This is a genomic window from Raineyella sp. (genome assembly GCF_034933565.1).
Classification (GTDB): domain Bacteria; phylum Actinomycetota; class Actinomycetes; order Propionibacteriales; family Propionibacteriaceae; genus Raineyella.
Genome location: NZ_JAYFNG010000033.1, coordinates 1 through 43,491, shown reverse-complemented (window position 1 = coordinate 43,491; position 43,491 = coordinate 1). Strand labels below are relative to the sequence as shown.

Genomic DNA, 43,491 nt, shown 5'->3' with positions numbered 1-43,491 from the left:
CCGGGGCGCGCGCCGTCACTGACCCGGCTCGCGCAGGGAGCCCGGGAACGTGCCGGGCACGCCGGCGGTGATCCGGCTGCCGTCGCGGCGGACGCCGATCACCGTCTGCGGCGGCACCGGCCCGGGCACCAGCGGTCCCTGGTCGGCCAGCGGGACCCGGACGCAGGGCCGGTCCTCGCGCACCTCGTACGACTCGCCACGCACCTCGAAGGTCTCGTACGTCCCCTCCAGCAGCGTGACGGTCAGCGCGTCGCGGCGCAGCTCGATCCCGATCGAGCCGCCGCGGCGGCGCAGCCGGAAGGTCATCGAGTCCCAGCGTGCCGGCAGCCGGGGGTCGAAGGACAGCCTTCCGTGGTGGTCGCGCATCCCGGCGAACCCCGCGGTCAGCGCCAGCCAGACGCCCCCGGTGGAGGCGACGTGCACCCCGTCGGCGGTGTTGCCGTGCCGGTCGGCGAGGTCCACGAACAGGCCACCGTAGAAGTAGCGCAGGGCCAGTTCCTGGTAGCCGACCTCGGCGGCGATGATCGCCTGGACGACGCTGGACAGCGTCGAGTCGCCGGTGGTGATCGGGTCGTAGTACTCGAAGTCGGCCCGCTTCTGCTCCAGCGGGAACTGGTCGCCCTGCAGCAGCATCGCGAGCACGACGTCGGCCTGCTTGAGCACCTGGAAGCGGTAGAGCACCAGCGGGTGGTAGTGCAGCATCAGCGGGAACCGGTCGGGCGGTGTCGCGCCCAGGTCCCACACCTCGCGGTCGAGGAAGTGGGCGTCCTGGGGGTGCACGCCGATGTGGTCGTCGAACGGGATGGCCAGGTGGTCGGCGCACCGGCGCCACTCCTCCACCTCGTCCTCGCGCAGGCCGAGACGCTTGACCATCCGCTCGTACGCCTCCGGCCAGGCGGTGGCCAGGGTGGCCACGGCATCGCCGGCCAGCCACAGGTTGTGCCGGGCCATCACGTTGGTGAAGAGGTTGTCGTTGACCACGGTGGTGTACTCGTCCGGGCCGGTCACCGCGTGGATGTGGAAGACCTCGGCACCGTTGTCGGTCCAGAAGCCGAGGTCGGCCCACATCCGGGCGGTCTCGACCAGCACGTCGATGCCCTCGCGGAGCAGGAAGTCCACGTCGCCGGTGGCCTCGACATAGCGGTTCAGGGCGTAGGCGATGTCGGCATCGATGTGGTACTGCGCGGTGCCCGCCGCGTAGTAGGCGGAGGCCTCCTCGCCGTTGATCGTCCGCCACGGGTAGAGCGCGCCCCGGGTGGCCATCTCATCGGCGCGTCGGCGCGCGTCGTCCAGCATCAGGTAGCGGAACCGCAGGGCGTTGCGGGCCACCTCCGGCATGGTGTACGTGAGGAACGGCAGGACGTAGATCTCGGCGTCCCAGAAGTAGTGCCCCGAGTAGCCGGAGCCGGTGACACCCTTGGCCGGGATGCCGTACGTCTGGGTCAGTGCGGAGGCCTGGGCGAGCTCGAACAGGTTCCACCGGATCGCCTGCTGCAGCGCCGGGTCGGAGCCCACCACCACGTCGGCGTCCCGCCAGAACCCGTCGTACCAGGCGCGCTGGCCGGCCCGGTACTGCGCCACCCCGGTCACCATCGCCCGGTCCAGGGTGCGCCGGACCCGGTCGATCAGCTCGCGCACCGGCACGCTCCGCGAGGTGTGGTACGCGGCGTACTTGACCAGCCGGATCGGCCGGCCGCGCTCGGCGCGGACCCGCAGGATCACCTTCGCCACGTCGTCCTCGGACATGATCAGCGACTCACAGTCGTTGTCCGTCTCGACGGTGTGATCGATGCCGACGGTGAGCGTCATCCCCGACTCGGCCGCGCGGAAGCCGAGCATCGCCCGCAGGCCCTTGGTCCAGTTCATCTGCGGCTCGAGGACCCGCCGGTCCGGACCCTCCGCGCGGCGCGGGTCGAGCCCGTCCGCGGCCGACCGCATGTGGTACTCGTCCTGGCCGTCCTGGCGGTTGAGGATCTGGGAGGAGATCACCACCGGGGCGTCGGCGTCCAGCAGGGTGACCTCCATCGTCATCACCGCCAGGTGCCGCTCGGTCATGCACACCATCCGGGTGGTGTCGATCCGGACCGACTTACCGGCCGGGGTGCGCCAGATGATGTGGCGGCGCAGGACACCGTCGCGGAAGTCGACGGAGCGCTCGTACTCCTCGAGGTCGGCGACCGGGATGTTGATCGGCTCGTCGTCGACGTAGAGCTTCATCACCTTGGTGTCGGGCGCGTTGACGATCGTCTGCCCGACCCGGGCGAAGCCGTACGCCTCCTCGGCGTGCCGGATCGGCCAGGTCTCGTGGAACCCGTTGACGAAGGTGCCGTGTGCGAAGCTCTCCCGGCCCTCCTCCGGGTTGCCGCGCATGCCGAGGTAGCCGTTGCCGACCGCGAACAGCGTCTCGGTGCGGCCCAGGTCGGCCCGGTCCGGCCAGGTCTCCACCAGCCGCCACTCGTCGAGCGGGAACCGGGTCCGGTCCAGCGGATCGACCGGGTCCGGCGGCGTGTGGGCGTCCTGCGATGAGCGCATCGTGGTCCTCGCTTCGGGGTCAGGCGGTGGGGATGAGGTCGGCGAGGTCGGTGACCACGATGTCCGCCCCGGCCTCGCGCAGGGCGGGCTCGCCGACCCCGCGGTCCACCCCGACCACCAGCGCGAAGCCCCCGGCCCGCCCGGCGGCCACCCCGGACACCGCGTCCTCGACCACGACGGCCCTCCGCTCCGGCACGCCGAGCAGCCGGGCGGCGTACCGGTAGGTGTCGGGGGCGGGCTTGCCCGCCAGCTCGAGCTCGGCGGCGACCAGCCCGTCGACGACCACCGGGAACCGGTCGGCCAGGCCGGCCGCCCCGAGCACGGCGCGGGCGTTGCGCGAGGAGGAGACCAGGCCGACCCTGATGCCCCGGCCGGCCAACCAGTCCAGCAGCCGCACCGAGCCCGGGTAGCCGGCGATCCCGTCGCGGTGCAACACGGTCAGGAAGGCGTCGTTCTTCCGGTTGCCCAGGCCGTGGACCGTACGGGCCCCCGGCGGGTCGTCCGGGTCGCCCTCCGGCAGGGTGAGACCGCGGGAGGCGAGCACGGCGCGCACCCCGTCGGACCGTTGGCGCCCGTCGACGTGGGCGAAATAGTCGGCGTCGCTCCACGGCGCGACGTCCGGCGGCAGCGCGGCGGTGAACAGCTCGGCCCAGGCCCGCAGGTGGACCTCGGCCGTGGGGGTGATCACCCCGTCCAGGTCGAACAGTGCGGCATCGACAGAACGCCAGTCCATGGGCGTCACTGTAGGCCGCCGCACCGACTCAGCCACGACCGGGCCGGACATGCAGACCGACCTCGGGGTCGACCAGCACCTCCTGGGCGGCGGCCACCTCCCCGACCACCAGCGGCGCGTCGAGGGGGGTGGAGCGCTTCACCAGGGCGAGCGCGATCGGGCCCTGCTCGTGGTGGCGGGCCGAGGACCCGACGACACCGATCACCCGGTCCGGGTCGTCGCGCAGCGCGACCGGCTCGCCGTGACCCGGCAGCCGGTCCATCGACCCGTCCAGCTGCAGCCGGACCAGCCGACGCGGGGGCCGGCCGAGGTTCCACACCCGGGCCACCGTCTCCTGACCGGTGTAGCAGCCCTTGTCCATGTGCACCGCCCCGCCCAGCACGCCGATCTCGTTGGGGATGGTGCGCTCGTCGGTGTCCAGGCCGATCCGCGCGATCCCGGCGGCGATCCGCCGCGCCTCGTACGCCCACAGCCCGGCCCGGTGCGGCCGGTCCGTGAGCCGGTCCAGCGCCGCCCGGGGCAGGAACAGGTCGGTGCCGCCCAGCGAGTCGTCCGCACGGCGGGTGATCAGGGCCGCCGGGAAACCGGTGGGGTCCTCGACGGTCCAGACCACCGCCACCTCGGCCGTACGATCGGTGACCTCCACCCGGCTGAGGAACCGCATCCGGTCCAGGAACGCGACCAGGTCACCGACCCGGCCGGGCTCCGTGTGGCCCCACAGCACCTCGCCGTCGTCGACGAGGAACAGCGCGTGGTCGATGTGCCCGGTGGGGTCGAGGAGCAGTGCGGTGGTGCCGCGGTGCGGTGCCAGCGCGGTGAGGTGCTGGGTGGTGATGGCGTGCAGCCAGGTCAGCCGGTCCGGTCCCGCGACGGTGAACACCCCGCGGTGGGACAGGTCGACCCAGCCGGTGCCGGCGTCCAGAGCACGCTGCTCGCGGACCGGGTCGCCGCAGTGCACCACGGCCCCGGTGTCGAGGCCCGTGTCGGCGCGTACGAGTCCCATCGCCCCTCCTCAGACCGCGGTGCGCTTCAGCCGGGCCCACAGATAGGGCTGCAGCTCGTGCTCGGTGGTCGACCGGTCGAAGGTCCACAGCAGGTCGCCGTCGACCTGGCCGTAGAGCCGCTGCCCGCCGGTGTAGCCGGGGGCGGTGACCGTACGCGCGACGGCGTCGGTGACCAGCTCGATCTTCGCGCCCTCGATGTTGCCGAACCACACCTCGGACCACCCCTCCGGATGGCACATCACCACCTCGAGGGTCCGGTCGGCCTGCGGCCGCCAGAAGCCGGTCTCCATCGACCGCGGCGCCAGCGGGCGGCCGTCCGCGTCGGCGACGAACGTCTGCGAGAGGTAGTGCAGGTAGTCACCGCCGTTCTCGGTGAACTCGACCACCTGCCCGTACTCGAACTCACCCTCGCCGGGCCACTGGCCCTTGCCGGTGCCTTCCCAGCGGCCGATCATCCAGGCGATCGGCATCAGCGCGGGCGAGAGATCGGGGCGAATCTCGAACATGTCAGTTCCGTCCTTGTCGGGGAGGTTCAGGGCCTGTGCCTGAGCAGGCGGACGATCCCGTGGAGGGCCAGCAGGCCCACGAGCGCGCACAACCCGATCAGGAGTGCCGAGCAGAAGGTCGCCACCGGCCCAGTCTAGGGCGGCACACCAGCCGGGTAGGGTCGTCGGCGTGCGAGCGGTGGTCCAACGGGTCGGTGAGGCGTCGGTGACGGTCGGGGGACGGACGGTCGGTGCCGTCGAGGGCCCCGGACTGCTGGTCCTGCTCGGGGTCACCCACGACGACACCGAGGCGTACGCCCACCGGCTCGCGGAGCGGATCTGGAACCTGCGGATCATGGCCGAGGAGCGATCCTGCGCCGAGCTCGACGCGCCGATCCTGGTCGTCTCCCAGTTCACCCTCTACGCCGACACCCGCAAGGGCCGCCGGCCCGGATGGAGCGCCGCCGCCCCGCGCCCGGTCAGCGAACCGCTGGTCGAGTCGTTCGTCGCCGCGCTGCGCGACCTCGGCGCCCGGGTGGAGACCGGTGAGTTCGGCGCGATGATGCAGGTCTCGTCGATCAACGACGGGCCGGTCACGCTGATCCTGGACCAGCCCCCGCTGCCGCCACTGCGTTGAGCCGCGGGACCGCGGGGCGCTGAGCCGCGGGACCGCGGGGTCCTCACCCGCCGGCGAACGGCGGCAGCGCCTCCAGCTCGACGTCGTCGGTGAGCGGGCGGGTCCGGTCCGCCGGCCCCACCCGCCGGCCGTCGAGCAGGAAGGAGCACAGCCCGAGCACCCGGGCGAACTCGGCGTCCCCGCCGCGCCCGTGCTCGGCCAGGGCGATCGCGTCCTCGACGGTCGCCGCCTCGAACGTCTCGACGTCGACGCCGGCCGCCTCGCGCGCGCCGGCCCAGTATCGGATGGTGACCCTCGCCATGGGGACATCCTCCCACCCCGCCCCGGGCCCGGGCAGTCCCCCGGGCCCACCCGGGGCGGTGCCGGGGGACTGCCGCGATGTTCCGGGTGGGTTACAAGCCTGTTGCGCTCTGATGGCGTGGATCGGCGCGATCGACGCGCTGACACCGGGCGGCCGCGTCGGCGCCGCGCCGTCGGCGGTGATCCGGCATCACCGGCGGTCGCGGTCGCGGTACTTTTCTCCCGGGAGGTGGACACGGTGCTGCTACTGCTGATGACGACGCGCGGCGACACGGAGAGTGTGCTGCCGTCACTGGCCCTGCTGCCCCACCAGGTCGCCCTGGCGCCGCTCGAGGCGGCCGTCCTCCTGCACGCCCAGCTGCCGGACGTGATCCTCGTCGACGCCACCACGGCCCTCACCGCGGCCCGCGCCCTGACCCGGGTGATCGGGACCAGCGGCCGACACGCCCCGATCCTGCTGGTCACCGCGGAGGGCGGGCTGCCCGCCCTGTCCACCGACTGGGGGTTCGACGACTTCGTGCTGGCCAGCGCCGGGCCGGCCGAGCTCGAGGCGCGGCTGCGCCTGGTGACCTCGCCGGTCGGCCGCGACGAGGTGATCTCCGCGGGCAGCGTGACCATCGACGACGCCAGCTACGCGGCGTCGGTCAACGGCCAGCCGCTGGATCTCACCTACACCGAGTTCGAGCTGCTGAAGTACCTGTTGCAGCACCCCGGGCGGGTGTTCAGCCGCGAGCAGCTCCTCGCCGACGTCTGGGGCTACGACTACTTCGGCGGTACCCGTACGGTCGACGTCCACGTCCGGCGGCTGAGGGCCAAGCTGGGCCCCGAGCACGAGGGCATCATCGGCACCGTCCGCAACGTCGGCTACCGCCTGGTCCCGGAGGGCGGCAACCAGTAGCACCCGGTGGCGGCGCCCGGTGACAGTGGGCATCCCGGCGGCCGGACCGGCCGGGGAGGCTGGACCCGCCTGCCGGGGCTGGCTACGGTGACCACATGCCCTACGAGCCGCAGCTCCTCGACGACCTCGACGACACCCAGCGGGCGCTGGTGCTGGCCCTCGCGGCGGAGGTGACCGCGGTCGACGGGACGGACCCGCTCAACGAAGCCGCCCGGATGAGCCTCGAGCCCGGGGTGCACACCGCCCGGCACGTCCTGGTGATCGGCCCGGCCGGACCCGAGGCGTACGCCAATCTGCTCCGCACCGGCGACCTGGAGACGATCCAGCTCGCCGTGGCGCCGGAGGCGCGGTTCACCGGGATCGGCTCCGCCGTCCTGGACATCGCACTGGCGGCGGTGCCGGACGGGGCCACCGGGGCGTTGTGGGCCTTCGGCGACCTGCCCGGTTCGCGCGCGTTCGCCGATGCCCGGCAGCTGCGCCCGGCCCGCGAACTGCTGGTGATGGAGACCCCGCTGGACGACATCCGCCCGGCCCGGCCGCCCGAGGGGGTGACGATCCGCGAGTTCCGGCCCGCGGACCGGGCCGCGCTGCTCGACATCAACGCCCGCGCCTTCGCCCACCACCCGGAGCAGGGCGCGATGGACGCCGCGGACTTCGCGGCCCGCAGCGCCGAGCCGTGGTTCCGGATGCAGGACCTCCTGGTCGCCGAGCGCGACGGGCGGCTGGTCGGCTTCCACTGGACGAAGCGCCACGACACCGCCCTGTGGGAGGTGTACGTGCTGGCCGTCGACCCGGACGTCCACGGCGGGGGTGTCGGCAAGGCCCTGTTGCGCGCGGGGATGCGCCACATGGCCGACGAGCACGGCCAGCGGGTGCTGCTCTACGTCGAGGGCGATCAGCAGGCGGCGATGGGGCTCTACCGGGCGCACGGCTTCCGGACCACCCACAAGGACGTGATGTACGTCCCCGCCTGACCGATCGCACACCCTAGGATGGACCCCGCCCGGTGCCCGATCAGGCACCGATCCCCGCGAGAACAGGCCTCACCCCCCATGAGCAGTCCGAGCCCGAGTCCGGTGCTGGCCGCCGGTGCCGTCGTGCTCCGTCCGTCGCCGACCGTCGAGGGCGGCACCGAGGTGCTCGTCGTCCACCGCCCCCGCTACGACGACTGGTCGCTGCCGAAGGGGCACGTGGATGCCGGCGAGCAGCTGCCGGTGACGGCCGTCCGGGAGGTGCGCGAGGAGACCGGCTGGCAGGTGCGGCTCGGCGCCCGGCTGGACACCACCGCCTATCCGGTGAACGGCCTGCCCAAGGAGGTCCACTGGTGGGTCGGCCACCCGGTCGGCGACGGGGCGCTGCCGACCGACGACGAGACCGACGACGTCCGCTGGGTGGCGACCGACGAGGCGGCCCGGATGCTGACCTTCGACTCCGACCGCTGTCTGGTCCGCCAGGCCGTCGAGCGACATGACCTGGTGCCCTTCGTCGTCGTCCGGCATGCCAAGGCGCTGACCCGGGCGAAGTGGGGCCGGGAGGACCGCCGCCGGCCGCTGACCGGCCGCGGCGAGCGGCAGGCCCTGGCCCTCGTCCCGCTGCTCGGCGCCTTCGGTGTCCGGGCCCTGGACAGCTCCCGGGCCGTACGCTGCACCGACACCCTGGCCCCCTACGCGGCGGCCGCCGGACTGACGACGACGACCCACGCCGAGTTCGACGAGGACGCCGCCGGGTCCGGCGCGGCCGCGCGGACGACCCGGGAGCTGGCCGTCCGGGCCGGGACCGGGGCACTGCCCACCGCCGTCTGCGGACACCGGCCGGTGCTGCCGACCATGCTGGCCGCCCTCGGGGTCGCCGACCGGCCGTTCGGCACCGCCGACGTCCTGGTCACCTACGTCACGGCCGAGGGCGTGGACGCGGTCGCACCGGACCACTTCGAGATGCCCGAGGAGGGCTGAGTCGGGGTCGACGGGACGGGTACGTGACCGAATCGTGACCGCAACGGGCTCGCTGTTCACCCTGGGTTCACCCCAGCAACGACATTGCGTCACCGCCCCGGCCTAACGTCCCGCTCAGGGACCACCCCGTACGGCCCCTGCTCGACACTCATCATCCCGAAGGGAATTTCGTGAAGATCTCGCGAGTCGGCGCTTCCGTCGCTGCTGCCACCGCTCTGGTCCTCGGCCTGTCGGCCTGCTCCACCTCCGCCCAGCCCGGTGCCTCCGCCTCGAAGACGGCGGGCGACCTGACCGGGACCCTGTCCGGCGGTGGCTCGTCCGCCCAGGAGTCCGCTGTGACCGCCTGGATCGACGGCTTCAAGAAGGCCCAGCCCGGTGTGACGGTCCAGTACAACCCGGTCGGCTCCGGCTCCGGTCGTACCGGCTTCCTCAACGGTCAGTACCTGTTCGCCGGCTCCGACGCCGCGCTGAAGTCCGACGAGTGGGAGAAGTCGAAGGCCATCTGCGGCACCGACGGTGCCTTCAGCGTCCCGGCCTACATCTCGCCGATCGCCGTGGCCTACAACCTGCCCTCGGTGAAGCAGAACATCCAGATGGACGCCGCCACCATCGCCAAGATCTTCGCCGGCAGGATCACCACCTGGAACGACCCGGCGATCGCCGACCAGAACCCGGGCGTCGCCCTGCCGAACACCAAGATCACCGTCGTGCACCGGGCCGATGACTCGGGCACCACGCAGAACTTCACCGACTACCTGAGCCAGGCCGCCCCCGACGCGTGGCCGGACAAGGCCGCCCAGACCTGGCCCGCCAAGTACACCGGCCAGGAGTCGGCGCAGCAGACCACCGGTGTGGTCTCCCTGGCCCAGTCGACCGAGGGCGCCATCGTCTACGCCGACGCGTCGGCGATCGGCAGCCTGGGCACCGTCGCCGTCAAGGTCGGCGACAGCTACGTCAAGTACTCCCCGGAGGCCGCGGCCAGGACCGTCGCCGCCGCGAAGAAGGTCGGTGGCCAGGCCCCGCAGGACATGGCCGTCAAGATCGACCGCACCTCGAAGGACGCCACGGCCTACCCGATCGTGCTGCTCTCCTACCACATCTACTGCACCACCTACAAGGACCAGGCGACCGCTGACCGGGTGAAGGCCTTCGGGACGTACGCCCTGTCGGCCGAGGGTCAGCAGGCCGCCGCCGACGCCGCCGGCTCCGCCCCCCTCTCGGGTGACACCGAGAAGGAAGCCCTGGCCGCGATCGCCTCCATCAAGAACGCCTGATGCACCAGGAGTCACCATCCGTGATAGAATGATCAACCGGACAGCCGTCGAGCGCCTCCTGGCGCCCGACGGCTGTCCGTCGTCCCCCGTCCTGTCACTCCCACACCAGCAAAGGAGGGAAGCATGTCCGAGAGCACTGTGACTCCCCCCGACACGCCAGGAGACCTGGCCCGCGGCGGCGCCGCAGGGCGGGCGAGCGACAGGATCTTCAACGGCCTGACACTGGGCGCCGGCATCCTCATCTTCGTCGTGCTCGCCCTGGTCACCCTGTACCTGATCTTCCAGTCGTTGCCGGCGATGACCGCAGCGCCGTCCCAGCTGTCCAGCGGCACGTCCTTCTGGGCCTACGTCGGCCCGCTGGTGGTGGGCACGCTGATCGCGGCGTTCATCGCGCTGCTGGTCGCCACCCCGGTCGCCATCGGTGTCGCGCTGTTCATCTCGCACTACGCCCCGGCCCGGATCTCGAAGACCGTCGGGTACGTCATCGACCTGCTCGCCGCGATCCCCTCGGTCGTCTACGGCGCCTGGGGCTTCACCGTCTTCGGCCCGGCGTTGGTGCCCGGCTACAAATGGCTGCACGAACACCTCGGCTTCATCCCGCTCTTCGGCACCCCGTCCACCACGGGTCGTACGTTGCTGACCGCCGCGCTCGTCCTGGCCGTGATGATCCTGCCGATCATCACCTCCCAGTGCCGCGAGATCTTCCTGCAGACGCCGAGCCTCCACCAGGAGGCCGCGCTCGCCCTGGGCGCCACCAAGTGGGACATGATCCGGGCCTCGGTCTTCCCGTTCGCCCGCAACGGCATCGTGTCCGCCCTGATGCTCGGCCTGGGCCGGGCGCTCGGCGAGACCATGGCCGTCACCCTGGTGCTCTCCCGCGGAGCCCTCACGCCCAACCTGATCGGGGCCGGCAACAACACCATCCCGGCCGAGATCGCGCTGAACTTCCCCGAGGCGTACGGGATGCGTCAGAGCGAGCTGATCGCCGCCGGTCTGGTCCTGTTCATCATCACCCTGCTGGTGAACATGATCGCGCGCTGGATCGTGCGCCACTACGCCGAGTTCTCGGGAGCCAACTGATGTCCACGCTCACCCAGTCCCCGCACGAGACGCCCCGGCCCCAGCGGTCGGCCGGCCCGGCCAGGACCCTCACCGCCGGCCGGGCGCCCCGCTGGTCCCGCCCGGCAGCCCTCGGGGGTGCCATCGTCATCGGCCTGGTCGTCTCGCTCCTCCTCGGGTGGACCTGGACCGGGTTCGCCGTCGTCACCGCGCTGGCCTTCCTGCTCGGCCACAGCGCCTGGGCGTACGTCACCGCGGGCCCGCGCCACGCCCTCGACACCTTCTGGGGAACACTGGTGTGGCTGGCCTTCTTCCTGGCGCTGGTCCCGCTGGTCTCGATCATCTGGACGGTCGTCTCGGTCGGCGCCCCGGCCCTGCTCCACCCCGGCTTCCTGATCAGCGACATGTCCTCGGTGTCCGGCGTCGCGGACCGCGCCACCGTCCAGCGCGGCGCGCCGCTGATGGGTGGCATCCAGCACGCGCTGATCGGCTCGCTGCTGATCACCGTCGCCGCCACGGTGATCTCGGTCCCGATCGGGCTGCTCACCTCCATCTGGCTGGTCGAGTACAGCCACGGCGGCTGGTTCACCCGGACGATCACCTTCCTGGTGGACGTGATGACCGGCATCCCGTCGATCGTCGCCGGCCTGTTCGCCGCCGGCATCATGCTGACCTTCTTCGACTGGGCCAACGGCGGCATCTCCGGTGGCCGCCAGATCATGGGCATCACCGCGGCGATCGCCCTGTCGGTGCTGATGATCCCGGTGGTCGTCCGCTCCACCGAGGAGATGCTGCGGGTCGTCCCGAACGAGCTGCGCGAGGCGTCGTACGCCCTGGGCATCCGCAAGTGGCGGACGATCTTCAAGGTGGTCATCCCGACGGCCATCTCCGGCATCGCCTCCGGCATCACCCTGGCCATCGCCCGGGTGGTCGGTGAGACGGCACCGATCCTGGTCACCGCCGGTGTCGCCACCCAGGTGAACTGGAACCTCTTCAACGGCTGGATGATGACCCTACCGGTGTACATCTACCGCCAGCTGATGAACCCGACGGCACCCGCCGCCGCCCAGCCGTCGACGGACCGCGCCTGGGGTGCGGCCCTGGTGCTGATCATCGTGGTGATGCTCCTCAACCTCGCCGCCCGCATCATCGCCCGTCGGTTCGCGCCGAAGACCTCGGGCCGCTGAGCTCCGACAGACACGAAGGAAAGCAATGTCCAAGCGAATCCAGGCCAAGGACGTCAACGTCTACTACGGCGACTTCCTCGCCGTCGAGGGCGTCGACATCGAGATCGAGCCGCGCACCGTCACCGCGTTCATCGGGCCCTCGGGCTGTGGCAAGACCACCTTCCTGCGCAGCATCAACCGGATGCACGAGGTGATCCCCGGGGCCCGCGTCAGCGGTCAGCTGCTGCTCGACGACGACGACATCTACGGTCCCGGGGTCGACCCGGTCAACGTCCGCGGCATGGTGGGCATGGTCTTCCAGCGGCCGAACCCGTTCCCGACGATGTCGATTCGCGACAACGTGCTCGCCGGGTACAAGATCAACGGCCGGCGGCTCAGCCCCTCACGCGCCGACGAGATCGTCGAGCACTCGCTGACCGGCGCGAACCTGTGGAACGAGGTGAAGGACCGTCTCGACAAGCCCGGCTCCGGCCTGTCCGGCGGCCAGCAGCAGCGCCTCTGCATCGCCCGGACGATCGCCGTCGAGCCCGAGGTGATCCTGATGGACGAGCCGTGCTCCGCGCTCGACCCGATCTCCACCCTCGCCATCGAGGACCTGATCGAGGAGCTCAAGGAGCAGTACACCGTCGTGATCGTGACCCACAACATGCAGCAGGCGGCCCGCGTCTCCGACCGGACCGGCTTCTTCAACATCGCCGGCACCGGCAAGCCGGGCCACCTGGTGGAGTACGACGACACCGAGCGGATCTTCTCCAATCCTGCCAACAAGCAGACCGAGGACTACGTCTCCGGCCGCTTCGGCTGATCCGTACGCACAGCAGCACGCCGACACGCCAGCACGCCGGGCCAGGGGTCCAGGGGTCGGTCCCGGGGAGGACCGGCCCCCGACTCGTACACTCGGGGCGTGAGCACACAGCCGGGCTGGTACCCCGATCCCTCCGGTGCCCCGGGCAGGTACCGGTTCTGGGACGGCGCGCGGTGGACCACCGCCGTGTCCCGGGACCCGTTCTCCCCGCCGCCCGGCGCCACCCCACCCGGCGGGCCCACCCCGTCACCCGGGCCGACCGGGTCGCGGCCCCGGGCGGCCGGTTGGTGGCTGGCCGCCGCGGCGATCGTCGTGGTGATGGCGCTGGTCGTCGTGGGCGTCGTCCGCCTCGCCGGGACGTTGGCCCCGTTCACCTCCGCCGGTGGCCAGGCGACCACCCAGGTCTGTCCGCCGGCCACCGGGCAGACCCCGACCGCTTCGGCCCAGCCGCAGGACGGCCGGGTGCACGGCGGGAAGTTGTCCTTCCCGCAGCTGGCCGCCCCGTTCGGTGCGGTGCTACCGGCGCCCGACGTGCCGTTCGCCCGGGACACCCACCAGCAGGAGGTGCTGGTGCAGCCCGATTTCGACGGTCGGGGCAGCTCCTGGGTGGCGACCGTGATGGTCGGCGACCTCTACGCCGGTGACGGCTTCTTCAGCCCGCAGGACGGCTCCCGGATCGTCGTCGACTGCGTCATCGGCCGCTTCTACGGCAACGCGCAGGTCACCCGTGCCGATGTCCGCAACGAGGCCACCACGATCGACGGCCACGACGCCTGGCTGGTCGAGTCGAAGCTCTCCTTCGATCTGCGGGGGCTCGACACCAAGGGTGAACGGTTGATCGTGGCGATCGTCAGCACCGGGCCGTCCAGCTCGGGCATCTTCTACGCCTCCATCCCCGACACCACGCCCACGCTGCTCGAGCCCGCTCGGCAGGCCCTGGCCGGTCTGCGGGTGGACGGCTGAGCCCCGGCACCCGGGCCCGGCGGGGCTCAGTCCGGCCGGGCTCAGGCGGGCCGGCAGGAAGCGAGGTGCCGGTGGGCCTTGAGGTCGAGGACCCGTACGGTGGCGGCCCGGACCTTGGCCGCAAAGGCCGGGTCGGCGCCGGCCCGGTCGGCGAGGGCGCCGGCCATGTCGTCGGCCAGTTTCGGGTCGACCGTCACCGCGATGTCGCCGCCGGCGTCGACGAAGCGTACGGCCCGCTCCCCCGCCGGCACGGACGCGACCTGTGCCGCCACGCCGAGGTCGTCGGAGATCACCACGCCCTGCCAGCCGAGGTCACCGCGCAGCATGTCCTCGATCACCACCGGCGACCAGAGGGCGGGGTGGGTGGGGTCGATCCGGGTGTAGCGCGCCGAGGACACCATCACCATGTCGGTGCCGGCGCCGATCCCCGCGGCGAAGGGGGCCAGCAGCGGGTCGTGGCGGGTCGTCCGGGTGTCGGTGACGTCGTTGGTGACGTCAGTGTTGCCGACCACCTGTCCCAGGCCGGGGAAGTGCTTCACCGCCGTCGCGGTGCCGCCGTCGCGCATCCCGGTGACGAAGGCGGCCACGTGGCTGCTGACCGTGGCGGGGTCGTGTCCGAAGCCGCGGCCGTAGCGGGCGATCGGCTGGTTGACCGAGGCGAGGTCGGGCGGGACGACGTCGGCCACCGGAGCCAGATCGACGTCGACGCCGGCCCGGTGCAGGTCGGCGCCCCACTGGCGGGCCGACGCGGTCAGCGTAGCGGTGCTCATCCGACCCTGCTCGGCCGCCGACGGCATCGCCGCGAAGCCCGGGCCGGACAGCCGCTTCACCTGCCCGCCCTCCTGATCCGCGGCGATCAGCGGGCCCGGCGTGTCGGTGCCGGCCGCCCGACGCAGCGCGTCGGTGACCGACCGCACCTGGGTCACCCCACCGTCGGTGGTGTTCATCAGCAGCACCCCGCCGAGCCGCTGGGAGCGGATCAGCTCCCCCGCCGCGGGGGTGTTGTCGTTCCTGAGGTCGTAGCCCACCATCACGAGCTGGCCGGCCTGCTGGGCCGGGGGCATCGCGTCGACGGCCAGTCGGCAGCTGTCGGCGGGCAGCACGCTCGGCACCGCGGGAGCGCCGGACGGCGACGCCGGCACGGAGGCGGACGCGGAGCCGGCGGCGGTGGGGCCGGACGGCGTCGGTACCGCGGTCGGCGACGGGCCGGTGCTGCCGGCGCAGGAGGCCAGGCCGATCGCGGCGACCGCGAGGCCCACCGACAGCAGGGCGCGGCGCAGCGGTGAGCGGGAGACGTGGCGGGTCATGTCGATCACTGCCAGGGCAGGGCGAGCAGGGCGTTCTCGACGACCTCGGGCAGCGCCGGGTGGATCCAGTACTGGCCGCGAGCGAGGGTGCGGGCGTCGAGGTCGAAGCTCATCGCCTGCAGCAGCGGCTGGATCAGCACCGAGGCCTCCGGACCGACCAGGTGGGCCCCGAGCAGCCGGCCGGTGGCGGGGTCGGCGAGCAGCTTGCAGAAGTGTCCGCGGTCCTCCATCGCCCAGCCGTACGCGACGTCGGCGTAGTCCTGGGTGGCGGTGACGTAGCGGATGCCCTGTTCGCGGGCGGCCTGCTCGGTCAGGCCGACGGCGGCCACCTGCGGCCGGCCGAAGACGGCGTGCGGGACGAACCGGTGGTCGGTGGTGACCGGGTCGTCGGGGTGCAGCAGGTTGTGCTGCACGGTGCGCGCCTCCGCGTTCGCGACGTGCTTGAGCTGGTAGGGCGAGGAGACGTCGCCGAGCGCCCAGATCCCCTCGACACCGGTGCGCTGCTCGGCGTCGACCGGGATGCGGCAGTCGTCGGTCAGGGTCAGCCCGGTCGCCTCGACGCCCAGGGTGTCGCCGTTCGGGATCCGCCCGATCGCCACCAGCACCAGGTCGGTGTCGTACGCACGCGGACCGCTCGGTCCGGTCGCGGTGACCCTGATCCGGCCGCCCGGCAGCGGCGCGAAGGAGTCGAGGTGCTGGGCGAGGTGGACGTGGCCGCGCTCGGAGACCAGCTGGGTCACCCGCCGGGCGACGTCCTCGTCCTCGTGGTGCAGCAGCGTGCCGGACCGGTTGAGGATGGTGACGTCGACGCCGAAGGACGCAAAGACGTGGGCGAACTCCAGACCGACGAACCCGCCGCCGAGGATGACCATCTCGCGGGGCAGCTCGTCGATCCGCATCACCGTCTCACTGGTGTGCAGCACCACCCGGTCCGCCCCCGGGACCTGCGGCAGCCGGACCCGGGAGCCGGCGGCGATGACGATCCGGTCGGCGGTGAGGTCCTGTACGCCACCGTCCGCCCCGGTCACCTGCAGGGCCCGCGGACCGGTGAACCGGGCCCGGCCCGTCAGCAGCTCGACGTTCGCCAGGCCACCGGCGCGCCAGTCGCGGCCGGCGGCCGAGATCGGGTCGATCCGGCCGAAGATCCGGTCCCGGATGTCGCGCCAGCGCACCGCGTCGAGACGCAGATCGACACCGAGGGCGCGGGCGTGGTCGGCACCGGCAGCGAGGTCGGCCGGGTGGACGTACATCTTCGTCGGGATGCAACCGAGATTGAGGCAGGTGCCGCCGAAGACCCGGTCCGGGCCGACGCCGGCGTCGATGATGGCGACCCTGCGGTCGGCGAACCGTTCGTCCACGATGCTGTTGCCGGAGCCGGTGCCGATCACACACAGGTCGAAATGACGCATGGGCCCCACTGTAGTGACTGCGGTCACGACCGGCCGGCGACGACCGGCGCCCACCTAGAGTGGGGGCATGCTCTGGGCCGAGAACCTCCTGCTGCTGCTCACCGACCAGCGCACCGGCCGCCTGGTCGTCCCCTGGAACATGGCGGACCTGGCGCTGGCCGGGTCGGTGCTGGGGCAGCTGTGGCGGACCGGTCGGATCGACGTCGATGACCCCGACCGGCCGCAGCGGCCGGGCCGGATCCGGGTGCTGGACGCCTCCCCGACCGGCGACGATGTGCTGGACCGGGTGCTGGCCTCCCTGTCCGGGGCGGACCGGCGGCCGGTGGCGGCCGTCCACCGGATCAAGGCGGGCATCCGCCGGGCCCTCTACGAGCGGCTGGAGCAGCGCGGCGTGGTGTCGCACCGGGTCGGCCGGGTGCTGGTGATGGTGCCGATCGACGAGTGGCCGTCACGTACGCCCGACGCCCGCGAGCCGTTCGAGGAGCGGCTCGGGCACTGGTGGACCTCGGCCACCTACCGGGAGGCGACCGGCGACATGGAGTGTGCCTCCACCACCGCACTGCTCAGTGCGATCGGTGCGGTGGCGCCGGTGGCGCGCCGGATGGGGCTCACCCCACGGGTGCGGTCGATCCGGCGACTCGCGGCGCAGGTCCGGGAGGCCTCCTGGGTGGCGAGCACCGTCCACCGGATCCGGGCCGCCCAGCAGGCCTCGGCGGCCTGACCAGGCCTGGCGGCGATCTGACCGACCCGGCCGGCTGACGGACCGGTGACCGGGCCGTCAGCTCAGCGGCCGGGGTACGCGCTCAGATGCCGGCGTACGAGTGCAGGCCGGAGAAGATCAGGTTCACGCCGATGAAGTTGAACCAGAACGCGACCAGCACGATGATCGACAGGATCGCGGCCCGGGTGCCCTTCCAGCCGGCGGTCAGCCGGGCGTGCAGGTAGGCGGCGACGATCACCCAGGTGACCAGGGAGAAGGTCTCCTTCGGGTCCCAGCCCCAGAACCGGCCCCAGGCGTACTGGGCCCAGACCGCGCCGGCGGCCACGGCGAACGTCCACAGCGGGAAGCCGATGGCGGTGGTCCGGTAGGCCCACAGGTCGAGCGTCTTCGGGCCGGGCAGCTGGGCCAGCCAGCCGCGGGTGGCGCCCTTCTCGTCGGAGCGGCGGCGCAGCAGGTAGAGGATCGACAGCAGGCTGCCGAGGTTGAACAGCGCGCCGGCGATGGAGGCGGCGACGATGTGCACGACGAACCACATCGAGTGCAGGGCGGGCACGAGGTCGGCCACCGCGACGTAGAAGACCTCGACGGCGAGTCCGACCCCGATGGTGGCCAGCAGGGTCACCGGCAGACCGAGCCAGCGCATCCGGAAGCGCTGCGCCAGCACCAGATAGGCCAGCACGATGAACGCGATCGTGGTGATCGTGAACTCGTACATGTTGCCCCAGGGGAACCGCTGCGCGGCGATGCCACGGAAGATCGCGCCGAGGGCGTTGCTCAGCCAGGCGATCCCGGTGAGGGCCATCGCCAGCCGGCCCCAGCGGTCGCTCTGCTCCGGGGCGGGAGCGGGGGCGCTCTCCACCGAGGTGCGTACGCTGTGCGGCGTGCCGGTCCCGGCGGGGGTGACGGGCGCGCCGGCGCCGACCAGGACGGCCTCCGCCTCGGCCGGCGCCTTCTCGGTGGCGGCCTTCTCGTCGACCGTCGCCTCGGCGGGCACCCGGCGGGCCATCGCCCATTCGACGCCGAAGACGGCCATGGCCACCAGGTACAGCAGCCAGGCGGTCATCATCGCCAGGTTCGAATAGGCCGCGAAGTCCATCTATTCCATCCCTTCGGACGTCTGGGGTACATCCTCCCCCGGATCATCCATCACCGCCAGCACCGCCGCCACTTCGTCGTCGAGTCCGGTCCGTGCATCGGCACGGTCCAGGCCGCCGATCTCGACCAGGGTGCGGCCGTCACCGTCCGCGGTGGCCCGGGCCCAGATCCGGCGGGGCCGGATGAACAGCGACAGCATCAGTCCCAGGATCGCGGCGGCGACCGACCCGACGGTGAGCGGCAGGCCCGGGCTGGAGGACACCTGCAGCTTGGCCCAGCGCTGCCAGCCGACGAAGGTCAGCCGGCCACGGCCGTCGGGCAGGTCGAAGTACTCCCCCTCCTTGAGGCGTACGGCGACCGGCTTGCCCTCGGCGTCCTTGATCTGGGTCATCGCGGTGGTGTCGAGCGTGTAGACACTCGACGGGGTCCCGGTCTCCGGCCGGGGCGTCCCGGCCCAGGCGTTGAGGAAGAGCTGGGGCACCAGGGCGTCGGGGAACAGCGAGTGCGGGCCCTTCATGTCGACCGTCGCGGTTGGCAGGAAGAAGCCCTGGAAGCCGAGGGTCTCGGGCCGGGCGTCGGGGGCCTTGATCGCGCCGGTGGAGGTGAAGTTGCCGTCCTGGGGCAGGAACACCACCGGGCCGTTGAACGCGACGTTGCCGTTCCCGTCGGTGACCGTCACCACCGGGGCGTACCCGTGGGCGATCAGGTGCACGTCGGTGCCGTTGACCGACAGCGGATGGTTGACCTCGAGGGTCTCGGGGTGCGGGGTGGCGCCGGGCCGGTCGGTGACCGTCACCTTCGCGGTGAACTGCCGGGCCGCGCCGGTCTGCACCGGGCCGGTCTCGAACCGTACGGTGAAGGCGTCCAGGGTCAGCGAGAACGGCGCCAGCGAGCTGTCCCGGAACAGCCCGCCGCCGGTGAAGTCGTCGTACTGGGTGACGTTGTTGGAGAAGCCCTGGCCGGTCACCACGATCGAGGAGCCCTTGTAGCCGAACAGGGTGCTCCAGGCGATGCCGACCAGCAGCACCAGCATGCTCAGGTGGAACAGCAGGTTGCCGAACTCGCGCAGGTAGCCCCGCTCGGCGGCCACCGAGCCATCCCGGCGGACGACCCGGAAGCGCTTGCGGCGCAGCACCGCCGCGGCCGCGTCGAGCACCTCGTCGGCACTCCGGGCGGTGCTGGTGGTCGCCGACTCGGGCAGCCGGTCCAGCCGGCTCGGGGTGGCCGGGGGCTCGGCCCGCAGGGCCCGCACGTAGACCCGGATCCGCGGCAGGATGCAGCCGATCAGCGAGATGAACAGCAGCAGGTAGATCGCCGAGAACCACGGCGAGGTGTAGACGTTGAACAGCCCGAGCGCGTCGTAGATCTTGGACAGCTGCGGGTTCGCGCTGCGGAAGTCCAGCACCTTGGCCGGGGCGATCGCCTTCTGCGGCACGATCGCTCCCGGGATGGCCGCCAGGGCGAGCAGGAAGAGCAGCACCAGGGCGGTCCGCATCGACGTCAGCTGGGTCCAGATCCAGCGGCCGGTCTCCCGCAGCGTCAGTGCCGCCGGCTTCTCGGCCGGGGTCCGGGGCTGCTTCGGCTTCCGGGCCCGGCGGCGTCCCGCGGTCGTCGCAGCCCCCGCCTCGGTCCCCCGCGCGTCGCCCGCCGGCCTGTCCTCGCTCACACCCGCTCCCTCGTTCACAGCACTCTCCGCCACGCCGCCCTGTCCCACACCGCTCCGTCCCACGCCGGTCACAGCACGGTCCCGAAGCCGGCGGCCCAGATCCGCATCAACCCCATCAGGCGTTCCCACAGCCCGGTCACCAGCAGCACACCGACGACCACCATCGAGATCCCGCCGATCCGCAGCACCGCCAGCTGGTGGCGGCGGACGAAGCCGACGACCGCCTGCATCCGGGTGAAGGCCAGCGCCGCCACCACGAACGGGATGCCGAGCCCCAGCACGTACATGAACGCCAGCAGGCCACCCCGCACCGCGCTGCCCTCGTTCATCGCCAGGGTGAGCACCATCGACAGGGTGGGGCCGATGCACGGCGTCCAGCCCAGGCCGAAGACGAAGCCCAGCACCGGCGCCGCCGCCAGGCCGGCCCGCGGCAGCCGGTGGATCCGCAGGTCCCGGTCGCCCAGCGGGATCACCCCGGCGAACATCAGCCCGAGCACGATCGCCAGCACCCCGATCACCCGGGAGATCATGTCCTGGTAGGTGAGCAGGACCCGGCCCAGGGTGCCGGCGGCGACCCCGGCCGCGACGAACACGACGGCGAAGCCCAGCACGAACAGCGAGCTGCCGAGCAGCATCCGGCCGCGGTGGCTGCGCCCGTCCTGGAGCACGTCGGCCGCCCCCAGGCCGGTGGCGTACGACAGGTAGCCCGGCAGCAGCGGGACGACGCACGGGGAGAAGAAGGACACCAGACCGGCCAGCGCCGCCACCGGGATCGCCAGCAGCATCGACCCGCCGACCGCCTGGGTCGCCCACCCGGCGAGGTCCAGCGGGATCACTTGCCGGCCGCCACGTCGTCGATGACGCCGACCAGGGTCGCCTCGGTGGTCTTGCCGATGATCCGGGCCGCGACCCTGCCGTCCTTGTCCACCACCAGGGTGGACGGGATGCCCGAGGGCGGCAGCTGGCTGGAGAACTCCAGCAGCAGCTTGCCGGACGGGTCGTAGATGCTGGGATAGCCGATCCCGAAGCTGCGGACGAACGCCTTGGCCGGGATCGGGTCGAGGTCACGGGTGTTCAGCCCGATGAAGTCGGCCCGGTCCCGGGTCGCCGCGGCGGCCCGGACGAGGTCGGGCGCCTCGGCCCGACAGGGCGCGCACCACGAGCCCCAGACGTTGAGCACCAGCACCTTGCCGGCCGATGCCTTGGTGGTCAGGGCGGTCTGCTCGTCGCCGAGCGTCGGGCCGCTGACCACCGGGGCCACCGGCCGCTTGGCCACCGGCAGGATGGTCACGCCCCCGTCGCCGCTGACGAAGCCGCCCTGGGTGGAGGCGGTGGAGTCGTTCGTACGGCCCCCGCAGGCGGCCAGCGAGCCGGCCAGCGCCACCGACAGCAGCGTGGCCGCGAGGGCCCGCGCGGTGCGGGAGACCCGGCGGAGGCGAGGGACCCGGGAGGCCCGAGGGACACGGGAGACGCGAGGATCAGGCACCGGCGACGAACCCCTTCCGCTGCTTGACCGGGAGCAGGTCCCGGCACGGTTCGGCGTATCCGACGAACCGGATCGCCCCGTCGGTCACCTCCAGCGTGGTCACCGAGGCGAGCGTGCACTCGCGGCGCAGCGGGTTGTGCACCAGGTGCTGGCCCGCCGCGCTGCGCCGGGCCATCCAGATCGGCAGCTGGTGGGAGACGATGACCGCCTCGTGCCCGTCGGCGGCGACGGCCGCGTCCCGGATCGCCGCCGACATCCGCTGCACCTGCGTCGCGTACGGCTCGCCCCAGGAGGGCCGCAGCGGGTTGACCAGGTAGTGCCACAGCCGCGGGTCGCGCAGGTCGGAGTCGAGGCCGTTGAGGACGTGACCCTGGAGGTGGTTCCAGGCCTCGATCACCCGCTCGTCGGTCACCACCGGCAGGGTGGCGTGCGCCGCGGCGATCGGGGCCATCGTCTCCTGGGCCCGCTCCAGCGGCGAGACGCGCAGGTGGGCGAGGTCACGCCCGGTGAAGTGCTCCCCCAACCGGTCGGCCATCGCCCGGCCGAGGTCGGAGAGGTGGTAGTCGGGCAGTCGCCCGTAGAGGACGTGCTCGGGGTTGTGCACCTGGCCGTGACGGCAGAGGTGGACGAGGGCGTGGGTCATCGTGGCTCCCGGTCGGCTCGGCGCGTCAGGCGGCGGTCATCGCGAGCCGGGCGGCCGCGGCGGCCCGGGGCAGCGCGTCGAGGATGCGGTCCATCGCCGCGTCGTCGTGGGCGGCGGACAGGAACCAGGCCTCGAAGCAGGACGGGCCGAGATAGACGCCGTTGTCGAGCAGGGCGTGGAAGAAGGCCGCGAAGACGTCCTGGCGCTGCGTCGAGGAGACCGACCAGTCGGGCACCGCGGTGACCCCCTCGGGGGTGAAGAACACCGAGAAGAGGTTGCCGGAGTGCTGGATGACGTGCGGCACCTGGAAGGCATCGAGGGCCTTGCCGATCTCGGCGCGCAGCAGCGCGGAGCTGGCGTCGATCTGGGCGTACACCTCGTCGGTGGCCAGCCGCAGCGTGGTGAGCCCGGCGGCGGTGGCGACCGGATTGCCGGACAGCGTGCCCGCCTGGTAGACCGGGCCGACCGGGGACAGCTGCTGCATCAGGTCGGCGCGACCGCCGAAGGCCGCGGCCGGGAAGCCGCCGCCCATCACCTTGCCGAAGGTCATCAGATCGCCGTGCTGGCCGTCGAGGCCCCACTGGCCGGAGCGGGAGACCCGGAAGCCGGTCATCACCTCGTCGGTGATCAGCAGGGCGCCGTGGGCGTGGGCGATCCGGGCCAGGAAGGCGGTGAAGTTCTCCCCGTCGACCTCGGCGGGCGGCACGACGCCCATGTTGCCGGCGGCGGCCTCGGTGATCACGCAGGCGATCTCCTCGCCGTGCTCGGCGAAGGCCCGCTCGACCCCGGCCCGGTCGTTGTAGCCGCAGACGATGGTGTCGGCGGTGGTGGCCGCCGTGACGCCCGGGGACGACGGGTGACCGAGGGTCGCGGCACCGGAGCCGGCGGCGACGAGCAGCGAGTCGACGTGGCCGTGGTAGCAGCCCTCGAACTTGATCACCTTGTCCCGGCCGGTGGCGCCGCGGGCCAGCCGCAGGGCGGACATCGTCGCCTCGGTGCCGGAGTTGACCAGCCGGACCTGCTCGACCGGGGTGCGGGCGATGATCTCGGCGGCCAGGTCGACCTCGGCGCCGGTCGGGGCGCCGAAGGAGGTGCCGTCCGCGGCCGCCCGGGCGACCGCGTCGAGCACCTCGGGATGCGCGTGCCCCAGCAGCATCGGCCCCCAGGAGCCGACCAGGTCGACGTACTCGTTGCCGTCGACGTCGGTGACGTACGCCCCCCTGGCCGACCGGATGAACCGCGGCGTGCCACCGACGGCGCGGAAGGCGCGCACCGGGGAGCTCACCCCACCCGGGATCACCTTCGCGGCGCGCTCATAGAGAGCGGCTGACTCCTCGGTGGACAACGACGGCATCGATCGGACCTCCTGCAGGGTGGCTGGGCATCCCCAGCGTACGTTCCCCACCGACGCGACCGCGAACGCCACCGCAGCGTGGGCTCAGTGCGCGGCACGCTCCCAGCGGGCGAAGTCGCGGGCCCAGTAGGTGAGGACGGTGTCGGCACCGGCCCGGCGGATCGAGGTGAGGATCTCGCGGACCGTACGCTCCCGGTCGATCCAGCCCTTCTCCGCGGCGGCCTCGACCATCGCGTACTCACCGGACACGTTGTAGGCGGCGACCGGGACGTTCACCGCCTCGCGCACCCGGCACAGCACGTCGAGGTACGGCAGGGCCGGCTTCACCATCACGATGTCGGCGCCCTCGGCCAGGTCCAGCTCGACCTCGACCATGGCCTCGCGGGCATTGGCCGGGTCCTGCTGGTAGGTCTTCCGGTCGCCGCGCAGCGAGGAGCCGACGGCCTCGCGGAACGGCCCGAAGAAGGCGGAGGCGTACTTCGCGGAGTAGGCCATGATCGCCACGTCCTGGTGTCCCGCCGCGTCGAGTGCGGCGCGGATCGCGCCCACCTGTCCGTCCATCATCCCCGACGGGGCGACCACGTGGGCGCCCCGGTCGGCGTGCATCACCGCCATCCGGGCGTACCGCTCGACGGTCGCGTCGTTGTCGACGCTGCCGTCGGTGGCCAGCACCCCGCAGTGGCCGTGGTCGGTGAACTCGTCGAGGCAGACGTCGGTCATCACCAGCAGGTCGTCCCCGACGGTGTCCCGGACCGCCGCGGTGGCGACATTGAGGATGCCGTCCTCGGCCAGCGCCCCGGACCCGGTGGCGTCCTTGTGCTGCGGAACGCCGAACAGCATGATCCCGGCCAGGCCGAGCTCCGCGCACTCCTCGGCGTCGCGGCGGATGCCGTCCAGGGTCTGCTGGGACTGGCCGGGCAGGGAGGAGATCGGCCGCGCCTCGGTGAGCCCCTCGGCGACGAACGCCGGGTGGATGAGCTTGCTCGGCGCGACCGAGGTCTCCGCGACCATCGCCCGCATGACGGGGCTGGTGCGCAGACGACGCGGACGGTACGGAAGGGACATGCTGGCCTCCAGGGTTGAGCGGGCGCCCGGGAGGGGCGTCGGGAAGAGCCGGCTCAGGACGTCAGGAGCAGGCTCGGGTCGGGACGAGCGGGTTCAGGACGTACGCCTGCGCGACCGTGCCCCGCGGCGGGTCTCCGACGGCTTCGGCACCGGCTGGCCCTTCGCCAGATAGCCGTCGCGACGGTCCGCGGCGAAGCCGGCCAGCGCGTCGGCGAGCCCGACCGCCGACGGGGTCGGGGCGATCACGTCCACCCGCAGCCCGTGTTCCTCGCAGGTCTTCGCGGTCCGCGGGCCGATCGCGGCGATCACCGTGCAGGCGTGCGGCTTGCCGGCGATGCCGACCAGGTTGCGGACGGTCGAGGAGGAGGTGAAGACGACCGCGTCGAACTGGCCGGTCTTGATCGCCTCGCGCACCGGTGCGGGCGGCGGAGCGGCCCGGACGGTCCGGTAGGCCGTCACGTCCTCGACCTCCCAGCCCAGCGCGGTCAGCCCGGCCTTGAGGGTCTCGGTGGCGATGTCGGCCCGGGGCAGGAAGACCCGGTTGATCGGGTCGAGCGCCGGGTCGAACGGCGGGAACTCGGCCGCCAGACCGCGGGCGGACTGCTCACCGGTCGGCACGATCTCGGGCTCGATGCCCCAGGCCCGCAGCGCGTTCGCGGTGGTGACACCGACCGCGGCGACCTTGAGCCCGGAGAACGCCCGGGCGTCCAGCCCGTACTGCTCGAACCGCTCCCGGACGGCCTTCAGGGCGTTCACCGAGGTGAAGCAGACCCACTCGAACCGGCCCTCGACCAGTCCGCGGATCGCCTTGTCCATCTGCTGGGGGCTACGGGGCGGCTCGACCGAGATGGTCGGCACCTCCTCGGGCATCGCCCCGTACGTCCGCAGCCGGGTGACCAGCGGGCCGGCCTGATCCTTGGTCCGGGGCACCAGCACCCGCCAGCCGAACAGCGGCTTGGACTCGTACCAGGTCAGGTCGTCGCGCTGCTCGACCGCGGGGCCGATCATCACGTGCACCAGGGCACTGTCGGCGAGGCCGGCGGCGTGCACCGCCTCGGCCAGCTGCACCAGCGTGGTGAGCACCGTGGTCTGGGCCGTGGACCCGCCGCCGAGGACCGCCAGCGCGGCCTCGGTCGCCGGCCGGCCCGACGACATGGCCGCCTCGGCGATATCGGCGACGACGTCGACCCGGGCGTTCACCACCAGGGTGCCGGTCGGCGCCCACTGGGCGGACTGGGCCCTGGTGAAGGTGCCGTCGGTGGCGGAGACGAAGTGGATGCCGTCCGCGTTGTTCAGCGCGATGCCGACGTACTCGGGGACCGCGGTGAGCGAGGAGACCCCCGGGACGATCTCGAAGTCGATCCCACCCTTGACGCACACCGCGGCCTCGTCGGCGACGTTGGCGTCCATGAACGGGTCACCCTTGACGAGGCGTACGACCCGCTGGCCCCGGTTCGCGAGCCGGAGCACCTCCTTGGCGCGATTGGAGGGGGTGAGCGGGCGGCCGTCGTGGTGACAGGCGAGGCACTCGGGGGTGACACCTGCTTTGAGATGTACGGCGGGGTGGTCGAGGATGGCGGACAGATCGGCGCTGTCCATGATCACCGCATCGGCGTCGGACAGGGTCTGGACGGCCATCAGGGTCAGCAGGTCGGGGTCGCCGGGGCCGGTGCCCACGAAGATGACCCGGCCACGACCGGCCGCGCCCTCACCGGGCAGGGCGCCGAGCTCGTCGGCGGTGCCCCCGGCGGCGGGACCCGCCGGGGCGGGGGCGGGCTGGGCGCCGGGGTGGTCGTCCTGCTGGTTCGAAGCCGGAATCGTCGTCACTGCGCTCTTTCGTTCTCAGGCCTGCGAGCGGTGGCCGACGGCCGATCCGCCCACCGGTGACAGGTGGCACCCAGGCATCAAGCGGTCTCGGCCGGATGCCGGAGCAACATCTCGCGGGCGAGCCGGTCACCGAGGGCCGCGGCACGGCCGACGGCGGCCTCCCGGGACTCGTCGTCCGGTGCCGGCGCACCGCCCTCCACAAGGGTCAACGGGGTCGCCGTTTCGCTCGAGGAAGTACTACGTATCATTTGCCCAGCAACGGCCCGCAGAGTCAAGTCGAGCCCCTCCCCCACCGTCGTGTGCACCCCGACCGGGGCCAGGCAGCCGGCCTCCAGGGTGCCGAGGAAGCGCCGCTCCGCCGTCACCGCGAGCCGGGTCGGCAGGTCGTCGAGGGCCGCCATCAGCGCCATCAGTCCGGGGCCCGCCTCCGCCGCCACCTCGCAGGCCAGCGCGGCCTGGCCGGCGGCCGGCAACAGATCCGTGACCGGGACCGGCTCGGCGGGCAGGCCGTCGACGGTCGTCCGCTGCTCGTCGCCGGTCAGCAGGCCGAGCCGGCGCAGCCCGGCCGCGGCCAGCACGACCGCGTCCACCTCGCCGCGCCGGGCCAGGTCGATCCGGGTGCCGACGTTGCCCCGGATCGGGACGATCTCGATGTCCAGCCCACGCTCGGCGAACAGCCGGGCCAGCTGCACCACCCGACGCGGCGAGCCGGTGCCGACCCGCATCCCGGAGGTGAGCTCCTCGACCCGGCGCCCGACCACCACGTCGCGCGGGTCCTCCCGGGCCGGGATCGCGGCCACCACCAGGCCGGGGGCCGGGTCGACCGGCAGGTCCTTCAGCGAGTGGACGGCGACGTCGATCGTCCCGTCCAGCAGCCCGCCGCGCACCGCGGTGGCGAAGATGCCGGTGCCACCGATCTCGGTCAGGTGCCGCCGGTCGGTGTCCCCGGTGGTGACCACGCCGACGAACTCGGTGGTCGCCCCGAGCTCGGCCAGCCGTGCCGCGACCCACTCGGCCTGGGTGCGGGCCAACGCGGACCGGCGGGCACCGACCCGTACGTGCAGCGCCGTCATGCCCGGGCCCCGGTGCTGATGGTCCGCCCAGTGGAGTCGACCGCTCGCAGAGCGGGATCGACGGCCAGCGTGGCAGAGTCGACAGCCCGTGCGGCGGAGGCGACGGAGCCGGCGGCCAGGGTCACTCCGGCGGTGGCCGACGCCGCCGCGCCGCGCGGAGCGGCGCCGTCCGGCGGTGGCGTCGTGACGGCCTGCATGTGCTCGGGGTCGAGGGCGAAGAGGTCGCGCAGCGCGGCCGCGTAGTCGACCTCCTGCTCGCTGCGGGCGTACTCCTGGACCCGTACGGTCGGCTGGTGCAGCAGCTTGTCGACGACCCGGCGGACCGTCTTGTGCACCTCGTCCCGCTCGGCCCCGGTGAGGTCGGGGGTCAGGCCGGCGAGCCGTTCCAGCTCGCTCTCGACGACGTCGCTGGCCATCGCCCGCAGGGCCACCACGGTGGGTTTCACCTGCGCGGCCCGGCGCTGGGCGAGGAAGTCGCGGGTCTCCTCCCCGACGACCAGCTGGGCGTCGCGCAGCTGGGAGGCCGTGGCGTGGTCGGTGTCGCGCTCCATCAGCAGCGCGATGTTGATCAGCGGCGCGTAGCGGCCGGCCGCCTTCTCGACGTCGGCGGGCAGGGCCAGGTCGATGACCGCTGACAGGGCGGCGTCGCGGACCTGCTCGGCGGTGATCACCGTGCCGCGGGCCCCGGTGCAGGTGACCAGGATGTCGGCGTCCTCCAGGGCGACGTCCAGCTCGGCCATCGGGCGGGCCACGGCGCCGACCGCGCGGGCCAGGTGGACGGCCTTGTCGTACGTCCGGTTCACCAGGGTGAGGTCCACCCCCTCGGCGGCGAGGGTGTGCGCGGAGAGGGCGGCCATCGAGCCGGCCCCGACGATCACCACCCGCTGACCGACCAGCCGGATGCCCTGCTGGTAGAGCTCGTCGAGGGCGGCCGTCATCAGCGAGTGGCCCGCGGAGCCGACCTCGGTGTCCGACTGCACCCGCTTGCCGACCCGCAGGCCCTGCTGGAAGAGCTGATTGAGCGACGGCCCGACGGTGCCGGAGTCCTGGGCGCGGGACAGCGCGGTCTTCACCTGGCCGAGGATCTGGTTCTCCCCGACGACCATCGAGTCCAGCCCGGAGGTGACGTTGAACAGGTGGCTGACGGCCGCTTCGTCGTAGAAGACCGCGCAGTGCTGCTGGAGGGTGTTCGGCGCCAGGCCGGTCGCCTCGGCGACCCGGTTGGTAATGTCGTCCAGGCTGTGGTGGAAGCGTGAGACGTTGGCGTAGACCTCGGTGCGGTTGCAGGTGGAGAGCACGACGGCCTCGTCGATGTGCTCGCTCTCGGCGAGCCCGGTCTCCAGCCTGGCGGCGGTGACCACATCCATCGAGGCCCGGCTGAGGAGGTCGACCGGGGCTGTCTTGTGGGAGACGCTGAGGACGAGGATGCTCACACCGATACCTTCTTCTGGGTCGACGTCCCCTGGCCCTCCGCGGCATCGGCCGGCGGGGTGGTGGTGTCAGGGTGCTGCTGGTAATAGGCCAGGATCTGGAGCTCGCGGCCGAGGTCGACGTCGCGCAGACGTACGCCCTCGGGGGCGTGGACCCCTTCACTGACGAAGCTGAGGATGTTGGTGACGCCGACGGCGGCGAGCCGTTCGAGGGTGTCCTGCGCGGCCCGCGGCGGGACGCAGAGCAGGGCGATGCCTGCCCCGGTCCCGGCGACGACGGCCGGCAGGTCGTCGAGGTGGTGGATGACCAGACTGGTCGGCCCGATCGTGGTGGCCACCCGCATCTTCGTGCCGACCCGGTCCGGGGCGACATCGATCAGGCCGGCGATCCGGAACCCGCGCTCGGGGTAGCCGGTGAAGCCGGCCATCGCGGTGCCCAGCTTGCCCATCCCGACGATGAGGAAGGGCCGGGTGGCGGGCCCGACGAGATGGTCGGAGATCAGCGTGATCAGCCGGCCGACGTCGTAGCCCACGCCACGGGTGCCGACCGACCCGAAGTAGGACAGGTCCTTGCGCAGCTGGGCGGGGTTGACACCGACCGCCTCGGCGAGCTGGTGGGAGGAGACGATCGAGACTCCGCGCAGGTCGCGGAGCACCTGCAGATAACGCGGAAGTCTGGCGATGGTCGCCTCGGGGATCCCGCCGGTGGCGGGCGGAGCAGCGCCCTCGGACACGGCCCTCCTGCCATCGTGCGTTTTCGCCTGCGGAACCACTGTAGAAGGTCGCTCGGACCTTTCCAACCGGGCGATCCGCCGTGGAACCCCGCCGGCGGCAGGGGTGTCCGGGGTCAACGGCCCCCCTTGCCGGGACGCGTCAGGGCGGCCTCGAGGTCGTCGGCGGACAGTCGCCAGGTGGCGACCTGGTCACCGTCGACGAGGACGACCGGGACCAGGTCCCCGTAGCGGGCCCGCAGGGCCGGGTCGTCGTCGACCTCGACCAGGTCGTACGCCACCCCGTGGCGGGCACAGACCGCCTCGACCACAGCCAACGCCTCGACACACAGGTGGCACCCCACCCGGCTCAGCACCACGACCCTGGCCGGCTCGCCGTTCCCGGTTGTCGCACTGTTCCCGGCCGGTGCACTGTCCCCGGTTGTCATGCCGGTCCCGGCCGACACACCGTTGCCGGCCGTCGCCCCCGACAGGTCGGGGGGCGCGACCGTACGACCCCACCGGGGGATCCACCGTGGGGTCATCGAGGACCGCGGGGCGTGATCACGTCATCGGACCCGTACGGGCCCGAGCGTCACTTGCCGGCGCGACGACGCTGGATGCGCGTCTTCTTGAGCAGCTTGCGGTGCTTCTTCTTCGCCATGCGCTTGCGACGCTTCTTGATGACAGAACCCACGGATGGACCTCTCGATCGCCGAGCGCTGGGGCCCGGACAGGACGGATGATCGTCGCCGGAGCGGCGACGGCTCGCGACCACGCCGGTCGCAACTTCCCCATCCTATCCCGACGGCCGCCCGCAAGTGAAAACGCGGCCGTCCGCGGTCAGGCGCCGAGCTCGGCGTCACGGGCGTACGTGGCCCGGACGGCGGCGGCGATCCCGGCCCGGACACCGTGCTCCTCGAGGGCGGCGAGACCGGCCGCGGTCGTGCCGCCGGGCGACGTCACCGCCTCGCGCAGCAGCGTCGGGTGCGCCCCGGGCTCCAGCGCGAGACCGGCGGTGCCGCGGAAGGTCTGGACCGCCAGATCGTGGGCGACGGCCCGGGTCAGCCCGAGCTCCACACCGGCGTCGATCATCGCCTCCATCGCCAGTAGGACGAACGCCGGGCCCGAGCCGGACACGCCGGTGACCGCCCCCATCCGGTCCTCGGCGACCGGCAGCACCACCCCGGAGCGGCCGAGCAGCCGGACGACCAGGTCCAGGTCGGCCGGGGTCGCCGTCGACCCGGCGCACACCGCCGTGGCTCCCTCACCGATCCGGGCCGGGGTGTTCGGCATGCCGCGGACGACCCGGACGCCTCCCGGCAGCCAGCCCTCCAGGGTGGTGGTGGACAGCCCGGCACAGATCGACAGCAGCAGGGTCCCCCGGCCGAGGTCCTTCGCCAGCGACGCCAGGGTGGCCCGGGCGTCCTGGGGCTTGACCGCCAGCACCACCACGTCGGCCCCCCGCACGGCCTCGACCGCGTCGACGGTGGCCCGGACGTCGCGGCCGACGACCAGATCGGCCACCTCGGCCAGCAGCGCGGCGCGGCGCGGCGCGTGGGTCTCCGCGACCACCGCGTGCGCGACCCGCGGGTCCTCGACGGCCAGCAGCGCCCGGAACAGGGTGCCGCCCATCACACCACCGCCGATCACGGCGACGGTGAGGGTGGAGAGGTCGGCGGGTGCGGTGTCCATGGGTCCTCCGGGACGGGTCGGGTGCGGGGCGTTCGGCCCCGGGGACAACGTACGCCGATGCCCTGCCCGGGTGGGCGGGACATCGGCGTACGGACGTGCCGGGGGTGGGGCCGGTCAGGGTGCGGACCGGCGCAGCGGTCAGCGGCGGGCGAGCAGCTCGGCGATCTGCACCGCGTTGAGGGCGGCGCCCTTGCGCAGGTTGTCGTTCGAGATGAAGAAGGTCAGGCCCTTGCCCTCGGGCGCGGACTGGTCGCGGCGGATCCGGCCGACGTAGGACGGGTCCGTGCCGGCCGCGTCGAGTGGCGTCGGCACGTCCATCAGCTCGACACCGGCAGCCCCGCGCAGCACCTCGACGGCCTGCTCGGGGGTGATGTCGCGCTCGAACTCGGCGTTGATCGCCAACGAGTGGCCGCTGAAGACCGGGACGCGGACGCAGGTGCCGGAGACGAGCAGGTCGGGGATGTGCAGGATCTTGCGCGACTCGTTGCGCAGCTTCTGCTCCTCGTCGGTCTCACCGGTGCCGTCGTCGACCAGGTTGCCGGCGAACGGCAGCGCGTTGAAGGCGATCGGCTTGACGTACGGCCCGTACATCTCGGGGGTGATCCCCGCGGCGGAGCCGTCCAGGGCCAGCTTGCGCGGGTCGGGCACGGCGGCGGTCTGGGCGGCCAGCGTCGCCACCCCGGCGACGCCGGATCCGGAGGTCGCCTGGTAGGTGGCGACGATCAGCCGGCGCAGCCCGGCGAGGTCGTGCAGCGGCTTCATGATCGGCATCGCCGCCATGGTGGTGCAGTTCGGGTTGGCGATGATGCCCTTCGGCGGGTCGATCACGTCGCCCGGGTTCACCTCGGAGACCACCAGCGGCACCTGCGGGTCCATCCGCCAGGCCGAGGAGTTGTCGATCACCACCGCGCCGGCGGCGGCGACCTTCGGCGCGACGGCCAGCGAGGTCTTCTTGCCGGCGGAGAAGATCGCGATGTCGATCCCGGAGAAGTCAGCGGTGTCGGTGTCCTCCACCGTCACCTCGCCGGCGCCCCACGGCAGCTTCGTGCCGGCCGACCGGGCCGACGCGAAGAAACGGATGTCATCGAGGGGGAACGCGCGCTCCGCCAGCAACGTACGCATCACGCCGCCGACCTGACCGGTCGCTCCGAATACTCCAACTCGCATGGATCCCAGCGTACGGCACGGCGTCGGGCCCCCCGGGAAACCCGTCCCACCCCTCGATCCGGCCCGGGGCAAGGGTGGCACCAGGGTGCCTGGGTCAGGGCTCGGCAATTGTCCGGTGCGACGTGGAGTGGCCTTTGTCACAGTGGACGCCAACGCCCCGACAGCGGGCGGGTGCCGACGAAGTCACCTGGAGGAACACATGGCACATCCCAGCATCGACAGCCTCAGCATCGACCTCGACGCCCTGCTGGTCGAGAAGCCGGACGAGGGCAAGTGGCAGCTGAACCGCTCCGTCTTCACCGACGAGCAGCTCTTCGAGCTCGAGATGAAGTACATCTTCGAGGGCAACTGGATCTACCTCGCCCACGAATCGCAGATCCCGAACGTCGGCGACTACTTCACCACCTACATCGGCCGCCAGCCCGTGGTGATCACCCGCGGCAAGGACGGCGAGCTCAACTGCCTGATCAATGCATGCGCCCACCGCGGCGCCATGCTGTGCCGCAAGAAGACCGACAACCGGACCACCCTCACCTGCCCGTTCCACGGCTGGACGTTCCGCAACGACGGCCGGCTGCTGAAGGTCAAGGACCCCGACGGCGCCGGCTACCCCGAGCAGTTCGACCGGGACGGCTCGCACGACCTGACCCACATCGCCCGGTTCGACAGCTACCGGGGCTTCCTCTTCGGGTCGCTCAACCCCGACGTCGCCGACCTCACCGACCACCTCGGCGACACCACCAAGGTGATCGACTGTCTGGTCGACCAGTCCCCCGAGGGCCTGGAGGTGCTGCGGGGCGCCTCCACCTACACCTACGACGGCAACTGGAAGGTCCAGGCCGAGAACGGCGCCGACGGCTACCACGTCACCGCGACGCACTGGAACTACGCCGCCACCACCGGCCGGCGCAGCACCGGTGAGTCGAAGAACACCACCCAGACGGTGGACGCCGGCAAGTGGGGCAAGCAGGGCGGCGGCTACTGGTCGTTCCCCAACGGCCACCTGTGCCTGTGGACGTACGCCGCGAACTACCAGTCGCGCCCGCTGTTCCCGAAGATGGCCGAGCTGACCGAGCAGTACGGCAAGGCCAAGGGCGAGTTCATGGTCACCGGCTCGCGCAACCTCTGCCTCTACCCGAACGTGTTCATCATGGATCAGTTCTCCACCCAGATCCGCCACTTCCGGCCGGTCTCGGTGGACCGGACCGAGGTCACCATCTACTGCATCGCCCCGAAGGGCGAGTCCGCAGAGGCCCGCGCCCAGCGGATCCGTCAGTACGAGGACTTCTTCAACGCCTCCGGCATGGCCACCCCCGACGATCTGGAGGAGTTCCGCTCCTGCCAGAAGACCTTCCTGGCCTCCGCCGCCCCGTGGAACGACATGTCCCGCGGCCAGACCCACCAGATCGCCGGCCCGAGCGACTTCGCCCGGGAGCTCGGCATGGACGATGTGCTCTCCTCCGGCGTGAAGAACGAGGACGAGGGCCTCTACCCCATCCAGCACCAGTACTGGCTGGAGACGATGAAGAAGGCGCAGGCCGCCGAGAAGGCCGCCGACGCCGAGCTGCTCGCCGAGCTGGCCTGAAAGGACCCGGACACATGACGACCACCGTACCGAACGCCCCCGCCACCGACGTGTACGTCGACCAGCACGCCGTCGAGCAGTTCCTCTACCGCGAGGCCCGTCACCTCGACGACCGCGACTTCAGCCGCTGGCTGGACTGCTACGCCGAGGACGCCGAGTTCTGGATGCCCGCCTGGGCCGACGACGAGGAACTCACCCGCGACCCGCAGTCCGAGATCTCACTGATGTACTACCCCAGCAAGGGTGGCCTGGAGGACCGGATCTTCCGGATCCGCACCGAGCGGTCCTCGGCGACCTCCCTGCCCGAGCCGCGGACGTCGCACAACATCACCAACGTGGAGGTGCTGGACCGCCGCGGCGCGCTGGTGGACGTGCGCTTCAACTGGCACACCATGTACTTCCGCTACCAGACGGTGGACCCGTACTACGGGACCTCGTTCTACACGATCGACTTCTCCGGTGAGACCCCGCTGATCCGCCGCAAGGTCGTCGTCCTGAAGAACGACTACATCCACCACGTGGTCGACATCTACCACGTCTGAGAGGGACGCCATGTCGTCTGAAGTCATGCCGTCCGAAGCCATGTCGTCTGAAGCCATCACCTCACCGGAGGTCAGGATGCCACCGAACGTCACGTCGTACCGGGTCGCCCTGACCTTCGAGGACGGTGTCACCCGCTTCGTCACGGCCCAGCAGGACCAGACGGTCGCCGAGGCGTCCTACCGGGCCCGGATCAACATCCCGGTGGACTGCCTCGACGGTGCCTGCGGCACCTGCAAGGCCTTCTGTGAATCGGGTGACTACGATCCCGGCTCCTACATCGAGGACGCCCTGAGCGAGGCCGAGGCGGCGGAGGGCTTCTGCCTGCCGTGCCAGATGAAGCCCCGCTCGGACCTGGTGGTCCGGATCCCCGCCACCTCCGCGGTGGCCCGGACGGTCGCCGGCACCTTCGCGGCCACCGTCGTGGACATCCACCGCTACAGCGACAACGTGGTCGGCTTCACCATCGAGGTCGACGACCGTGAATCGCTCAGCTACCTGCCCGGGCAGTACGTGAACATCGAGGTGCCCGGCACCGACCAGCGCCGGTCCTACTCGTTCAGCAGTGCCCCCGACGAGGGGCGGCTCGGCTTCCTGGTGAAGATCACCCCCGGCGGGGCGATGTCCACCTGGCTGGCGGAGCGCGCCGCGGTCGGGGACCGGCTGACCCTGCACGGGCCCAACGGTTCGTTCTTCCTGCGCGAGGGCACCACCCCCCTGCTGCTGCTCGCCGGCGGCACCGGACTGGCCCCGATCCTCGCCATGCTGCGGACCGCGGCGAAGGCGGGCAGCACCCGCCCGATGCACCTCATCTACGGGGTGAACACCGACGCCGAGGCCGTCGAGCTCGACACCCTGGCCGTGCTGGCGGAGCAGCTGCCGAACTTCAGCTGGGACTACACCGTCGCCGACCCGGCGGCGAAGGCCCGGAAGAAGGGCTACGTCACCGCCCACATGGACCCGAAGAACCTCTACGACGGCAACGTTTCGGTCTACCTCTGCGGCCCCCCGCCGATGGTGGAGGCCGTCCGGGCCCACTTCCGGAACACCGGCCTGGAGCCGGAGGGCTTCTTCTACGAGAAGTTCTCACTGGCCGGCTCCACCGCGGCGCAGGACCGCGGCGTCGAGGTGGTGGAGGCCGAGGTCGGCGAGACGATCGCCGAGGAGGCCACCGGCGCGGTGGTGCTGGAGGCCGCTGCGGCCCCGGCCGGCCGGGTCGCCGGCACTCCGGCCGGTCCGGTCCGGGCGCCCGGGCCGGTCGACGTGTCCGGGCTGACCGGGGCGGCAGGTCTGGTCGAGGCGGTCCCGCCCGGCGCCGACGCGTACGATCTGCTGCCCGCGCCGTGGGCGGTGGAGATGACGCCGCTCGGCTCGGGTCCGGCGAGCCTGCCGGCCGACCCGACCGCGTTCGCGATCGGCGGGCTCACGCTGACCGGCACCCGCGACGCGATGGCCGAGGCGGCCGCCCCGAACACCACGGCACTCGCCGCCGGCCCGGACACCGCTGCCGGTCCGGGGGACGGGTACGTCATCGGCGGGACCGTGCAGGGGCCGCAGGCGTACGCCCCGCTGCACGACCCGGTGCTGGCCACCGTCGTCGCCCCCGCGCCGGTGGCGGACAATGTGGCGCCGGACGGCTACGTGATCGGTGAGGAGCACCCGTCGATCCTGAAGTCCGACTCGCTGTTCGACGCCCGCACCGCACTGGAGCTCGGCGTGATGGAGCTGACCATCGGCCGGCTCAGCAGCGGGCAGATCGCCGGCTACCGGATGCTGGCCGACGCCTGCCGACCGTTCGTCGACGGCGACCGGTTCGTCGATGCGGACGCCTTCACCGACACCAACGCGGTGTTCCACGAGTACCCCTTCACCTTCACCGGGAACGAGCACCTGCTCGAGGCGTACCGGCGACTCGGGGTGGCCGGGCACATGCACGAGATGCTGCCGCACGGCCAGTGGTGCCACCCCGACGTCATCGGTGACCACGACCGGATCATCGAGGCGTACGAGCAGGGCGACCGGGACCTGGCCCGGCGGCTCATCATCGAGCACGCCGAGCACAGCAAGGAGACCACCCGCAAGGCGATGATCCGTGGCGGCCTGCTGGACGAGCCGGGCTTCATCAGCCCGGGCCGGTTCGCCGGCAAGGTGGTCCTGGTGACGGGTGCCGCCCAGGGGATCGGCGAGCAGGTCGCCCGCCGGATCGCCGCCGAGGGGGGTCGCCTGGTGCTGGCCGACCGGTCCGAGATCCTCGACGAGGTGGGGTCGGCGATCACCCGCAAGGGTGGCCGGGCCGCCACGGTGAAGGCCGACCTCGAGACGTACGCCGGGGCCTGTGCGGTGGTCGACCGGGCCCTCGCCGAGTACGGCCGGATCGACGTGGCCATCCACGTCGTCGGCGGCACCATCTGGCGCAAGCCGTTCGAGGAGTACCGGGAGGAGGAGATCGACAAGGAGATCCGCCGCTCGCTCTTCCCCACCCTGTGGTCCTGCCGGGCAGTGCTCCCGACGATGTACACCCAGGGGCACGGGACCATCGTCAACGTCTCCTCGACGGCGACGATGGGCCTCAACCGGCTCCCGTACGCGGCGGCGAAGGGCGGCGTGAACACGCTGACCAAGTCGCTCGCGTTCGAGGCCGCCCCACACGGGGTCCGGGTGGTCGCCACCGCCCCGGGCGGCACCGACGCGCCGCCGCGCCGCATCCCGCGGGGCGGTGAGCCGCAGAACACGCAGGAGGAGGCCTGGCACCGGGTCACCGTCGACCAGACGGTGGACTCCTCACTGATGCACCGGTACGGGACGTTGGCGGAGCAGGCGGCGGCGATCTGCTTCCTGGCCTCCGACGAGGCCTCCTACATCACCGGCTCGATCCTTCCGGTGGCGGGGGGCGACTTCGGCGGATGATCCCCGTCGAGAAGCCGGCGGTCCCCGGGGGGGGGCCCTCCGCCCCGGGGACCGCCGGCAGCACCCGAAAAGTTCACCGGCGCGCCGGCCGGACGCCGACCTATGATGCTGCAATGCAGCCGGCGGAGTCGCCCCTGATCGGGCGGGAGCGCGAGCTCGGAGCGCTGGTCGACCTGTGCGAGCGTGCCCTCGCCGGGGCGCCCGCGGTGATCGTGGTGGCCGGCACCGCCCATGTCGGGACCACCGCGCTGGTCGCCGAGGCGGTCCGCCGGACCCGCCGGGCCGGCGCGCCCGCCGCCAACCTGGTCCGGGTGCGCGGGCTGGCGTGGGAACGTCGCTTCCCCGGCGAACTCGCCCACCGGCTCTGCTCGGCGCCCGGCGTCCGCTCCCCCGTCCCGCTGCTGGCCACCGATTCCGACCCCGCGGCGGTCATCACCGGCATCCTCGACCGGCTCCGCGACGGGTCGGCGGGCGGGCTGGTGATCGTCGTCGAGGACGCACAGCACGCCGACCCGATGTCGCTGCGGGCGATCTCCTCGGCCGTCCAGCGGCTCCAGGACGAGCCGGTCGCGGTGATCTGGGAGATCACCGACGATGAGACCTCCGACCCCGAGCTGGCGGCCGTGCTGCGCGCCCACCGGGCCACCACCCTGGTGGTCGGCGGTCTGGGCGCCGACGCCGTCCGTGACCTGGCCCGGGCCCACGGCCACCTCCTCGGTCCGGACGCGGCCCGCCGGCTGGCCGCCTTCACCGGCGGCCTGCCCGGGCTGGTGGTCGAGTTGCTCGAGGAGTTCCCCGGCCTGGACTGGGAGACCGCCTACGACGCGCTCCCCGCGCCGCGCAGCGTACGCCAGGAGCTGGAGGCGGTGCTCGGCGACGCCGGCCCGGGGGTGCGGGACCTGGTCACCGCCCTTGCCGTCGCCGGACAGGGCACCCCGGCCGTCGAGGTCGCCGCCCTGGCGGGACTGGACGACATGCTGCCGCCGATCGACGAGGCGCGGGCCCGCGGCCTGGTGCAGGTCCGCAGCCACCGCGGCCGGCTCACGCTGGCGTTCACCAGCCCGCTGCTGGCCGCGGCGGCGTACGACGCGGTCGATCTGGTCACCCTGCGCCGGCTGCACCTGGCCGCGGCCGAACAGGCCACCGACGACTTCGCCCGGGCCCAGCACCTGTCCGCCGCCACCCAGGGCCCCGACGCTCCGCTCGCCGAGCGGATCGCCGCCCTGGCCGACACGTACGCCGCCGACGGGCGCTGGCGGCAGGCCGCGGACAGCTGGATACTCGCCGCCCGTGGCCACCCGGACCGGGCCACCGGCCAGCGCTACCTGGTGCTGGCGCTGGACGCGATGACCGGGGCCGGCGATCTGCACGCCGCGGAGTCGCTGGCCCGGGAGGCCGAGGCCTTCCCGGGCAATCTCCGCCGCGACATCGCGCTGGGCTACCTGGCCACCCTCAAGGGGCGCCGGGGCGCGGCCGAGCAGCTGCTGCACCGGGTCGTCGACGGGCTCGGCACGAATGCCGAGGCCGAGGCGGTCGCCGCCCACCGGCTCTCCCTGCACGCCCTGGCCGATGCCGACGGCGGCGCACTGGTCACCTGGGGCGAGCGCTGCATCGCCGCCGCGGACCGGCTGGGCCGCCCGGACCTGCCGGCCGCGGTGGAGGCACACACCCTGCTCGGCCTGGGCCTCGGGATGGCCGGCCGGGTCGCCGACGCGGAGGCCGCCTACCGCCGCACCCTGGAGGTGCTCACCACCGGGGCCCAGCGCCAGCGCGCGCTGATGGGGTACGGCTGGCTGGAGCTGGCCTGGGACCGGCCCCAACAGGCGATCCAGGATCTCCAGGCGGCGATCCCGCAGGGGTTCTGGCAGGGCTCGTCACGGGTCGCGCTGTGGGCGTCGGGCTGGCTGGCCCGGGCTCACCTCGAGGTGGGTGAGTGGGACAGCGCGATGGCCGTCGTCAACCGCGGCTGCGAGCTCCTCGACCGGACCGGGATGGACCTGATCGCCCCGCTGATCCACTGGACCGGGGCCGAGATCAGTGCCCTCCGCGGCCTGTCGGCGCAGGCCGACTGGCATGTCGCGCAGGCGATGGCGGTCAGCTCGGAGTACATGATCACCCGGCTCCCGGCGGCGATGGCCCGCGGCCGGGTGGCCCAGGCCCGCTCCGACGCGGACGGCAGCCTGCACGCGATGGAGCCGATCGCCACCTCCCGGCGCCCCGCCGGCGTCGACGAGCCCGGGTTCTGGCCCTGGCACGACATGTGGGCCGGCGCACTGTCGCTGACCGGCCGGCTCGACGAGGCGGACGCTTTCCTCCGCCCGCACGAGGAGCGGGCCCGGGCCGTGGACCGGCACAGCACGATGGCGCGACTGGCGATGGCGCGGGGACGGCTCACCTCGTTGCGCGGCGACATCGACCTGGCCCGGGAGTCGTTCGAGGACGCCCTCGGACTGGTCGAGGGGACGCCGTACGCGTACCTGCGGACCCGGATCAACTTCCTCTACGGCCAGGCGCTGCGCCGGGCGGGCAAGCGGCGTGACGCCGGGGTGGTGCTGCGCCGGGCCCTCGACGGTTTCTCCGCCCTCGGCGCGGCGGTGTACGTGGAGCGCTGCCGCCGGGAACTGCAGGCCGGTGGCGCGGCCGGCACCCGGCCGGCCGGGTTCGATGTGGAGTCGCTGACCGCCCAGGAGCAGGCGGTGGCCCGGCTGGTGGCGCAGGGCCTGAGCAACGCCGACGTGGCCCGGGAGCTGTTCATCTCGGTCAAGACCGTCCAGTTCCACCTGACCCGGGTCTACAGCAAGCTCGGGCTGCGGTCGCGGACCGAGCTGGCCGCGCACCGCGGGGAGCTGACCGAGGCGACCGGCTAGAGCCAGCCCACCCGAGGGGCGAGCACCGCATAGCCGACGAAGGCGACCACATCGATCGCCGTGTGCGCCACCACCAGCGGCGCCACCCGGTGGGTCCGCCGGTAGACCAGGCCGAACACCAGTCCCATCACGAGGTTGCCGGCGAACCCGCCCCAGCCCTGGTAGAGGTGGTAGCTGCCGCGCAGCACCGCCGAACCGGCCAGCACCGCCCAGGGCGGCCAGCCCAGCCGCGGCAGCCGGTCGAAGAGGTAGCCGACGACGATCACCTCCTCGAGCAGCGCGTTCATCAGGGCCCGGGCGACCAGCACCAGGACCGCCCAGGCACTGGTGCCGAGCCCGGCCGCCTGCACCTGGGTGGCGAGCCCGCCCGCCCGGGCGAGCAGGTAGAGGCCCAGCCCGGGGATGCCGATCAGCGCCGCCAGGCCGAGCCCGGTGCCCAGGTCGCGGGCCCACCGCCGGGCCCCACCACGCAGATCCAGCCCGATCGCCGCCCACGGATCGGCATGGGTGCGGCCGAGCAGATGGACCGCGAGCAGGGCCGGCACCACCGGCAGCAGGGTCTGGGCGACCTGGTAGAGGGCGTCCAGCCACGGCCGGTCGGGCACCACCGTCGGGTTCAGCTGGCTGGTCTGCGCCCCGACGCCTCCCGGCCGGGTGGACAGGTCGAGGATCGCCAGCACCGAGTAGACGGCCGACTTCCCCAGCGAGACGAACAGCAGCAGTGCGACCTCCGCGCCGTACGCCGCCCGGGCCCTCATGAGCGCCGGGTGGCGACCTCGCGCGACGCGGCGACCCGGTCACGGGTCCAGGCGAGCGCGTCGACGAGCAGTCGCTCCCGGCCGGCCCGGCTGCCCGCGGAGCGGGTGTTCATCTCCAGGCACAGGTCGCCGGTGTAGCCGTGGGCCAGCACATGGGCCAGGACCTCGGCGGCCTGCTGGTTGCCGGCACCCGGCGCCAGGTGCTCGTCCCGGAACGACCCCAGCCCGTCGGTCAGGTGCAGGTGCTGCAGCCGGTCGCCCCAGGCACGGACCAGGTCCAGCGACCGCACCTGGGCGGTGGCGGCGTGCGACAGGTCCAGGGTGAGGTGCTCGTACGGCTCGTCGGTCGGGTCCCAGGTCGGCAGGTACGCCTGGTACTCCCCCGCGGGGGTGCGCCACGGATACATGTTCTCGACGCAGAAGCGCACCCCGGTCTCCCGGGACACCTCCGCGATGCCGGCGACGAAGCCCATCGCATAGTCGCCCTGCCAGCGGAACGGCGGGTGCACGACGACCACGTCGCAGTCCAGCGCCAGTGCCATGTCGGCGGAGCGGCGCAGCTTGTCCCAGTGCCCGGTGCCGCGCCAGACCAACTGGGTGACGACCAGGGTGGGCGCGTGGATCGACGTCACCGGGACCCCGTGGTAGTCGCGCAGCTTCTCGACGGCCGCCACGTCGGCAGCCACCTCGTCGATGCCGATCATCACCTCGACCCCGTCGAAGCCGAGCCGTGCGGCGGCCTCGAAGCCGCTGACGGTCGACTCGGGGAACATCGACGAGGTGGAGAGGGTGACCCGGTTGCGCGGTCGGTCACCCTCCGCATCATCCGCCAGCGTGCTGTCCATCAGTGTCGTCCTCCGGGTCCTGGGCCGACGACCGGTCCGTGCCGTACGTCCCGCCGCTGCGGGCACGGTTCCAGAGTAGCGAGGCCCCCGCAGCGCCCCGGCAACCACGAGGCGCGCCGGCCGGGCCACCTAGACTGACCGCGTGTCAGCTCCAGAGTCCGTCCGGTCCCGGGTCCCGGCGCAGTCCGGGACGACCGGCCCGCGGCTGGCCGAGGGCGAGATCGCCGACGGCTTCCCGCGCGCCTGGGTCGAGTTCGCCGACCCGGCCGATCCGGACCAGGTGTTCCGCTGCGACGTCACCTGGCTCATCTCCCGGTGGACCTGCCTGTTCGGCGCAGGCTGCCCCGGCATCTACGCCGGCCGCCCCGACGACGGCTGCTGCACCCTCGGGGCACACTTCAGCGAGCCCGGCGACGAGCAGCGGGTGGCCGGCTGGGTCGCCCGCCTCGGCGACGATCTGTGGCAGCACGCCGGCGCCACCGGCACCGATCCGGACGGCAGTCACTGGTCGGCCCGCCGGGACTGGGCCGTCGACGTGCTCGAGGAGGTGGACGAGGACGAGGAGACCGACGAGCCCGAGGGGGCCGACGAACCGGCCGGGACCGGGGCTGAGGCCGAGCGGGCCACCCGACTGCTGGACGGGGCCTGCATCTTCCTCAACCGGCCAGGTTTCCCCGGCGGCGCGGGCTGCGCGCTGCACCACCTGGCGGCCCGCGAGGGGGTGCCGTTCACCCTGACCAAGCCCGACGTGTGCTGGCAGCTGCCGATCCGCCGACTGTTCCGCGAGGTCGAGCGAGGCGACGCGACGACGTACACCGAGGTGAGCATCGGCGAGTACGTACGGTCCGGCTGGGGGGCGGGCGGTCACGAACTCAACTGGTACTGCACCTCGACCCCGGCCGCGCACCGGGCCACCGAGCCGGTCTACCGGACCCTCGCGACCGAGCTGACCGCCCTGATGGGGCCGGCCGGCTATGCGCAGCTGGCCCGGCACTGCGCCGAGATCGAGGCCGCCGCGCTGCCTCTGGTCGGTCATCCGGCGACCCGGGCGGCACAGGACCTCTTATCACACAGGTCTTGACTTCCACTTCCGGACCCCCGGAAAAGACGTGGTCCCCGAGGGCGCACAATGGGGCCATGCATGTCGACCACCTCTCGTACGCCGCCGGGCCTGAGGGACTCCTGGCCTCGGCCCAGTTCCTCAGCGACGCGCTCGGGGTGGACTCCCGCGACGGAGGCTTCCACCCGCGGTTCGGTACCCGCAACCGCCTCATCCCTCTCGCCGAGGACCGTTACATCGAGATCGTCGAGGTCCTGGACCATCCCGCCGCCGAGAAGGCGCCGTTCGGACAGGTCGTCCGCGCCCGCTCCGAGGCGGGCGGCGGCTGGATGTCCTGGGCGGTGGCCATCGACGACCTCTCCGCCTACGAGGCGAAGCTCGGCCGGGAGGCGGCCGTCGGCACCCGCCGGTTCCCCGACGGGCGCCAGCTCGAGTGGCGTCAGCTGGGCCTC

General features: G+C 72.5%; 40 protein-coding genes. 16 read left to right on the top strand and 24 right to left on the bottom strand.

Going from position 1 to position 43,491, the window contains the following annotated elements; translation table 11 throughout:
• Positions 1-15 precede the first annotated feature (15 nt).
• Genes VB059_RS10355 through VB059_RS10340 form a run of 4 tightly spaced genes read right to left on the bottom strand, consistent with a single transcriptional unit; the run spans position 16 to position 4,775 of the window.
• Positions 16-2,532 (bottom strand): glycoside hydrolase family 65 protein, encoded by a 2,517-nt coding sequence (locus VB059_RS10355; RefSeq protein WP_323421944.1) that lies wholly within the window; start codon positions 2,530-2,532, stop codon positions 16-18.
• 19 nt (positions 2,533-2,551) lie between these two features.
• Positions 2,552-3,265, bottom strand: a complete 714-nt coding sequence (locus VB059_RS10350) for an HAD-IA family hydrolase (protein ID WP_323421943.1) — start codon at positions 3,263-3,265, stop codon at positions 2,552-2,554.
• 28 nt (positions 3,266-3,293) lie between these two features.
• A complete protein-coding gene (locus tag VB059_RS10345; RefSeq protein WP_323421942.1) occupies positions 3,294-4,268 on the bottom strand; it encodes a folate-binding protein in 975 nt (324 codons plus the stop codon).
• A gap of 9 nt (positions 4,269-4,277) precedes the next feature.
• Positions 4,278-4,775, bottom strand: coding sequence for an FABP family protein (locus tag VB059_RS10340; protein ID WP_323421941.1), 498 nt, complete (start codon positions 4,773-4,775; stop codon positions 4,278-4,280).
• Between the two features lie 169 nt (positions 4,776-4,944).
• Between VB059_RS10340 and dtd the strand changes: the two genes are divergently transcribed.
• Entirely contained in the window at positions 4,945-5,391 is a 447-nt protein-coding gene (gene dtd, locus VB059_RS10335) for a D-aminoacyl-tRNA deacylase (protein ID WP_323421940.1), read from the top strand.
• A 43-nt stretch (positions 5,392-5,434) separates the two neighbouring features.
• Here dtd and VB059_RS10330 read toward each other — a convergent pair whose 3' ends face one another.
• A complete protein-coding gene (locus VB059_RS10330) occupies positions 5,435-5,692 on the bottom strand; it encodes a MoaD/ThiS family protein (protein WP_323421939.1) in 258 nt (85 codons plus the stop codon).
• A 237-nt stretch (positions 5,693-5,929) separates the two neighbouring features.
• Here VB059_RS10330 and VB059_RS10325 point away from each other — a divergent pair, with 237 nt between their 5' ends.
• The 8 genes from VB059_RS10325 (at position 5,930) to VB059_RS10290 (ending at position 13,829) form a co-directional block, all read left to right on the top strand.
• Positions 5,930-6,589 carry a winged helix-turn-helix domain-containing protein gene (locus VB059_RS10325; RefSeq protein ID WP_416339539.1) on the top strand — a complete coding sequence of 220 codons (660 nt, stop codon included), beginning with the start codon at positions 5,930-5,932 and terminating at the stop codon, positions 6,587-6,589.
• Positions 6,590-6,684: 95 nt separating this feature from the next.
• Complete coding sequence (gene mshD / locus VB059_RS10320) at positions 6,685-7,563, top strand: mycothiol synthase (RefSeq protein WP_323421937.1); 879 nt, start codon at positions 6,685-6,687, stop codon at positions 7,561-7,563.
• Positions 7,564-7,641: 78 nt separating this feature from the next.
• Complete coding sequence (locus VB059_RS10315; RefSeq protein WP_323421936.1) at positions 7,642-8,541, top strand: NUDIX hydrolase; 900 nt, start codon at positions 7,642-7,644, stop codon at positions 8,539-8,541.
• A 170-nt stretch (positions 8,542-8,711) separates the two neighbouring features.
• The gene (pstS, locus tag VB059_RS10310) at positions 8,712-9,815 is read left to right on the top strand and encodes a phosphate ABC transporter substrate-binding protein PstS (protein ID WP_323421935.1); all 1,104 of its coding nucleotides are present in this window, start codon (positions 8,712-8,714) and stop codon (positions 9,813-9,815) included.
• A gap of 123 nt (positions 9,816-9,938) precedes the next feature.
• Positions 9,939-10,895 (top strand): phosphate ABC transporter permease subunit PstC, encoded by a 957-nt coding sequence (gene pstC, locus VB059_RS10305; protein WP_323421934.1) that lies wholly within the window; start codon positions 9,939-9,941, stop codon positions 10,893-10,895.
• Positions 10,895-12,061: a phosphate ABC transporter permease PstA gene (pstA, locus tag VB059_RS10300; RefSeq protein WP_323421933.1), complete on the top strand. Its 1,167-nt coding sequence runs from the start codon at positions 10,895-10,897 to the stop codon at positions 12,059-12,061. Before pstC ends, pstA begins: the two co-directional genes overlap by 1 nt.
• 25 nt (positions 12,062-12,086) lie before the next feature.
• A complete protein-coding gene (gene pstB, locus VB059_RS10295; protein WP_323421932.1) occupies positions 12,087-12,866 on the top strand; it encodes a phosphate ABC transporter ATP-binding protein PstB in 780 nt (259 codons plus the stop codon).
• A gap of 99 nt (positions 12,867-12,965) precedes the next feature.
• Complete coding sequence (locus VB059_RS10290) at positions 12,966-13,829, top strand: DUF2510 domain-containing protein (protein WP_323421931.1); 864 nt, start codon at positions 12,966-12,968, stop codon at positions 13,827-13,829.
• A 41-nt stretch (positions 13,830-13,870) separates the two neighbouring features.
• Here VB059_RS10290 and VB059_RS10285 read toward each other — a convergent pair whose 3' ends face one another.
• Both VB059_RS10285 and VB059_RS10280 read right to left on the bottom strand, forming a co-directional pair.
• Positions 13,871-15,136: a glycoside hydrolase family 3 N-terminal domain-containing protein gene (locus tag VB059_RS10285; protein ID WP_323421930.1), complete on the bottom strand. Its 1,266-nt coding sequence runs from the start codon at positions 15,134-15,136 to the stop codon at positions 13,871-13,873.
• A 5-nt stretch (positions 15,137-15,141) separates the two neighbouring features.
• Entirely contained in the window at positions 15,142-16,545 is a 1,404-nt protein-coding gene (locus VB059_RS10280; protein ID WP_323421929.1) for a mycothione reductase, read from the bottom strand.
• Positions 16,546-16,612: 67 nt separating this feature from the next.
• On the opposite strand from VB059_RS10280, the gene VB059_RS10275 reads away from it, so the two are divergent.
• Positions 16,613-17,266, top strand: coding sequence for a GOLPH3/VPS74 family protein (locus VB059_RS10275; protein WP_323421928.1), 654 nt, complete (start codon positions 16,613-16,615; stop codon positions 17,264-17,266).
• 82 nt (positions 17,267-17,348) lie between these two features.
• Here VB059_RS10275 and ccsB read toward each other — a convergent pair whose 3' ends face one another.
• The 15 genes from ccsB to VB059_RS10200 form a co-directional block, all read right to left on the bottom strand.
• Complete coding sequence (gene ccsB, locus VB059_RS10270; RefSeq protein WP_323421927.1) at positions 17,349-18,362, bottom strand: c-type cytochrome biogenesis protein CcsB; 1,014 nt, start codon at positions 18,360-18,362, stop codon at positions 17,349-17,351.
• Positions 18,363-19,856, bottom strand: a complete 1,494-nt coding sequence (gene resB / locus VB059_RS10265; RefSeq protein ID WP_416339542.1) for a cytochrome c biogenesis protein ResB — start codon at positions 19,854-19,856, stop codon at positions 18,363-18,365.
• Between the two features lie 239 nt (positions 19,857-20,095).
• A complete protein-coding gene (locus tag VB059_RS10260; protein WP_323421947.1) occupies positions 20,096-20,812 on the bottom strand; it encodes a cytochrome c biogenesis CcdA family protein in 717 nt (238 codons plus the stop codon).
• A 47-nt stretch (positions 20,813-20,859) separates the two neighbouring features.
• Positions 20,860-21,420 carry a TlpA family protein disulfide reductase gene (locus VB059_RS10255; protein WP_416339541.1) on the bottom strand — a complete coding sequence of 187 codons (561 nt, stop codon included), beginning with the start codon at positions 21,418-21,420 and terminating at the stop codon, positions 20,860-20,862.
• A gap of 85 nt (positions 21,421-21,505) precedes the next feature.
• Positions 21,506-22,156, bottom strand: a complete 651-nt coding sequence (locus VB059_RS10250) for a histidine phosphatase family protein (protein ID WP_323421924.1) — start codon at positions 22,154-22,156, stop codon at positions 21,506-21,508.
• A gap of 25 nt (positions 22,157-22,181) precedes the next feature.
• Positions 22,182-23,510 carry a glutamate-1-semialdehyde 2,1-aminomutase gene (gene hemL / locus VB059_RS10245; RefSeq protein ID WP_323421923.1) on the bottom strand — a complete coding sequence of 443 codons (1,329 nt, stop codon included), beginning with the start codon at positions 23,508-23,510 and terminating at the stop codon, positions 22,182-22,184.
• A gap of 84 nt (positions 23,511-23,594) precedes the next feature.
• Entirely contained in the window at positions 23,595-24,575 is a 981-nt protein-coding gene (gene hemB, locus VB059_RS10240; protein WP_323421922.1) for a porphobilinogen synthase, read from the bottom strand.
• 93 nt (positions 24,576-24,668) lie between these two features.
• A complete protein-coding gene (locus tag VB059_RS10235; protein WP_416339540.1) occupies positions 24,669-26,213 on the bottom strand; it encodes a uroporphyrinogen-III synthase in 1,545 nt (514 codons plus the stop codon).
• Positions 26,214-26,479: 266 nt separating this feature from the next.
• Positions 26,480-27,475 carry a hydroxymethylbilane synthase gene (hemC, locus tag VB059_RS10230; RefSeq protein WP_323421921.1) on the bottom strand — a complete coding sequence of 332 codons (996 nt, stop codon included), beginning with the start codon at positions 27,473-27,475 and terminating at the stop codon, positions 26,480-26,482.
• Positions 27,472-28,908: a glutamyl-tRNA reductase gene (locus VB059_RS10225; protein WP_323421920.1), complete on the bottom strand. Its 1,437-nt coding sequence runs from the start codon at positions 28,906-28,908 to the stop codon at positions 27,472-27,474. The genes hemC and VB059_RS10225 overlap by 4 nt, the downstream gene beginning before the upstream one ends.
• Positions 28,905-29,639, bottom strand: coding sequence for a redox-sensing transcriptional repressor Rex (locus VB059_RS10220; RefSeq protein WP_323421919.1), 735 nt, complete (start codon positions 29,637-29,639; stop codon positions 28,905-28,907). Before VB059_RS10220 ends, VB059_RS10225 begins: the two co-directional genes overlap by 4 nt.
• A 113-nt stretch (positions 29,640-29,752) precedes the next feature.
• Positions 29,753-30,160 (bottom strand): glutaredoxin family protein, encoded by a 408-nt coding sequence (locus VB059_RS10215; protein ID WP_323421918.1) that lies wholly within the window; start codon positions 30,158-30,160, stop codon positions 29,753-29,755.
• A 50-nt stretch (positions 30,161-30,210) separates the two neighbouring features.
• A complete protein-coding gene (locus tag VB059_RS10210) occupies positions 30,211-30,312 on the bottom strand; it encodes a 30S ribosomal protein bS22 (RefSeq protein WP_002550589.1) in 102 nt (33 codons plus the stop codon).
• Between the two features lie 146 nt (positions 30,313-30,458).
• Positions 30,459-31,310 (bottom strand): pyrroline-5-carboxylate reductase, encoded by an 852-nt coding sequence (gene proC, locus VB059_RS10205; RefSeq protein WP_323421917.1) that lies wholly within the window; start codon positions 31,308-31,310, stop codon positions 30,459-30,461.
• 138 nt (positions 31,311-31,448) lie between these two features.
• Positions 31,449-32,486: an aspartate-semialdehyde dehydrogenase gene (locus tag VB059_RS10200; protein WP_323421945.1), complete on the bottom strand. Its 1,038-nt coding sequence runs from the start codon at positions 32,484-32,486 to the stop codon at positions 31,449-31,451.
• Between the two features lie 190 nt (positions 32,487-32,676).
• Between VB059_RS10200 and benA the strand changes: the two genes are divergently transcribed.
• From benA to VB059_RS10180, 4 genes are all read left to right on the top strand, one after another.
• Positions 32,677-34,062 (top strand): benzoate 1,2-dioxygenase large subunit, encoded by a 1,386-nt coding sequence (gene benA / locus VB059_RS10195; protein WP_323421916.1) that lies wholly within the window; start codon positions 32,677-32,679, stop codon positions 34,060-34,062.
• Between the two features lie 14 nt (positions 34,063-34,076).
• On the top strand, positions 34,077-34,604 hold the full coding sequence (benB, locus tag VB059_RS10190) for a benzoate 1,2-dioxygenase small subunit (RefSeq protein WP_323421915.1): 528 nt from the start codon (positions 34,077-34,079) through the stop codon (positions 34,602-34,604).
• Positions 34,605-34,680: 76 nt separating this feature from the next.
• A complete protein-coding gene (gene benC, locus VB059_RS10185; RefSeq protein ID WP_323421914.1) occupies positions 34,681-37,509 on the top strand; it encodes a benzoate 1,2-dioxygenase electron transfer component BenC in 2,829 nt (942 codons plus the stop codon).
• 113 nt (positions 37,510-37,622) lie between these two features.
• Entirely contained in the window at positions 37,623-40,376 is a 2,754-nt protein-coding gene (locus VB059_RS10180) for a LuxR C-terminal-related transcriptional regulator (RefSeq protein ID WP_323421913.1), read from the top strand.
• Here the strand turns inward: VB059_RS10180 and VB059_RS10175 are convergent.
• On the bottom strand, positions 40,373-41,134 hold the full coding sequence (locus VB059_RS10175) for a CPBP family intramembrane glutamic endopeptidase (RefSeq protein WP_323421912.1): 762 nt from the start codon (positions 41,132-41,134) through the stop codon (positions 40,373-40,375). The genes VB059_RS10180 and VB059_RS10175 overlap by 4 nt on opposite strands.
• Positions 41,131-41,979: a sugar phosphate isomerase/epimerase gene (locus tag VB059_RS10170; RefSeq protein WP_323421911.1), complete on the bottom strand. Its 849-nt coding sequence runs from the start codon at positions 41,977-41,979 to the stop codon at positions 41,131-41,133. The genes VB059_RS10175 and VB059_RS10170 overlap by 4 nt, the downstream gene beginning before the upstream one ends.
• A 142-nt stretch (positions 41,980-42,121) precedes the next feature.
• Between VB059_RS10170 and VB059_RS10165 the strand changes: the two genes are divergently transcribed.
• Positions 42,122-43,060 (top strand): hypothetical protein, encoded by a 939-nt coding sequence (locus tag VB059_RS10165; RefSeq protein ID WP_323421910.1) that lies wholly within the window; start codon positions 42,122-42,124, stop codon positions 43,058-43,060.
• 56 nt (positions 43,061-43,116) lie between these two features.
• A partial coding sequence (locus tag VB059_RS10160; protein ID WP_323421909.1) for a VOC family protein occupies positions 43,117-43,491 on the top strand: 375 nt, incomplete at its 3' end.

Bases quoted from the DNA above. Each gene is read 5' to 3' on its own strand.
- VB059_RS10355 (WP_323421944.1), bottom strand. From the start codon at position 2,532: ATGCGCTCATCGCAGGACGCCCACACGCCGCCGGACCCGGTCGATCCG.
- VB059_RS10350 (WP_323421943.1), bottom strand. From the start codon at position 3,265: ATGGACTGGCGTTCTGTCGATGCCGCACTGTTCGACCTGGACGGGGTG.
- VB059_RS10345 (WP_323421942.1), bottom strand. From the start codon at position 4,268: ATGGGACTCGTACGCGCCGACACGGGCCTCGACACCGGGGCCGTGGTG.
- VB059_RS10340 (WP_323421941.1), bottom strand. From the start codon at position 4,775: ATGTTCGAGATTCGCCCCGATCTCTCGCCCGCGCTGATGCCGATCGCC.
- VB059_RS10330 (WP_323421939.1), bottom strand. From the start codon at position 5,692: ATGGCGAGGGTCACCATCCGATACTGGGCCGGCGCGCGCGAGGCGGCC.
- mshD (WP_323421937.1), top strand. From the start codon at position 6,685: ATGCCCTACGAGCCGCAGCTCCTCGACGACCTCGACGACACCCAGCGG.
- VB059_RS10315 (WP_323421936.1), top strand. From the start codon at position 7,642: ATGAGCAGTCCGAGCCCGAGTCCGGTGCTGGCCGCCGGTGCCGTCGTG.
- pstC (WP_323421934.1), top strand. From the start codon at position 9,939: ATGTCCGAGAGCACTGTGACTCCCCCCGACACGCCAGGAGACCTGGCC.
- pstA (WP_323421933.1), top strand. From the start codon at position 10,895: ATGTCCACGCTCACCCAGTCCCCGCACGAGACGCCCCGGCCCCAGCGG.
- pstB (WP_323421932.1), top strand. From the start codon at position 12,087: ATGTCCAAGCGAATCCAGGCCAAGGACGTCAACGTCTACTACGGCGAC.
- VB059_RS10285 (WP_323421930.1), bottom strand. From the start codon at position 15,136: ATGACCCGCCACGTCTCCCGCTCACCGCTGCGCCGCGCCCTGCTGTCG.
- VB059_RS10280 (WP_323421929.1), bottom strand. From the start codon at position 16,545: ATGCGTCATTTCGACCTGTGTGTGATCGGCACCGGCTCCGGCAACAGC.
- VB059_RS10275 (WP_323421928.1), top strand. From the start codon at position 16,613: ATGCTCTGGGCCGAGAACCTCCTGCTGCTGCTCACCGACCAGCGCACC.
- ccsB (WP_323421927.1), bottom strand. From the start codon at position 18,362: ATGGACTTCGCGGCCTATTCGAACCTGGCGATGATGACCGCCTGGCTG.
- resB (WP_416339542.1), bottom strand. From the start codon at position 19,856: ATGCGGACCGCCCTGGTGCTGCTCTTCCTGCTCGCCCTGGCGGCCATC.
- VB059_RS10260 (WP_323421947.1), bottom strand. From the start codon at position 20,812: ATGCTGCTGGCGATCCCGGTGGCGGCGCTGGCCGGTCTGGTGTCCTTC.
- VB059_RS10250 (WP_323421924.1), bottom strand. From the start codon at position 22,156: ATGACCCACGCCCTCGTCCACCTCTGCCGTCACGGCCAGGTGCACAAC.
- hemL (WP_323421923.1), bottom strand. From the start codon at position 23,510: ATGCCGTCGTTGTCCACCGAGGAGTCAGCCGCTCTCTATGAGCGCGCC.
- hemB (WP_323421922.1), bottom strand. From the start codon at position 24,575: ATGTCCCTTCCGTACCGTCCGCGTCGTCTGCGCACCAGCCCCGTCATG.
- VB059_RS10235 (WP_416339540.1), bottom strand. From the start codon at position 26,213: ATGGCCGTCCAGACCCTGTCCGACGCCGATGCGGTGATCATGGACAGC.
- hemC (WP_323421921.1), bottom strand. From the start codon at position 27,475: ATGACGGCGCTGCACGTACGGGTCGGTGCCCGCCGGTCCGCGTTGGCC.
- VB059_RS10215 (WP_323421918.1), bottom strand. From the start codon at position 30,160: ATGACCCCACGGTGGATCCCCCGGTGGGGTCGTACGGTCGCGCCCCCC.
- proC (WP_323421917.1), bottom strand. From the start codon at position 31,310: ATGGACACCGCACCCGCCGACCTCTCCACCCTCACCGTCGCCGTGATC.
- benA (WP_323421916.1), top strand. From the start codon at position 32,677: ATGGCACATCCCAGCATCGACAGCCTCAGCATCGACCTCGACGCCCTG.
- benB (WP_323421915.1), top strand. From the start codon at position 34,077: ATGACGACCACCGTACCGAACGCCCCCGCCACCGACGTGTACGTCGAC.
- benC (WP_323421914.1), top strand. From the start codon at position 34,681: ATGCCACCGAACGTCACGTCGTACCGGGTCGCCCTGACCTTCGAGGAC.
- VB059_RS10180 (WP_323421913.1), top strand. From the start codon at position 37,623: ATGCAGCCGGCGGAGTCGCCCCTGATCGGGCGGGAGCGCGAGCTCGGA.
- VB059_RS10175 (WP_323421912.1), bottom strand. From the start codon at position 41,134: ATGAGGGCCCGGGCGGCGTACGGCGCGGAGGTCGCACTGCTGCTGTTC.
- VB059_RS10170 (WP_323421911.1), bottom strand. From the start codon at position 41,979: ATGGACAGCACGCTGGCGGATGATGCGGAGGGTGACCGACCGCGCAAC.